This is a genomic window from Prochlorococcus marinus str. MIT 9211 (assembly GCF_000018585.1).
Classification (GTDB): domain Bacteria; phylum Cyanobacteriota; class Cyanobacteriia; order PCC-6307; family Cyanobiaceae; genus Prochlorococcus_D; species Prochlorococcus_D marinus_B.
Genome location: NC_009976.1, coordinates 1,357,941 through 1,414,361, shown reverse-complemented (window position 1 = coordinate 1,414,361; position 56,421 = coordinate 1,357,941). Strand labels below are relative to the sequence as shown.

Genomic DNA, 56,421 nt, shown 5'->3' with positions numbered 1-56,421 from the left:
ACAAGAGTCGGATATCATTGACTATTTTTAATAGTGATACTGCTAACATCTTTAATTGGGACATAGCATTTACCAATCCATCATGACTACCCATAATTGCAAATTTATTATTAGCCTTACTGAAAGGTAAGTTAGTTAAAAGAGAAATCTCTGTAGCAATTTCACTATCAAAATTCTTTGGTGAGTTGAGACCAGTCCCTATGGCTGTACCTCCTAATGGAAGTGGATATAGCTCTCTGAGACTGACTTCTATCCTTTCTCTTGCTGTGGAAAGCTGGGTGCTCCAGGCTGAAACTTCTTGCCCAAGGGTAAGTGGGACCGCGTCTTGTAAATGTGTTCGACCGATTTTTACAATTTCACTCCATGCATTGCTCTTTTTAGTTAATGACTCAATTAGTAGATCTAGTTCAGGGATTAAAGTTGTCTGAATTTCTTGTACAGTAGCGATTTGAATAGCAGCTGGGAAGACATCATTTGTTGATTGAGATTGATTAACATCATCATTAGGGTGTAATGGCAGATGACTACCTAATGGTTTGCCGGTAGCTTTTGAGGCGAGGTTGCTAATAACTTCGTTTAAGTTCATATTTGTTTGTGTGCCACTCCCTGTTTGCCAGACACTTAATGGGAAATGAGCATCATGCTTGCCCATAGCTATCTCACAGGCAGCGTTAACGATTAAATCTCTTTTATTGTCATCCAGTGTGCCAAGTCGATTATTAACAATTGATGCCGCTTGCTTAATTCTTGCCAGGGAGTATATGAGCTTCATAGGAATTTGATCTTGTCCAATTGCAAAGTTCAATAGAGACCTTTGGGTTTGTGCCCCCCATAATGCCTCCCGAGGTACTTCAATTGATCCAAGACTGTCATTCTCTGTTCTAAATGAGTTAGTCATATGCTGTACATGATAGTCGATCAAGATTATTTTAGAGATGTAACCTTATTAATAGGTTCAAATCCCTAGACGTTCCCATATAAGACTAAGTTTTGATTGATGTAGCTCGGTGCTGAAGCATTGGTTCAGTAGCTCTGTAGAGAGCATCCTTTTGACTGTTGGATCAGCTTCTAGGTTGGCTCGGAAATTCCCTGATTCTGTATTCCATGCAGCATGTGCATGCTTTTGAACCACGCTATAGGCTTCTTCCCTATTCATCCCATTTTCTACTAGAGCTAAAAGGACTCTTTGACTAAAAACAACACCTCCATAAATATTCATGTTTCTCCGCATATTCTTAGGGTAAACACCTAGTTCTTTGATTACTGAGGTCATTTCTCTTAGCATAAAATGAAGAGTAATGGAAACATCTGGCAGCATCATTCTTTCAGTTGAACTATGGCTAATATCTCTTTCATGCCATAGAACAACATTTTCTAGGGCTGCGACTACATAACTTCTAAGAACCCTTGCTAGCCCACTTATTCGTTCACTACGAATTGGATTCCTTTTGTGAGGCATCGCAGAGCTTCCTTTTTGCCCCTTAGCAAAACTTTCTTCAACTTCGAGTACATCGGTTCTTTGCAGATTTCTTATTTCTGTAGCGAAACGATCCAATGTCGCTCCAATTAATGCAAGAGTTTGGACGTAATCAGCATGTCTATCTCTGGAAATGACTTGTGTACTAGCTGTATCCGGGATTAACCCCAGATAATCGCAGGTGAGTTTTTCAATTTCTGGGTCAGTATTTGCATAAGTTCCCATTGCTCCACTGATTTGTCCAATGGCTATATCTTTTTCAAGTCGTTCAAGTCTTTCTAAATTGCGATTTGTTTCGGCCAACCATCCTGCCAACTTGAATCCGAAAGTAATAGGTTCTCCATGTATTGCATGCGAACGTCCAATCATTTCTGTTTTCTTATGCAGCTTTGCTTGCTGCAGAATTGAACTTTGAAGCTTTTTTATTTCATTGATTAATAGTTCTATTGAGGCTTTCAGTTGAAGTGCCAAACCAGTGTCTAAAACATCACTGCTAGTAAGACCTACATGTATAAATCGCCCTGCATCCCCAACATATTCATTTACGTTTGTAAGAAAAGCAATAACGTCATGACGAACTTCTGATTCAATTTCAAGAATTCGTTTTGAGTTAAAGGATGCTTTTTCTCTAATTTCCTTTATCGCATCGTCTGGGATTTTCCCAAGCTTCCAATTGGCTTCACAAGCTGCAAGCTCAACCTCTAGCCATTTTTGATATTTGGACTCCTCAGTCCAAATATTGCCCATTTCGGGAAGTGTGTAACGGTCAATCAAAGGATGACAACTATTTAATAAGACTTGAACTTAGAGCTTTTTGATCAAGCTGACTTGAGTCTGTGATGATCAACTTCCCAATGGACATATTTCCCCCATGATTGCTGTCTAACTAAGCACCTTCCTCCTTTGCAATTAATGACTTGGAAAGGAGGGAGATCATTAGGCTGGTTCTTTAATTTTGCGAAGCTACCTGGAGGAAGTAGATCAAGAATTTCTGCATTTTTATTTTTTGACACCAAACTAAGATGTCTGTATTTATGGGATCCCTTGTCATTGGATGATTTAGAGCGATTGTCAGACAAGGCTTACTTAGAGCTGAATCTTTAAGATCTTCTATCCAAAATTGGAGATTAGGCCAGTTCTACAGTTTTTATTCGGTTTCATGTTTGCTTTTATGAAGATATGGCTCAGAAAATCAGACTTGATCTCCACTTGCTCAATAAAGGGCTTGTTCAATCACGTCAACAGGCTCAAAGATTGATCCGGGCTGGGAAAGTCAGAGATATGACAGGCAAGATCCTTGACAAGCCTGGACAAGAGGTCTTTGGGGAGAGCAAGCTCTTAGTAGAAAATCCAAAAAGGTTTGTTTCTCGAGGTGGGGAGAAATTACTGGCTGGATTACAAGCATTTCCTATAAAAATTGATGGACGCATCTGTTTGGATGGTGGCATATCTACAGGAGGTTTTACTGATTGCCTTTTACAGCATGGAGCTTCTCGTGTTTATGGTATTGATGTTGGATATGGGCAAATAGCTTGGAGTCTTAGAAACGACTCGAGGGTGGTTCTTCGAGAAAGGACCAATTTAAGGAATTTGAAGCCAGAAGATTTATATGGGCCTAAAGACCGATTGCCAAATCTTGCTGTTGCGGATTTGTCTTTTATTTCATTGAGGCTTGTCTTACCAGCGATTAAAAATCTACTTTCTGAAAAAGATAATGATGCTTTGCTATTAGTTAAACCTCAGTTTGAAATAGGCCGAAATAGAGTTGGGAAAGGAGGAGTGGTTAAAGATATAAATGCTCATATAGAAGTTCTGAGTAATATTGTTGATTTTTCAGTTGCAGAAGGTTGGATCCCAAAAGGAATTGTGGCTTCACCAATTACTGGTCCAGCAGGAAACCATGAGTATTTACTCTGGTTGAGTAGTTTTGGTAATAAGGGCCTGTTGAATATAAAGGAATTAGTAAGAGAAACTCTAGCTAGCTTAGAGAGCTGATCCATCTAGTTCTCCAGTCCTAATACGAACTACAGACTCAACAGGGGATATGAAAATTTTGCCGTCGCCAATCTCTCCAGTTTTTGCAGCCTCTGCAATTGCAGTTAAAACTGTTGGAACACTTTCATCGGCAACAACGATCTCTATTTTTAGTTTTTGGAGAAATTCAACAGTAAATTCAGAGCCTCTATAGCGCTCGACTTGGCCTTTTTGCCTTCCAAAGCCTCTGACTTCACTCACAGTCATTCCTACTATCCCTGAATTGACCAAAGCTACTTTTACGTCTTCTAGCTTGAAAGGACGAATGATCGCCTCTATTTTTTTCATGAGATCACTTTTGGGACCTTAAAGATAATACTTATTTTTTGTTATAACTTCGTTGGATTTATGAAGTGCTGGTACAAAATTGATGATTAATCCAGCTTCTTGAGGGTCTTGATTAAGCATCGTTACGTCTGATACTGGAAGTTTTACTTGATTTAAAGCAAGGGCCTCCCATTGATTATCTTCGAAATGAGTCTGTAGCCAAAGCATTCCATGAATACTGCTAGGACGAATTTGAACACATTCTTCAGTATGAATCAGACAAATGTCCATGCCATCAAGTTAGTTTCTATCTATTAGGGGGTGCGAGTGTAGTTCTGGTTGTGATTGTTGATACAGATTTCTTTTTTAATATGAAATTGTCTTTGTTTTACAAATGTTTTGGAACCAGTTTCTAGAGAACATAACTCCCCATCCAATGGCTTTCTCTATGGAGAAAGGACAATAGAGAATGCTGAATTGATCTGTTTCCCTAATCCCAAGCCAAGCCGTAATTATGAGGTTTCTATAGAGCTGCCTGAATTTACTTGTAAATGCCCTTTTTCTGGCTATCCAGACTTTGCAGTCTTAAGACTTCATTATCAGCCAGATAAGAAAGTATTAGAACTTAAGTCTATCAAGCTTTTTATAAATAGTTTTCGTGATATAAAAATATCTCATGAAGATGTTGCTAATCGGATATTAGACAAGCTTATTGAAGCTTGTGAGCCTTCTTGGATCCATTTGGAAGCAGATTTCAACCCTAGAGGTAATGTACATACAATAATCAGGTTAAGTCATGGAACTAAAAAGGATGTTTAAACTAAGAACTTTTGATTACTTTTAAAAGGGTTGGGAAATCATTTGCAAAACCAGAGAGGTTTCTATTGCTTAGCCCTCCAATAAATAGTAAGCCATTCTCTTCTTCCCATAGAGCCCAAAGCATTTTTGTGGAAATTATACTTATCAAACTCCCAATCAATGTTATGGCAAAACCTATATAAACCAATGGGACTCCTGGATCATACTTAATAAGTATTCCGCTACTTTGCAATACTTCTATGACTTGAGTTTCTAAACCATTAATTATTTCCTTGTTGCCCCCAGGTGTTATCTCTGTTATAGATTTCCCCTCTTGGCTGTAAAATCTTGCTGGCCCTGTTTCGCTAGAGATGGTAAGTAGAATAGATTTACCCGCATTATCTAAATCAGGCAATGATATACCCCAAACTTGCTCGCCAAGTTCAGGTATAGCTTTTAAAGGCAGCTGTAGTTTTGGACTATTGCCAAATTGCATATTTATCCCTGAAAGTGCCCAATCTGCTTGATAAATAGTTAGCCCTTGAAACCTTAATGGGTGATTAACGCTAATTTCCCTACTTATAGGTTGTTGATTGCTTCCATCACTTAGTTCCACTTTCGAAAGGAATTGCTCTGGCTGCCCATTGGGTAATCTCAAGATCTGAAAATCTTTTAATTTAATTTTTAATTTATTTATGCCGTCTGGGCTTATTAGGTCAATCGATTTTCCAGGTTCTAAAAATTTTTCTACTCTTTGTCCTTCTAATGCTCCGAGTGTTGCTCCGATCATTAAAAAGATGAGTCCAAAATGAACTAAGGGTGGGCCAAATCTTCCTATTACCCCTTTGCGAGCAGCAATTCTATTGCTATCTGCTTTAACATCCCATCCTGAGCTGATTAGTTGATTATGGAGTTTTTTAATTGCTAATCCACTGTCTTGAACAATAACCTCTTCTGAAATAGCTAATTTCTTAATTTGAGTTGATTGATCATAGTCAATCCATTTCATTGCTGCTTTTAAAGTAGGCCATTGCCGCCTCCAGCTGCAGATCATCAGAGCAATTCCAAGCCAAGAAAGTAAAAACAGGAACCAATAACTGGAATAAACATGATCTAATTGCATCCGAAGGATTAGATGTCCATTAATTAATCCCAGCCAAGGGTGTTTCGCATAATTATTTATATAGTTGTCTGATTGATCACCTTGAGGAATAAAGGTGCCAATTGCACTCGCCAATGCAATGAAAAATAAAAGCAGAATGGCAACTTTTAAGCTAGATAACCAATTAAGAACTCGCCACAAAACTTTCATTCTTTTCAAACCCACCTGCTAATGAGACTTAAAGAACCTGTGGATAGAAAAATAATGCCGCTAGCAATAGGAATCCAACGACTAAAAGGTTTCAATGCCAGTAAATTTGGGATGCTGCCTGCAGCTATACCTGCCAAAACCAGAGGTATTACTTGACCTGCGCCAAAGAATGCTAGAAGAATTATTCCTGTGACTGGATTCCCATTCTGAGCAATCCAAGCTAATAGAACAGCCAATACTGGTGTGGTACAAGGTGAGGAGGCCATGCCAAAGACAACTCCTGCTGCTATAGGGGCTAGGGGCTCAGGAAGTTTCTCTGTTAAAAGGTTTGGATTTGGATTAATTGGAAGCTTTATATCGATTATCCCTAGAAGGCTTAAACCCATTACTATTGCAATTATTGAAACCAAGCCATTTAATTTGGAAGAAAGTTGCCCATAGATTTGTCCGAATAACCCGCTTAGGGAACCAAGAATTACTAAAGATAAGACAATACCGCTTGAAAAGATCAAACTTCTTTGCAAGGGATTTTGCTTACCTTTGAACCCTGCTAGGTAGGCAACGGTTATTGGCAAAAGTGATAATGAACATGGACCTAAGCTGGTGAGAAGTCCGCTGCAGAATGCTATAGCAAGCAATAAAGGCCCAGGTTCTTTTAAACCATTGCTTATTAACAGCTCACTATTTTGAGCCAGATCAGAAATAAAAAGACTTAAGGAAATTGTTCTAAAGCTTCTATTAGTAGATTACTAACAATATTTAGTTGAGTCGTTTTTTTATTTCTAGTCCGCCAATTAACCCTGTGGATTCCAACGCGCACCTAATCAACAGTCCTCCAATAAGAAGACTAGAAAGCAATGAATTCCCGCCATAACTAATCATTGGGAGAGGGAGCCCTGTAGTTGGCATGGACCCAGAGGCCACTGCTAAGTGCATAATTGCCTGGCCAACTAATAATGTGCTGCATCCTATGGCAATTAGTTTTGAGTAATTATTCCTGCAACGAAGAGCTATTCTTAATCCTACAAATGCAATTAAGGTCAAAAATAAAACCAACATTAAAGACCCGACAAATCCAAACTCTTCGGCAAAAACAGCAAAAATAAAGTCTGTGCTGAGGAATGGAAGATAGAGGAGTTTTTGAGTAGATAGACCATATCCTTCCCCAAACCAACCTCCTGACCCTATAGCTAAAAGACTTTGTATAAGTTGATAACCAGAACCTTGAGGGTCTTGCCAGGGGTTAATGAATGAGATAACTCTTAGTTTTTGATATTCATTAATAAGGATGCTTGATGCACCTATCAAACCACCTAAGAATGCTGTGGATAAAAGAGAACTGAATTTGATACCTGCAGACAGAGCCATTAACCAAAGAAGTATGCCTATAAGCGCAGCAGTGCTTAAGTTTGGTTGTTTAAGTATTAAAGCGATTAGTCCTCCAAAAAGGCCTAGCCAAAAAATCTTGTGGTCAATTTGAAGTCTTTTCCACTGAGCAAAAACATTAGCGGCTTGAAGAATTACAAACGGTTTTACTAATTCAGAAGGCTGAATTCGAATGGGGCCCACTATTAACCATCTTGAGGAACCATTAATAGTGCTTCCAAATAGCAAGGTTCCAATAACTAATAGTAAACAAATCAATAAACAAGACCTTGACAGTTTGAGCCATTTTCTAAGACTTATTGAAATTGTGAACCATGCAATACTCCAGCTTGAGATCAACCAAATCACTTGTCGCTTTACAAAATAAGTCCCATCCCCCATCTCCTTGCTTGCAACCCACCAGCTTGCTGAGCCCAGGATGAAAAGACCAGCGAAACTCCAAAATGCAATTAAGGCCAGCAATAACCTTGCTTCAGCAGGCCAGATATCCCAAGGAAGCGGAAGGAGTCTTTGCCAGAATGTCTGGTTATGTAGTTTTCTAGGTAAATAGGGTTTAGATCTCTTAGTCAAGACTTTTTGCGAATTCGATTTTTGTAAATCTTGAACGCTCAAAGTTTGAGATAAACAGTTTTACCTATTGAGCCGCTTAAAAAGCAGTTTGCCAAGTCTTGTTATGTATAAAAGATTTATTTTTGGAATACGAACTGGAAAACCCTTTCATTGTCTAATTGAAAGTATTTAGGCCAGATCACTCTACTTTTTATGCTTTAACTGCTTTAGTTTTAATTGACATTGCACTCAAAGAATAAACTTTAAAAATAACTACATTTCGATTAATTATTTTATTTGCAATAGCTTTATGGCAATTTTGAACAAGAATCCATATATTGGGAATCTGATAAGAATTTGCGCCGAAGACTTGAAAATTTAAGTTTTCTGGTACTTATGAACCTGGTTTTAGTCCTGCTGCATGGTAGATTCCGCGGGCCTTTCGAGCTTCAGACTTTTTGCTGGTGTCCTCGCTGTATAAGACCTTAAGCAACTTTCCTCTGGGAAAGGGGTTTGATGTTAATAAACAGTCGCAGGAACCCAGCTCCAAAGCAGGGGCAGTAACTCATATGGCATCTTCAGAGGCTCCCTCTAAAGATCCATCGAATGAGAATGAATATGTGCAGCTGCAAAGCGCCATATTCAAATTAGCTTTCGTCTTATCGACCCTAGCGGTTGGTTTTACGGCTATTGCTATTGATTTTCATTCCTCTATCAGTGTTCTGGTAGGTGCTTTATCTGGACTAATTTATCTGCGGCTGTTGGCACGCAGTATTGGACGTTTAGGCGTTCAGTCCCAGTCAGTTGGTAAGGCGCAGTTACTTGTTCCGGTGGTACTAGTTGTTGTAGTCACAAAGTTGCCTCAACTTGATTTATTGCCGTCTTTGGTTGGTTTTTTGCTTTATAAGCCATCTTTGATAATTCAGTTTCTACTTAAGCCTTGAGCAAAGAGAGAAATCTGATTTATTGAATTAATTGGTATTAGGCCTTGATCAATAAAAATGCAGTGTCGCATTAGCGACTATTAATTTCATTCACAATGGGTTCTTTTCCATTTTTACTACCGTTTGCTGAACTAGAGGTTGGTCAACATCTCTATTGGCAATTGGGAAATATAAGAATTCATGGACAAGTTTTCATGACTTCTTGGCTTCTTATTGGTGCCCTCTTAACTCTTGTTGTTGTCGGTACCAAAAAAATGGAACGAGATCCTAAAGGGGTTCAAAACCTTCTTGAGTTTCTTTGGGATTACATACGTGATTTGGCTAGGACCCAAATAGGAGAAAAGGTTTATCGCGATTGGATGCCTTTCATAGGAACTCTTTTCTTGTTTATTTTTGTGAGCAATTGGGGAGGAGCTTTGGTCCCTTGGAGGTTGATTCGCCTTCCAAGTGGTGAACTAGGTGCACCAACTGCGGATATCAATACAACTGTTGCATTGGCATTGTTGGTTTCACTTTCTTATTTCTATGCCGGATTGAGTAATAAGGGATTGCGTTACTTCGAGTATTACGTTCATCCCACTCCAATCATGCTTCCCTTCAAGATTGTCGAAGATTTCACAAAGCCTCTTTCTCTTTCTTTCCGTTTATTCGGGAACATTTTGGCGGATGAATTAGTCGTTGCAGTACTCGTGTTTTTAGTGCCTCTTGTCCTGCCAGTTCCTGTGATGTTTCTTGGCTTGTTTACAAGTGCTATTCAGGCCTTGATCTTTGCAACTTTGGCTGCTTACTACATAGGTGAAGCAGTTGAAGAACACCATTAACTTTTATTGCCAGAACTTTTTCTTGTTCTGTCAAAGTCACTGCAAGCAGGTCTGAAATCTTTCTGACCTGTCCTAATGAACTTTGAGATTTACCCTCGCAGGTATAAACTCCCGGTTCTGTTCTTTATGCGCTTGATAGCGCTTCTCTTCCTTACCTCAATTATGGATTCCATTACCACCGCCGCTTCTGTTGTTGCCGCTGGTTTAGCTGTAGGCCTTGGAGCTATCGGCCCTGGTATCGGTCAGGGTAGTGCTGCTCAGGGAGCAGTTGAGGGCATAGCCCGCCAACCTGAAGCTGAAGGCAAAATCAGAGGTACTTTGCTCCTTTCCTTCGCTTTCATGGAGTCACTAACCATTTATGGTCTTGTGGTTGCATTGGTTCTTCTGTTTGCTAATCCATTTGCAGGCTAAAGAAGTTCAAATCGGAAAGTCTTGTTGAAAACACCAATCTTTTATCGATTGATTTAGTTATTTAATTAGCTTAATCCGATTCTTTTTCCCCTTTCAAAGATTTATTGCCGTTTATCGGCTCGCTTCAATCGCCCGCAACCCTGCCCCATGACAAGCTTGCTACTTTTTGGTGCTAGTGAGGGAGGTCTTTTTGACTTCGATGCAACACTTCCGCTTATGGCGGTCCAGGTTGTTCTCCTGACATTCATCCTAAATGCTCTTTTCTTTAAGCCTGTTGGTCGGGTAGTTGAAGAAAGAGAAGACTATGTAACTTCTAGTTTGGCAGATGCTAAAAAGAAGCTTGCTGAGGTTGAAAAACTTGAGTCTGATCTAAAGAATCAACTTAAGGAAGCTCGCCTGGCAGCTCAGTCAGTTATTAATGAGGCTGAGACAGATTCTGAGAATCTTTATAGGGAAGCATTGGCTTTAGCAACAGCTGAGGCTAATGCTTCAAGGGAAGAAGCAAGACGAGAGATTGATTCTCAAAGGGAATCTGCATTAAATCAACTTAGATCTGATGCTGAAAAGCTTGGAGATTTGATAGTTGAACGATTATTGGCTTCAAAATGATTTCTTCACTATTTTTTGCGACTAAAGGCTTCGGGCTTAACCTCAATTTATTTGAGACAAATGTCATTAATTTGGCAGTTGTGATTTTCGGCCTTTATAAATTTCTTCCTAACTTTTTAGGGGGAATTCTTGAGAGACGTCGATCAGCTATTTTGGCAGACTTAAAAGATGCTGAAGATCGTTTAACTGAAGCTAATACTGCTCTAGCTAAGGCAAAGAATGAACTGGCTTCAGCTGAGCAAAAAGCTGAAAAGATTCGTAGTGATTGTAAAGTTCGAGCTGAAGCTATTCGTTTAGAAAGTGAAAAAAAGACTGTAGAGGAAATGGCTCGAGTCAAGCAGGGAGCTGCTGCTGACCTCAATGCTGAAGCTTCAAGAGTTAGTACTCAGTTACGTAGAGAGGCTGCAAAACTAGCTATTGAAAAGGCTTTGGTCTCCTTACCTAATAAACTCGATGAAAAGGCTCAATTAAATTTTATTAGTCAATCAATTAAAAATATGGGTAAGGATTGATGCCACTTTTAAACACCATCACAACTCCATATGCTGAAGCTTTCCTTCAGGTTGCGGAAAGTAAAAAAGAAGTTGAAAAAATTATTGCTCAAGCAAAGTCTATTTTGCAACTTTGGGATGAATCTTCGGAATTGCGTGAAGCGATGGGTTCACCCGTTCTCGAAGTTGAGTCTAAAAAAGCAGCCTTAGAGAAAATTTTTTCGGGAAAAGTTACGCCTTCATTTTTAAACTTCATGAAGCTTTTGGCTGAGCGACAAAGGATAGGATTCTTGAATTCCGTACTTGAACGATTGCTAGAGCTTTATCGTGCTCAGAGAAATATTGCGCTTGCAACGGTTACTTCTGCGACTCCGTTGAATGAAGACCAGCAAGCGGCACTGCTCAAGAATGTTCAATCTGTTGCAGGCACTAATAATTTGGAACTCAATCTAAAAGTTGATCCAGATTTAATTGGTGGCTTTGTAGTCAGAGTTGGATCCAAAGTTATTGATGCCAGTCTTTCTGGCCAGGTTCGTCGAATGGGTCTTGAGCTAGCAAAGGTAACCTAATGATCCATTAGGCTCCTCTAGTCATTCTTTCCAACACCCCCCCCTTAATTTCTTCAACACCTCCTTTTTCCCATGGTTTCTATACGCCCCGACGAGATCAGTTCCATTCTTAAGCAGCAGATTGCTAATTATGATAAATCTGTTTCTGTAAGCAATGTAGGCACTGTTCTTCAAATTGGAGATGGTATCGCTAGGATCTACGGCCTTGAAAAGGTCATGGCTGGAGAACTAGTTGAATTTGAGGATGGTACGGAAGGGATCGCTCTAAACCTAGAAGACGACAATGTGGGCGCCGTTTTAATGGGTGAGGCGTTAGGGGTTCAAGAGGGAAGTACTGTTAAATCCACAGGAAAGATTGCATCTGTTCCTGTAGGCCAAGCAATGTTGGGCCGTGTAGTTAACCCACTCGGGCAACCAGTAGATGGTAATGGTGATATAGCAACTAGTGACTCTCGCCTTATCGAGTCCTTAGCTCCAGGAATTATTAAAAGGAAGTCAGTTCATGAGCCAATGCAGACTGGTATTACTTCTATTGATGCAATGATTCCAATTGGCAGAGGTCAGCGTGAATTGATAATTGGCGACCGTCAAACTGGAAAGACTGCGATTGCAATTGATACGATTATCAATCAGAAAGGTCAAGATGTTGTTTGTGTCTATGTTGCTGTTGGTCAAAAGTCTGCATCTGTAGCTCAAGTTGTTGAAGTATTGCGTGAGAAAGGAGCTCTTGAATACACAATTGTTGTTAATGCAAGTGCTTCTGAAGCTGCAGCATTGCAATATCTAGCCCCTTATACAGGAGCTGCTATAGCTGAGCATTTTATGTATCAAGGTAAAGCAACATTAGTGATTTATGACGATTTAACTAAACAGGCACAGGCATATCGTCAGATGTCTTTGCTTTTACGTCGTCCACCTGGCCGTGAGGCATACCCTGGTGATGTGTTCTATTGCCATAGTCGTTTGCTAGAAAGAGCAGCAAAGCTTTCTGAATCAATGGGAAGTGGATCAATGACTGCATTGCCGATTATTGAAACGCAAGCAGGTGATGTATCTGCTTATATTCCTACTAATGTGATATCAATTACAGATGGTCAAATTTTTCTCAGTGCTGATTTGTTCAACTCTGGCTTGAGACCAGCTATTAATGTTGGTATTTCAGTTAGTAGGGTAGGTGGTGCTGCTCAGACGAAAGCAATTAAGAAGATAGCTGGAACCCTGAAACTTGAACTTGCTCAGTTTGATGAATTGGCAGCATTCTCTCAATTCGCTTCTGATCTTGATGAAGCCACTCAGAAGCAGCTTGGGAGAGGAAAACGATTAAGAGAACTTCTTAAACAGGCTCAGTTTGCTCCACTTAATCTTGCAGAGCAGGTAGCCGTTGTTTATGCGGGGGTAAAAGGTCTTATAGATGAGGTGCCTGTTGAACAAGTAACTCAATTTGCTGGCGAACTCCGTGAATATTTAAAAACGAGCAAGCCAGATTATATAAAGCAGGTTCTTACTGAGAAGAAACTAAATGAAGAGATAGAGTCTGTTTTGAAAGAGTCTATTAACGAGGTTAAGTCCTCAATGCTAGCGGCTTAAGAGTTTAGGTTATTAAGGAGATTATTATTTATGGCAAACCTTAAGGAGATCAGAGACAGGATTGTTTCAGTAAAGAACACTAGGAAAATTACTGAAGCAATGCGTCTAGTTGCAGCTGCAAAAGTTCGCAGGGCACAAGAACAGGTTCTGCGGAGTCGTCCTTTTGCAGATCGCTTGGCAAGAGTTCTGCAAAACATTCAATCACGTATGCAGTTTGAAACAGCCGATGCTCCATTGCTTAAAAGTCGCGATGTAAGAACGATTACATTGCTTGCAGTTACTGGGGATCGGGGTTTGTGCGGAGGTTATAATACCAATATCATCAAGAGAACTGAACAACGTTATAACGAACTAAAAAGACAAGGGTTTACACCCGATTTGGTATTGATAGGAAGAAAAGCTATTGGTTACTTTCAAAATAGAAGTAGTCAATACAAGATCCGGGCATTTTTTCAAGACTTGGAACAGGTGCCGACTTCTAAGGATGCAGAATCAGTTACTAGTGAAATTTTGGCAGAATTTCTGTCTAAAAGTACAGATCGGATTGAGGTTATCTATACAAAATTCATTAGCTTAGTTAGCTGCAACCCTGTAGTTCAAACCCTCTTACCTCTTGACCCACAGGGCATAGCAGAAGAGGATGATGAGATGTTTAGATTGACTACAAAAAATAGTCGATTGGTTGTTGAAAAAGATGCTGCCCCTTCTAATGAGCAGCCTAAGTTACCATCTGACGTGGTCTTTGAGCAAAGTCCTGATCAACTTTTAAATGCTTTGCTTCCTCTTTATCTGCAGAACCAGCTTTTACGAGCTCTGCAAGAGTCAGCTGCTTCTGAGTTGGCTAGTAGAATGACTGCAATGAATAATGCAAGTGACAATGCTAAAGAACTTGCTAAAACGTTGAATCTTACATATAACAAAGCTAGACAGGCAGCGATTACTCAGGAGATTCTTGAGGTCGTTGGTGGTTCTAGTTCCTAAGAATTCTTTTTAGGTAAATATTGAAAAAGTGAGATTGAACTCATTGGAACTAGAGTTGGAATGGCCTATAGACGTACCACTAATAAGCTTAAGACTATTGATTTTAGATAAACTCAAGGTTTATGGAGAACCACTGCGTTGGGCTATTACAGGCGTTAAAACTTCTGGTAATACAAATTCCTTCCGCAAAATTAAAGTTGAAGGAGTAATTCTAGGCAAATAATATTTTGACAAGCTCATTACCCATGCCTTCTCTTTTATTAATTCCTTCGGGTATTGGATGCTCCATTGGAGGGTATGCAGGGGATGCTATACCTACAGCTCGATTGCTAGCTGCTGCTTGTGGCAGCCTAATTACACATCCGAATGTCATTAATGGGGCAGCCTTGTATTGGAATGATGAGCGAATTCAATATGTTGAGGGTTTTGGGATTGATCGATTTGCCTGTGGCGAGTTTCTGCTACGTCCTGTACGACGACAAAAAGTTGGTTTGCTGCTAGATGCAGGATTAGAGTCAGAATTAAGACAAAGGCATTTACAGGCCGTAGATGGATGTAGGGCGACCTTGGGACTGAGCATTGGTCCAGTGGTAACTACAGATGTTCCTTTAGGAATATCTTTGCAGAGAGGGGCTAGTGGAGCGAGTTGGGGGACATTGGATAATCCGGACTCTTTATTGAGAGCAGGAGACATCTTGAAGGAGCGGGGAGCGACTGCAATAGCTGTTGTGACAAGATTTCCTGATGATGTAAACACTGCGGAATTAGATAGATATAGAAAAGGTCAGGGGGTTGACTTAATGGCAGGTGCTGAAGCAGTCGTTAGTCATTTGTTGACGAGACATTTGCTGCTTCCTTGTGCACATGCACCAGCGTTATCTGCATTGTCTTTGTCTTCGGACTTAAACCCTCTTGTCGCAGCAGAAGAGATGGCGCATACATTCTTACCTTGTGTATTAGTTGGATTAAGTCGTGCTCCTGATTTGATTCCTTTAAATGCTTTAGATAAAATATCTCATAGACTACTTTTGGATTGCATATCTTCTGATCAACTAGGAGCAGTTATAGCAACTGAAGGAGCATTGGGAGGAGAGGCTGTTTTGGGATGCCTAGAGAGAGGTACACCATTAATCATTGTGTCGAACCCAGGTGTCCTAAATGTTGATTCTGAATCTTTAGGGTTAAAAGACCGACTCAGCAGCAATCAAAATCTTGTCTTAAAGGCTAGTAATTATTTTGAGGCAGCTGCTTTCCTATTGGCTTTGCGAGAGGGGATAGAGATTACTTCTTTAAAGAGACCAATTGAGCGAACTGGTTAAAACTATTTATTTTGGGGTTAAACATTAGATTCGTTCTTAAGTAACCTTGAATATGAAGCTGCAATAGGTACCCTCCAACCACTCCCAAAAGCTTGATTGCTTACTTTGAATACAGGTGGGGCTTGACGCCTTTTAAACTCTGATTGTTTTAGTAGTAGTTGAATTCGCTGCACTACTTCAGAATCAAAACCACTTTTAATAAGTTCTATTGGATTAATTCTATCTTCTATTAAAGCTTTAAGAATAGGGTCGAGAACCTTATATTCAGGCAGAGAATCACTATCGAGCTGTCCAGGTCTTAGCTCGGCACTTGGAGGTTTTGTACGAATTGATACTCCAATTAGCTCTTTTTGTTTGGGAAGACCAAGAGATTCTTTACAGTTGTCAGCAGCTTTGCTGTCTAGCCAATCACATAAATTAAATACACTTGTCTTATACAGATCACCGATAACTGATACTCCTCCATTCATATCCCCATAAAGTGTGCAATAGCCTACTGCTAACTCAGACTTGTTCCCAGTCGATAGCAGAAGATGTTGCTGTTGATTAGCAATAGCCATAAGTAATGTCCCTCGAATTCGAGCTTGCAAATTTTCAGCTGTTACATCTTTAGGTGACTCGCCAAAAACTTCCTTTAATTCAGTGTCATAGGCATTCATAAGAGATGATATAGGGATGGTATTAGTTTGGATTCCTAGCCTTTTTGCAAGATTTAAGGCGTCTGTAAGCGAGTTGTTAGAACTCCATGGAGAAGGCATTAGGACACCATGAACATTCGCTGCTCCTAAGGCTGCTGTGGCGATAACAGCCACCAGAGCGGAGTCAATACCTCCACTAAGCCCTAACAAGACACTTTTGAAATCACATTTCTCTGCATAATCTTTTACTCCAAGAACAAGCGTATTCATAAGCATTTCTTCTTCTCTTTCTTTTGTTAGAGATGGAGGTATTTTGTATGTTCTACCAGGCTCCCATATGTCTATATGTTCTTTATATCTTGGTAATTCGAGAGAAAGCTCTCCTTTTTGATCTATAGCAAAGCTTGCTCCATCAAATACAAGTTCATCATTGCCTCCAACTTGGTTGACATAGATAACAGGACATTTCAGCCTTTGAGACGCCTTGACGGCTAACTCTTTTCGCAATGATTTCTTCTTCAAGCTAAAAGGTGAGGCAGACATATTTATAAGCAGGTCAATACCTTTTTCTCTCAAGTCTGACAATGGATCTGCTCCTTCGACCCTTTGCCCTTGTAGTTTTTCTTCAACCCACAAATCCTCGCATATCGTAAGTCCTATACGCCATGGTTTCGAATTGATTTCAATATCTAATATCCCGCTATTCTCTGCAGGTCGAAAGTATCTTTTCTCGTCAAAAACATCATAAGTAGGTAGTAGTTGCTTTCTTGCTATTATTCTCCATCCTTTTCTTTGGACAAGAGCAATGGCATTAAACAACTTTGGAATTTGACAGTCTGGTGTCGGCTCAGCAACTCCAACTAATACTGATAAATTAGGACAATCCTTTTCGATTGAACCAACCATCTTATTAAGAATTGTCCATTGGTAATAGACAAGGGCAGGGTCTAATAGAAGATCTCGAGGTGGATATCCCCAGAGTGAAAGCTCGGGAGTAATTAAAAGGTCCACTTCTTTTTGTGCGACTTCTTTGCAGACTGTAAGGATTTTGTGACTATTCCCTTTTAAATCACCTACCAAAGAGTTGATTTGTCCTAAGGCAAGTCTCATTCTATTGACCGTTTATTGAAAGACCATATAAGTTTGCCTCTTTAAGTAGTGGCAAGATAGATTTAGGGATTTGAGAGGGCTCAGGCTTAGTTCTTACTCTCGAACTAGAAGTTGCTGGAAGTGTTAAAGGTAATACATCAACTTTTGCGCCAATACTCTTTAAGACTTTTAGACCTCTTTTGGTAACCGGCCATCCTTCACGAGGAGCAATACCTAGGCGGGCTTTTGATAGCAAATCTTTCGATTGCACCCAGTTGGGAACTTGCTCTGTAAGGTCACTACCGATAATTAATACTAACTCAGACCCAGGCCAGCATTGGATAGCTATGTCTATGGATTTGATTGTTTGGCTGTGACTTAACTCTTGTTTGATTTCTAGATGAGGTATAGCGAGATCTTTGACTAGAGTTTTGAGGAGTTCATGTCGTTGGGTAAGAGATGCACAATGGTTTTTCATTGGGTTATCACTTGCCCATGTAACTACTTTAGGAAAAAGATTGCTTAATCCTTTTAAAAGAGCTTGATGACCATAAGTTGGGGGATCAGCACTTGTGCCTAGTAATGCTATTGGACTTACTATCACGTTCACGGGAGCAGACTTTTCATCGCAAATAGTTCATTTTTAGTCATTAGTGGCCAGTTACTTAGCCAATTTTTAACTTCGGGATCTTTTCTTATAACCCATCTTAAAATGGAACTTGGCTGGACCTGTTGTGATTGACTTCCTCGAAGAAACTCTTTGGCCGCCAATCGGCCTGTGAGTTTCGTTGTGTGAACTGCTAGAGCAGCTTGGGCCAAGGCAACTGGAGCAGTAGAAGCAAGACTTAAGCCTCCTGTAAATGGTGCTCCCAGTATGAGGATATGACGTATTGCTCCAAGAAAAATGTGAATACCTATCTGAACACCACCTAGAAAGCTGTTATGTAATGATAAATGTTGTATTAGCTTTCTAGCTGAAGGACCTTTTAATTGCAGTCCATATAATTTGCTCAGCTGAATAATTAACGCTGTGTCTAAGGCAAAACCAGTCGCGAGATCAAATATTAATAAAGGGTTTACGGCAACTCCTGAGGCCTTAATAGTCGCAAATTTACCAATTAAGGTTTGTGCTGCTGTTTTCCTTCTTTCTAGCCTTCCAGTCTTTAAAGAATGGTAGAAATTGTCAGCTTGTCTAAGTGCATTCAAGGCTAGTAGCAGATTACCTTGCTCTTTTAATAGTTTTATCAATGTATTTTGGAGAGAACCGATTATTGGAACACACTCCTTGCTACGAATGCGACCATTAGCTTGAATTTGAGCTTTACGTGGCGCTGCGGAGACTGCTTCAATTATGAGATCTTTGGCTGTAGGAGGTAGTCGATGCCGAATACTTTTAAGAACATTTTTAATTTCATGCGATCTCCATTGGTCACATCGGTTAAGCACTAATAAAAGCGGTTTCCCACTGTGAAGAAGATTTTCTATGGCTTCTAATTCAATAACATTGACATCACTATCTAGGACGAAGAGCACCAAGTCACAATTTAAAGCGATACGAGAAGCTAGACGAGCTCTGCCTTTTGCAGCAATTTCATCAATACCTGGGGTGTCTACTAGCTCTACTTGAGTTAGGTTGCCAATTTCATGAGACCACACAACACTTTTCGTTTTTCGGGTACAGCCGTGAGCAACATCTGTAGGGAATAGTTTTTTACCGAGTAATGCATTTAGAAGACTTGATTTGCCAACGCCTACTCTGCCAAATACTGTGATCCGTAAATACTTCTGTGATAGGCGTTCAAGTTGTTTGTCTAAGGCTTTTAGTTCACCTGCCATTTGCGCTTTTTCAAGCTTGGTTAGTTCTAATTGATTGCGCCATTGGCTAAGTAGTGATCTACATAATTGAGGAGTTGATTGCATGTAACTCATATCTTGGATTTCCTCCACCAACCTGCCAAAACAGCTAAGACTGCTTCTGCTCCAATTAAACCAACAAAACCTCCGAACTCATCTACGACAACTCTGACGCCATTCTTATCTTCAGTAAAATTATTCAGCAATCTATCTACTCGAATCATTTCTGGGACAAACTCTACTTTTTCTGCGAGATCTTTTGGAGTAAGTTGATTTTGTCCTTGTAGTAATGCAGTAAGAAGCTGTTCTCGATTAACTACTCCTATTACTTTATCTACTTCTTTGCCTAGAACTACCCACCATTGAGAGTGATTAGTGATTAAGTTTGGCCTCACCTCTTCTAAGCTTATGGAGCCATCAAGGGTTGGTGCTGCCACTCTTGGAGTCATAAGGTCTCTTGCTGTTAAATCATTTAATTGAAAGACTTTAGAAATCATTGCGGCTTCATCGGCTTCTATATACCCTTTTTGCGAACCAAGTCTGGCCATTTGCGTAATTTCCTCTTCATCCGTGCTTATTTCATTTTCTGTAGTAATTACAGGCAGCAATCGCTCTAGTGGAATGATTACAGGTCTCATTATGAGGCTCAGTAAAGTAAGAATAGGCGCACTTGCAAGTGAAACTTTCAAGGAAAACCTCGTCCCAATTGATTTTGGGACTATTTCTCCTAATAGCAATACCAAGATGGTTAAACCTATTGAGAACAAAGGTAGTACCATCCCACTTTTAAAAACAAACGTTGCATAACTGCCGAGCATTAAACTCCCAAAGATGTTGAAGCCATTATTTGTAATTGTTAGTACTGTTAGCGTCCTTCCTAGGCGATGTCTGAGTTTTTCTAACCTTCTCGCTCCATTCACTGGTCTTTTCTTAGCGGCAAGTTCATGTACTCGTAATGGATTAACTGCTAGGAATGCAGCTTCTACTCCAGAGCACAACGCAGAGCCAATTATTACAACTACAACAAGAATTGCTAGGAATAGGAGGTCAGGACTCATACCTTGGGGATCTTCAGTGATGATGAAGAGTCTTATGAACTTTATTTTTCCACTAAGTTCGATGTCCTGCCATCCTAGATAACTAATAATGAAGACTTTCTTGTGAGTAACCAGATTATTTTCCAAGAGCGGAGAACTCGCTTTCTTGACCAATTAGGGGGTCATGCAGCAATTATTCCAGCTGCTTCTAGTGTTATTCATCATGCTGATTGTGAATATCCATTTAGGCAGGACAGTGATTTTTGGTATTTAACTGGTTTTGATGAGCCTGATGCAGTGGCTTTGTTCTTGCCTCATCGACCGCATGGAGAAAGGTATGTGTTGTTTGTTTTACCTAAAGACTCATCAATTGAAATTTGGAATGGTTTTCGTTGGGGAGTAGAAGGGGCTGTAAATCATTTTCATGCCGATATAGCCCACCCTTTACAGCAATTACCTAATCTTCTTGAGGAATATATTGTTGGTGCAGAAGGGCTAGCTTTTCGCATTGGTAAATACGAAAAAATAGAACCAATAGTTCTTAAAGTTTGGTCTGAACAAATAAATAAATCTTCTCGAAGTGGATATGCTCCATTGTCATTAAAACCTCCTTGTTCGTTACTGCACAAACTAAGACTTCGTAAAGACTCTTGGGAAGTAGATCGATTACGTGAGGCTGCTTATATTTCTGCAGGAGCGCATGAATTAGCGAGAAATGTTACACAGCCTGGAATGAATGAAAGAGCAATCCAAGCTGAAATTGAAAAATTCTTTTTAGAAAAAGGAGCTAGAGGACCTGCTTATGGATCAATAGTGGCTAGTGGAGATAATGCCTGCATACTTCATTACACTGCTAATTGTGCTCCTCTTAGTGATGGAAAGTTGTTACTTATAGATGCTGGATGTTCTTTGGTTGATTATTACAATGGTGATATTACTAGAACTTTTCCAATTGGTGGAAAGTTTACAAGTGAACAAAGAGCTCTATATGAGATTGTTTTAATTGCTCAGAAAGCTGCTATTGAATCGGTAGTCTCTGGGAATAATACTGAGGAAGTACATCTTACTGCTGTAAGGGTTTTGATTGAAGGCTTGATTACCCTTGGACTACTTAAAGGAAAGGTTGATTCTCTAATTGAGCAAGGTGCTTACAGGCACCTTTATATGCATAGGACAGGCCATTGGCTTGGTTTGGATGTGCATGATGTAGGTTCATATCGACTTGGTGATTATCAGGTCGCGTTAGAACCTGGGATGGTCTTAACAGTGGAGCCAGGCCTCTATATAAGTGATCGACTGCCTATCCCTGAAGGGCAACCTTCTATTCATGAAAGATGGAAGGGAATAGGTATACGAATTGAAGATGATGTATTGGTAACTGAATTTGAACCAGAAGTTTTGAGCTCTAATGCTTTGAAGTCTATAGAAGCAATGGAAAGATAATAAAGCTTTTAATTGGTTTAATTTATTCGTCTATGAATAAGTAGTTAAGGATGTCTTTAGTTGATTGAAGAAGAATATCTGCTCCAGCTTCTTTTAATTGCCTTTCATAAATCATTTTGAAAGAAGAATTCTCTGGCTTATGCAAATGAGGAGGTACAACAGCAAAACTTAAAAACTTTTGAGTTGGAATTTCTTCTCGTGCTCTTTGAATAGTTAAGACGTCTGCGACAGTATCTCCGATATATCCAATTGGAACTGTGTTTGGGCCAAGATCTTTTGATAAAAGTTTTCTAGAAAGCTTAATTAAGCCAGTTGGATCAGGCTTATCAGGTACATCACCCATTGCAAGTAAGGGTGGATTCTTTAGTGCTAGGCGACACTCTAAAATAAATTTTGCTGAAGGAGGCTCTGCTCCGCTTACAAAGCCCCAGCCTATTTTTTGGTCGGTTAATTTTTGAAAGAGAGTTTGATCTACTAATAGAGGCTCATTTTTGATCAGGCCTCCCCATTGAAGAGGGTCGCCATTAGGGTCCCCTCCAAAATAAAAATCACTGAAACTTTTTATAAGATTTTCTTTTTGTGGCAATGCTATGGAGAGTTTGTTGGATTCAATATGTCGTTTTATAAGTTCAAGACTTGCATCCCAATCATTATTCCAACAACCTTCTGCCTTTAAAGAATCAATATCTCGATTAGAAGGTTGCCAGTCACAGTATTGATTTACCGTTTTCTGCAATGCAAGATGGTAGCTTTCTGATACATCACGGATCACTCCATCAATATCAAATAAAACGAGTCCTCTTAATTCCAAGTAACTCTTTAGGATCTAAGACTGTTAGGTTAGTTGATTGTTAGACGAATAAAACTTAAGTAATGACGGTTTCCGATGGAATGACTGCTGATCAAGAAGATCAGACCACTTCTGCAGCAAGTGATGAAGCTAAAGCATCTCGTTCAGGGATGCTTGGAGCTGCAGAGGCTTTGGCATCTGCAACTTTTGATGCTGATGGAGTTCCTTCTGGGAGGACCCCTAAAGCAGATGAAGGAAGGTTTTTGCTAAAGATTCTCTGGTTGCCAGATAATGTTGCATTAGCAGTAGATCAAATTGTTGGAGGTGGCCCCAGCCCTCTTACGGCTTACTTCTTTTGGCCTAGGGAAGATGCATGGGAAACTCTTAAGACAGATTTAGAAGATAAAGGCTGGATTACTGACCATGAAAGAGTAGAAATCTTAAATAAAGCAACTGAAGTGATTAATTATTGGCAGGAAGAAGGAAAAGGTAAAAGCCTTGAAGAGGCAAAGTTGAAATTCCCTGAGGTGACTTTTTGTGGGACTGCTTAAGTCTTAATTGAATTTAAGTTTATATTTTTTTAGGCAGACTTTGTTGCTTGAACCCTTGCTCTGGCTCTGTTAAGCATTTCTTTTGCTTTGATTTTTTGAGTCGAATTTTCTTGACCTTCTAATTGACCAAATTCAGTTTTGGCCTGTTCGAATTCGCTTTCGGCATCAGAGGCATTGATCTCACTAGCGAGCTCGGCAGCATTAACTAGAACAGTAACTTCATCAGACTCAACTTCTGCGAAACCACCCATTAGAGCAATTGAGTCCCAATTCCCATTTGTTCGTACCCTTAGAACTCCGGTATCAATAGCAGTGACCATTGAGATATGCCCTGGCAAAATTCCCAAAAGTCCTGTTGTGCTTGGAAGAATAACTTCTTCAGCTATGCCATCAAAAACGTTTTTATCTGGAGCAAGCACTCGAAGTGTTAGAGACATTTGTTGAGGCGGTTTGGTTGGGTTTGCAAGTTTCGATGAATTTGTTTGGGGTTATATTTTGCATTTAAGCTTTGCTTGCCTGGATTATCCTTTATTTTCTGAGTTGATTTTTTGAGCTTTTGCTTTTACTTCCTCGATATTTCCTACTAGATAAAAAGCTTGCTCAGGAAGATTATCAAGTTCTCCAGATAGAATCATGTTAAAACCTGCAATTGTTTCTTCTAGCTTCACGTATTTACCTGACATGCCTGTAAAGATCTCTGCAACAAAGAATGGCTGAGATAAAAACTTTTCTATTTTTCTAGCTCTATCAAAAGTTTTTCTATCTTCTTCAGAGAGCTCATCTAATCCAAGAATTGCAATGATGTCCTGAAGTTCTTTATATCTTTGTAGGGTTGATTGTACGGCTCTTGCAGTACGGTAATGCTCGTCGCCAACAACTGCTGGCTGGAGCATGGTACTTGTTGAATCGAGTGGATCAACAGCAGGATATATACCTTTTGCCGCTAAAGCTCTTGCAAGAACCGTTGTTGCATCAAGGTGTGCAAAAGTTGTTGCTGGAGCTGGGTCTGTTAAGTCATCTGCAGGAACATAAACTGCCTGAATAGAAGTTATTGATCCTTCAAGTGTTGAAGTTATTCGCTCTTGAAGTTCACCAACGTCTGTTCCCAATGTTGGTTGATAACCCACAGCAGACGGCATTCTGCCTAAGAGAGCAGATACTTCTGAACCAGCCTGCACAAAGCGGAAAATATTATCAATGAATAACAGAACATCTTGCTTATTAACATCTCTAAAGTGTTCAGCCATCGTTAAAGCTGAAAGGCCAACTCTCATTCTTGCGCCTGGTGGCTCATTCATTTGGCCGAAACAAAGGGCTACCTTTGACTCAGTTAGATTGTCGGCATTTATAACTCCAGATTCTTTAAATTCTTCATATAAATCATTTCCCTCGCGTGTACGCTCTCCAACACCCCCAAAAACTGAAACACCCCCATGCTCTTTGGCGATATTGTTAATTAATTCTTGAATTAAAACAGTTTTACCAACACCAGCTCCACCAAAAAGACCTACTTTGCCGCCTTGCCTATATGGAGCGAGTAGATCAATAACTTTGATCCCTGTTTCAAATACTTTTGGCTTTGTTTCGAGATCAGTTAATTTTGGAGCTGATCTATGGATTGGTGAAGTCGTTGAACTTTTAATAGGTCCTTGCTCATCAACAGGTTCGCCTAAAACATTAAAAATTCTTCCTAGAGTCGCTTCTCCAACAGGAACAGATATTGGGGCTCCAGTATCAACAGCCTCCATGCCTCTTACGAGACCATCTGTCCCGCTCATAGCAACAGCACGAACACGGTGATCTCCTAACAATTGTTGGACCTCTGCTGTTAGTCCAATGTCTTGACCTGCTGGATTTTTGCCTTCTATTCGAAGTGCATTCAAGATTTTGGGCAGCTTCCCAGCGGGAAATTCAACATCTAAAACTGGTCCAATAACTTGACGGACAATTCCCTTTGTACCGGTTGAGGCAGTTGCTGCAGGGGCCATAACAATTAAAGAAAATCTGAGAAAAGATTTGTCTTAGGCAAATCTTCCTAAGCGGCGCAAGACTACCACCTCGCAGGGAGACTATGTAGTGCGGTTCGGTCAACCGCACAGAACAGTAGTAGTCTTCGGGACACTTCGGTGAATATGTTGTTGACCATACGGTTTCGAGAAATACTCGTTCCGATATCAAGCGCTATGCGCTCTGTTCTTAGATCCTGAATTATTTCATGGCCGCTGTATCTCTCAGCGTCTCCACTGTTAAGCCACTTGGAGATCGTGTTTTTGTAAAAGTCTCTGAATCAGAAGAGAAGACTGCTGGCGGGATTTTGCTTCCTGATACCGCAAAAGAAAAACCACAAGTTGGGGAAGTAGCCCAAGTTGGTCCAGGCAAGCGTAATGAAGATGGTTCTCGTCAAGCTCCAGAAGTTGGAGTTGGGGACAAAGTTCTTTACAGCAAGTATGCAGGTACCGATATCAAACTCGGTAGTGACGAGTATGTGCTGCTGTCTGAGAAGGACATCCTTGCCGTAGTCAACTAAAATTTTGGCTTTTTTTAGCTAAACCACTCAATTTTCACCTCATTCTTTTTTAAGACAAACGCAGCCCATGGCTAAGCGAATTATTTACAACGAGCAAGCCCGCCGAGCACTCGAGCGTGGTATTGACATCTTGGCCGAATCAGTGGCCGTTACTCTTGGTCCTAAGGGACGCAATGTAGTCCTAGAAAAGAAATTTGGGGCTCCTCAGATCATTAATGATGGTGTAACCATTGCTAAAGAGATCGAATTAGAGGATCACATAGAAAATACTGGTGTAGCCCTTATACGCCAGGCAGCTTCAAAAACTAATGATGCTGCTGGTGATGGCACTACAACAGCGACTGTTCTTGCTCATGCAATGGTAAAAGCCGGATTGCGCAATGTTGCTGCTGGTGCCAATGCGATCACTTTGAAGAAAGGTATTGATAAAGCCACTGATTTTCTTGTTAAAAAGATTCAAGAACAGGCTAAGCCGATTAGTGACAGTAATGCCATTGCTCAATGCGGGACAATTGCTGCAGGGAATGATGAGGAAGTTGGTCAGATGATTGCCAGTGCTATGGATAAGGTTGGCAAGGAAGGAGTGATTTCTCTTGAAGAAGGAAAGTCTATGACGACAGAACTTGAAGTCACTGAAGGAATGCGTTTTGACAAGGGATATATATCTCCTTATTTCGCTACTGACACTGAGAGAATGGAGGCGGTTTTGGACGAGCCTTATATCCTTCTCACAGATAAAAAGATTGGTTTAGTTCAGGATCTTGTTCCAGTTCTTGAGCAAATTGCCAAAACTGGCAAACCATTATTAATTGTCGCTGAGGATATTGAGAAGGAGGCTCTTGCAACATTGGTTGTTAATCGTTTACGTGGTGTCCTCAATGTTGCAGCTGTAAAGGCTCCTGGTTTTGGTGATCGTAGAAAGGCAATGCTTGAAGATATGGCTGTATTGACTAATGGACAGCTGATTACTGAAGATGCTGGCCTGAAGCTAGAGAATGCCACATTGGAAATGCTTGGCACTTCTAGAAGAGTAACCATCAACAAAGATACGACAACCATTGTTGCTGAAGGTAATGAGGTTGCAGTCAAAGCAAGATGCGAGCAAATAAAGAAGCAAATGGATGAGACCGATTCAACTTATGACAAGGAAAAATTACAGGAACGTCTTGCAAAACTTGCTGGTGGAGTTGCTGTAGTCAAAGTCGGTGCAGCTACTGAGACTGAAATGAAAGATAAGAAACTTCGTTTAGAAGATGCAATTAATGCAACTAAAGCAGCAGTTGAAGAGGGCATAGTCCCTGGAGGTGGAACAACACTCGCTCATCTTTCTCCTGAACTTCAATCTTGGGCTAGTAATAATCTTTCTGGAGAAGAGCTTATAGGAGCAAATATTGTTGAAGCTGCCTTAACAGCACCATTAATGCGCATTGCTGAAAATGCTGGTGCAAATGGAGCGGTAATCGCAGAGCATGTAAAAAATAAGCCTGTTAATGATGGTTACAACGCTGCTTCTGGAGAATATGTGGACATGCTTAATGCAGGAATTGTTGATCCAGCAAAAGTTACTCGTTCAGGTTTACAGAATGCTGCCTCAATTGCAGGTATGGTTCTTACCACTGAATGTATAGTTGCTGATTTGCCTGAGAAGAAAGATGCTGCTTCCGCTGGTGCCGGAATGGGAGGAGACTTCGATTATTAATTAATAGTCAATAAGTTTCTAAACTTGCATAAAAAAAAGAGGGCATAGGCCCTCTTTTTTTTATGCAAGTTTAGTTTAATTTGAAGATTAACAATTTAGATTTTTTGGCAACAAGCATAGATGGGCTTGCTAGGTAATGGAGCTTTTTTGTCATCATGCTCAACTCCTATTTGGTAACATTCCAGTCCATATTTATTTTTTGTATCTGGAGTTAGTCTTTCCTTAAAATGCTTCTCCTCTAGGGCTTTTTCGCCTATCCTTTCTCCATATATAACGTCACACTTCTTTAAAGTGCTATGTCCATGATTTGAGCTTAATGAAAGTAAAAATATTAAAGGAGCGGCCTTTTTAATTACTTTCATATATCTTTAGATTTTACTTGAAAAGACTACTGTTAGAACATTAATCCTACTTTAACCATCCTGCGCTAAGGATAATTGCAAGTCCTAGGAAAATGGCTAGGCACGTCCAGGTGGCTTTATTTAAAGTTGACTCTGCACTACTTGCACTAGAGAACATTGAGCTACCACTCGCAGCAAGACCTCCCATACCATCTCCTTTGGGACTATGTAGAAGTACTAGAAATATAAGAAGTAGGCCACTACTTACCCATATCCAAGTTATTGCAGAAATAAGCATAAATAAATTTCCTTAAGCAGTTTGAGTAACCCTAGAAGGAATTGTAGGAGTTTCTATATTCTCAATTAATGACGACCCAGTCATTACTTTTGGTTTCGGTAACGAAAGTAATTGAAGCACTGTAGGAGCTATGTCTGCCAAACCTCCCCCTTGACGTAATTGAATTGAATTCCCTTCTCCAGATAGCTTTCGCTTCTCGCCTTCAATAATAATTACAGGGACTGGATTTGTCGTATGAGCTGTCCAAGGTTGGCCGTCAGCCCCTTTCATGACTTCAGCATTTCCATGATCGGCTGTTATTAGCAAAGTTCCACTCATTTTTCCTGTTGAATCAAGAATTCGCCCAATGCAAGTGTCAACTTTATTGATCGCTTCTTTAGCTGCTTCCATTACACCTGTATGACCAACCATGTCTGGATTAGCATAATTAATTACTATTAGTGAATAGAGCCCACTTTCTATAGCTTTTAAACAACTTTCAGTGAGTATGTCAGCTGACATGGCTGGAGTCATGTCATATGTCGCGACACGTGGCGATGGAACTAGATGACGATGTTCACCTGGTAATGGTTTTTCAATCCCACCATTTAGGAAGTAAGTGACATGAGGATATTTTTCGGTTTCAGCAGTTCTATATTGTAGAAGTCCATGTTTGGAAATTACTTCTCCAAGAAGATCTTCAAGAGATTCAGGAGGAAAGGCTACTGAGACTGGCAGGTTGGCTTCATATTGAGTAAAGGTTAATACATTTGGTTTGGGAGTATATTCCCTAGCGAATTGATCGAAGTCAGGCAAGCTAATTGCCTTAATCAATTGCCTTGCTCGATCAGGTCGAAAATTGAACATTATTACTCCATCCCCATTTTCGATGTACGAGCGTTTGAATCGAACTGGCTCAAGGAATTCATCTGTAACCCCTTCTTGATAGCTGTTGGCGATTAGTTCCTCAGGAGAGGAATCGCAAATTGGAAAATTTGGGTTGGTTAATAATTCATATGCCTTTGAGGTTCTTTCCCAGCGATTATCTCTATCCATTGCCCAGTAGCGACCACATAAACTTGTTAGTTCTCCAATGTCTGATGAATTCAGCTTCTCAGTGATAATTTCTAAGTATTTCTTGGCACTTTGCGCTGGTGTGTCTCTTCCATCAGTAAAAGCATGAACAGCTACTTTTTGTATTCCTTGATTTGAAGACCAATCCAATAGACCGCAAAGGTGATTGATGTGACTATGAACTCCTCCATCAGAACACAGCCCAATAATATGCAAGGTTTTCTTGTTGGCTTTTAGCAACTCAGCAAGATCTTTTAGAGCATCGATTTCAAAAAGTTTGTTAGAGCGAACTGTATTAGTAATTCTTACCAGCTCTTGTTGGATGATTCGACCTGCACCAATTGTTAGATGTCCCACTTCCGAATTGCCCATTTGTCTATCTGGCAACCCCACATCAGCACCACTAGCTTCAATCAGCGTATGAGGGTATGCCTGCCAAAGCGCATCCATAATTGGGGTATCGGCATTCTTAATAGCATTGTCCTCAAACTTCTCACTATGTCCCCATCCATCAAGTATTGCGAGTACAACAGGCGCAACTCCACCTGGCTTTTTTATATTGGATGATGAAGGGATCTGCGGCATTTGGCGGATTGAATGCCTATTTATATGAACTTAATAATTAAATTACTAGTTTGTTGGTAAGAGGCTTCATTTGTATTAACTTCCGTCAGCTTTTGCGAATTCAATTAAAATCAATTTTTAGGTATTTGACCATAAAACTTTGCTACCAAGTTAATCTCAATGAAAGATCAATCTAGTCAAGAGAAGGTGGAAATACTTTCGAAAGAAGAACTAGGTCGCACCCTGGCCAGATTGGCTTCGCAAATTATTGAAAATGTTTCAGACACACAAGAAATTTTGCTTTTAGGAATTCCTACTAGGGGAGAGCAATTAGCAAAAGTTCTTGGGAAAAAATTGGAAGAAAAAACTGGTCACGCAGTTGATCAAGGAGTAATAGACCCTACTTTTCATCGAGATGATTTGGTTCGTGTAGGAACAAGGATGGTTCATTCCACTGAAATCCCTTCAAGTTTGGAAGGTCGCCAAGTGGTGTTGGTTGACGATGTCATTTTTACTGGAAGAACAGTTAGGGCTGCTCTTGAGGCTCTGCAGGCCTGGGGAAGAAGTAAAAAGGTTATGTTATTGGTGATGGTTGACAGAGGACATAGAGAGCTTCCTATTCAGCCTGATTTTTGTGGGAGGGAAGTACCAACTCGTAGGTCAGAAACTATTGATGTAAAGCTTATGGAGGTTGATGGTGTAGAAGGAGTCTTCCTTACTAAGACCACTTAATAAGACACTTAAGAGTTATCTCAAAGTACCGAGATTCTTATGAATGATTTCTTTTTCATTTCGAATATCATTTCCTTCAACTATTAGGTCGCAATGATCATCAATTGAAAAGCGTAGTGTTAAGCAATCTTCACCCTCTTCTCCAGGAGGGTTTAATGGAATTAATAAAGGAGTTCCTTCCCATGGGGTTAATTTGGGCAGAGAAGGTTCATCTCTAATCATGGGTATTCCATTGATATATACAACTTCATGAGTTCCATCGATTTCATAGTCTGCAATTTTCAAATCCATTTCTTTTTGATTGCCTTTACTTGCTGCAAGAATAATCTCTAGGGGTTTATCGGTTGGCCATGGTTGACCTGGTAAGAAAAGAGGATGCCAAATATGCTGATTGGTTTTTTGATCCCAGCATCTTAATGAGACACCTTTATGAAGCACATCTTTGATTCTCACACCAGGCGTAAGACTTAAAGCACCAATTGCAACCGCTTCAATAGGAGGAGGAGTAATTAATTTGGCAGGCTCGATGGCTTGTTGAAGCCATTTTTTAATTATTGGGATTCTTGAGCCACCTCCTACAAGAACTACCCCTGAAAGATCTTCAAGCTCACAACCATTCGCACTCCCTTGAGCAAGTGTTTTATCTAAAAGCTTTGACAAACTTTTTATCAGACCATTCTTCTGGAGTAGTTCCTCTAGTTCTAGTCTATTGAGACTTAATTTTTTTGCTTCGCCTTGTGGATTCAGTAAAGCAAGCTCAGTAAGTTTTTTTGTTTCCGACAAATTGATGTTGCTTAGTTTGCACTTTAATTTCTCTGCGGCATCAAGAATTAATTCAGAGTTGTCGGAATCTGGGAATAAATAATGAGATATCCATTTATCTAAATCTCTTCCTCCTAATCTAAGACCAGCTTTCCCAAGAACTTTTGCACAACGAAGAACTTGTTTGCTTTTGCCTTCTAGGTCTTCCCCATTAAAACGAATTAATTGTGCGATTGGATCTGCCTGACCTTCGCCACCCTCTAGAAGAACCATTGAGATATCTGTTGTGCTTCCTCCAATATCTATAACTAATAATTTTGACCCTCCTTTTTGCCCAGCTCCTATTGCTGCTGCTGTGGGCTCATCTACTAGCGCAATCTCTTTGACATCTAATTCAAAACAAATTTTATGGAGCCATTTTCTATATGCTTTATAAGTTTCTACTGGTGCAGTGACTACAAGTCTTTTAATCTCAATGTGAGCAGGTAGTTGTTTCCAGATCTCTTTGATAAGAAGCTCTCCAGCCTCTTCTGGCAATAAATTGTAATTCCATGAAATTGAATCATTAAGAGGCGCTCCAATCCAGCGTTTGAAATCACTAATAAAACCTGGGTTATTTCTATCTAATAGAGTTAATCTTTCAACTTGATATCCAAATAAGGCTTCTTCTTGGGGATTCTCAGGCTTCCATATAAGACTTGGAACTTCTCCAGGAATGCGACTTATAGGTTTAAGGTCTAGCAGCTGGACTGATTTATCTCTCTCTCCTTGGAATGCAACCACGGTTGTTGTACTCCCAAGATCTATCGCAAGTGTTCCCATTAGTTAAGAGACCTCATCGACTTTTCAGACAAATGAATTAATTTCAATGCCATTGAATACTCATTTTCTAATAAGAAGACACTTTCTCCTTTAAACTGAATTTAGTATTAAAAGGATTTGTGATTAGATCCGCACTTGATTCCAAAGATCTTGCTAAGCGTGGTGAGAGTTTGATTCGCCAGTCAAGCAATAGGTATTTAACGACTGTTCGCATAGCATTTAGAGCAAAGCAACGCCGTTTCGATGATTTCGATGGACTTTTAGAAGAGTCTTCTGTAAAGCCAGTCCAAAGGGCAATTATCGAATTAAGTGATGAGCAAGATCAACCAGATCTTCTTCCAGGATGATTGAGCATGAAGGCCCTGGCTGGAGATTGGCTTGGGATCCTTCAAAAAAAAATTATCCTTTTTTAATTGGTGGGGAAAATTGGGCTTTTGAGGTTTCTGAAAGGGAATGGAAAATTCTTGTTCAAATTATTAATGAGCTAATAGACCAGCATCAAAGCTTAAAAAATCAATTGATGCCAGAGGAATCTATTTCTCTTGAATTAGAACGAACTCCATGTTGGGCTTGCATTGAAGGAAATAAAAATAGCTGGAGTCTTAAATTAATTCTGGAAGGTGATGATTCAGATGGCTATCAAAGCCGTTCTGTGGAAATGTATTGGCCTATACCAATTGCTCAAATGATTACTGCTGGTTTGAGAAAAATGTGGGATTCCGGTTAAGACTTTGCGTGGATGGGCCTTAATTTTTACTGATCTAGAGAGCTTTAATGAAATAGTTATTTCACAAGTTTTCCACAGACTCTTCTGCAAGCTTTGCTGACAAGCCTAAATACTGTGGAAAAGAGAATTATATAACTCCTTTGTTGACTTTTGAGAGAAACCAGCTATAAAACAATGCTTTGGCCTGGGGGCAGGAGGCTCGTTGCCGCAATGAGTCTTGCCTTGAGAGAGGTTGAGACCTTGGCATGAAGCTTGCCTTGACGTTTCCAGGTAAATGTGGGGAACTAGTTGCATTAGAACCCAAAATCAAATGCAATTAAGTGGAATGAGTGATTTGTCCAGATTACCTATTGAAAACACGTCTACTCAAGCTGAAGAGAGCATAGTTAGCTTTCAAGCTGAAATACCTTTGAATTTGGAGATGGCTATGAAAAGATATATCGAAATGCATCCAAATTGGGATCAGTATCGATTAGTACAAGCAGCATTAGCAGGCTTTCTTGTTCAGAATGGTGTTAACTCAAGGCCAATAACTCGCCTTTTTATTGAAAATATGTTTTCTAATACTTCTGTCAATAGTTAGTTCCAAATAACAGGCTGAGTTACTTAACAGAACCGAGTAGATTATAAAGTCTTTTAGCGATATTTTCCTTTACCGGAATTATAGAAAGTCTATTTCCTTTTCTAAGAAGAAGTAATTCTTCAGCTGTAAAATTATCTGACATTTCTTTTAAGCTTAACTTTTCACCAAACTCACCTAGATACTTTAGTTTTGCACAGTCCCATCTTGGATTTTCTAATGATGACTTTTGATCAAAGTATTTTGATTGATTATCAAATTGTGTGGGGTCAGTTAATTTGGTTTCTATTACTTGCATGAGTCCAACTATCCCAGGGGGTTTGCAATTTGAGTGATAAAAGAAGGCAATATCTCCTACATTCATTGATCTCATGAAGTTCCTTGCTTGATAGTTTCTAATTCCATCCCAAAGTGTTTCTTTTTCCTCTTTCAGGTCATCAATGCTATAGGCGTCTGGTTCACTTTTCATGATCCAGTAGTTTGGTTCAGTCATAGTCTGTAATCTTAGCGATACTCGATGGTTGGAATGGAGTTGGAATGAAACCTCATTCTTCCATCTCTTTTCTTTACTCTATCTAATTAGGATTTGAAAGGAATAAGAATTACTGGAAGCTACAGATCACATCAAAATAAAAAATCAACCATTCTCAATTGAGTAGTGCTAAATAAGAAAGCCAGTATTACCAGTCGATTTAAAGAATTGAGGCTGCAACTCATTCCAACTTTTTTGTGAATCGATTCCAACTTTGAATAACTATCTAGTCATAGAAAGGTGGTTCGCTTTTCTTACACGAGTATTCAATGCTTTTCCCTGCACCTGAAGACTTGATTGAAAGCTTGCTGAAAAGAAGTCTTGCAAATTAATCATTAACCTCGATGTCTACTTTCTAGAGGGGAATATGGGGGATGTATGCGTCCTGTATTTATCGTTAAATCAGTTCAGACATTTTTGTAATTTTTTCTGTAAGAAACATCCCATTTATTCCAAGGCTTAGATAATGATTAGATAACGAGGTTTGTAATTTAATCAAATCAGGACGTTTGCCATGGGCTTTTGCTCAAAGAAATCAAAAGATACAGGTGGTTCTTCTCTTGTGCGAAATCCTTTTTAGCGAAACAAGGTTGCTATTCAGGCGGATTCCTTCCAATTAGGTTTGTAAACCAAGGCTATTTTCATTTTTTTCTGTTGGGTTGCATTCTATCTGAGGAAAAAATGGTGAGAGATCATCTGGAAATCCTTTATATATCCATTGTCTAAATTCTGGTTGTGACGAGACTGGTTGATTAGGAATCAAGATCTTTTCTCTTTCAAGACGCAGTTTGATCTGATTTCTTTTGCCTGAGTCATTTATTCTTTGAAAGACGATTCTGATATTGCTCCCTTCTTTTCCCTTTATTAATTCGATGGCTTCCTTGAGACCCATCCCTTTTGTTGGCCTGCCATCGATAGAGAGAATCACATCACCTGGTTTGATGCCAGATTTGTCTGCGGGTGATCCTTTTATAGAAGAATGAACAGTTAGGTTTGCAGTCTCTTGGTCTAAAAAGATTCGTATACCAATTCCAACAAATTCTTTTTTCTTCAGCTCTGGATTTATTCGCATGGCTTTGACACAACCAAGATAATCCCTTGCCTCAAGGCAGCGTTGATGAATTCTTTGTGGCACTTCAGCTAATGATGTTGTAGGGAAACCCAGCCCAAAACCGAAAGCTATAGCTATAGCCCTAATCTTTTTCATTTGATCAACTTGGAATTTGAGTGCTCTTAGCTTATTTTTTTAGCACAGAAGTTCTTTTTAGTCGGAGATCCGTCCATATCAGAGCCATCTTCTGTTGGAGTATTGATAGTAGTTTTACACATGTAGTTTGGGAATTCTTAATATGAGAGTCTGGATCTTCAAAAGAGGAATTAACCCTGAGTTAAATAGCAATTATGCTTATTTTGAGGATTTTCGTTTAGAAAGAACAAACCATTTTTCAAATAAAATATGTTTTCCAAGTCAGGAAAGTTGGCCAAGCTGGCCTGATCGAATAAGAAATTGGCTAACCAGAGCTGGGATTTTTAGTCTGATTATTGTTGCCCTTTCAGTTATTTTCATGGGTTTTTTTACAGCACTTTATTTGTTACCAATTTGGGGTTCATTTCTCTTTGTTTATTGGTTAGTGCAGAATAAAAAATAATAATTCATTTTCTTGTCATAGCTTTAAGCTCATTTTTCATTAGCTAGCAAAGATCAAAAGAAGGTGTTTATACTCTTTGGGTTTTGTTCTTAGTTGGCTAGAAATGAAATAGGAGTCCGAGCTCGTTGGTATTAAAATAAGAGCTGGACTCAAAGGGGGACATCGAAATACGTCCCCCTTCTTCATGTCTAAAAATATCTTTACGTAGTTCGCTTTTTGTTTTTCTCAAAGGCTATTCATTCGAAATTGAACATATAAAGGGGCCCGACAAGGCCCCTTTATACCTATTTAGTGATCCCCATCACTCGTGGCTAATTAAAAGACTTAAGCCTTAACAGCGCACTTTTCAGTTTTCTCAGCAGCAAGCTTAGTTTTTTTTTCTCCTGGTGCTAGCGCTTTGAGTTCTTCTTGAAGTTCATGCTCACGTTCATCAATGATTTTGATACGTGACTGATAACTTTCCTCTAGTCTTTTGCGGGAAGCTTCAAGATTGTCGAGCTCCTCTTGTCGTTGTTTACGCTTTATCTCCTCTAGTTGACTATCAGAGACAACATAAACAGTCCTCATAGGAGAAAAGAATGAGTCGAAGAGAACTGTGTCAAATAAGGATGTGTACATGATGTTCCGTGCGGGAATAGTATTATTTTGTCTCTAATTTTAGAAATCACTAATGATATAAACCGAAGAAATATGTACGGTAAATATCACTTAAGACGGTTAATAACACTTTGATTAGTAAGGACCGTACAGTCTAAATACTTTCGTGAAAGCCCTATATGTAATTTACAAGAATGTGTTAGAAATGAATTAACCGAATAGGAGGATTATGAAACTTAGAACTCCTTTTACAGTCTTTACAAATCCACTGAGAGATCTTGATTATATTCATGATTTCTCTTATGAATTACCACAACAAAAGCAAGATTTATTTTGGGAAGAGGAATGTAAACTTCATCCTGCTAAATCTACTTGTAAGCTCTACGAAGTGTAGACAGAATTCTTTGTCGTTATTTAGGGAATTTGCATACAGAAGCTCAGCATGTTCATTCTGGGCAAACACTTAGAACTGATGCACCTGTTGATCATGCAGGAAAAGGAGAAAACTTTGCTCCTACTGATTTATTGGCGACAGCAGTAGGGACTTGTTTCCTTACAGTGATGGGAATTAAAGCAAAAGAAAAAGGTTGGGAATTAGGTGAGATAACAGTTGAAATTAAAAAGAAGATGACAACTAATGGTCCACGCAAGATTGAATCTTTATTACTACAAATTGAGATGCCAAGTGATTTAGAGCCTGATCAATTAAAGGTTCTCAAAAATGCCACGAAGGACTGTCCTGTTTTGAGAAGTCTAGATGACTCAATACGAATTAACGTTCAGTGGAATCAATCGAAAAGTAAAAAAGAGATTTCTCTAAACTTTGTTCCAATGAATGTGTTTAGGGAAACACCTCAAGTCACTTTCTTTGATGCAGGAGTCAAGGGCTCTAATGGATCTGATGTAGTCATTCATCATGGGTGTGCAATTTCCCCTCCAAATGAGGATGAAATTGAGCAGTATTATGTGCATCATCACCAGGTTGACCACAATTTGGTCTTAGCGGGGAAGCGTACCTTTACCTTGCTTAACCCCGAATGGGAAGAGCCTCATCATGTAATTTACCTCAATCAAAAAATGGGTGCTCTCCAGATACCTATTGGTACTTATCACAGATCTGTTTCAGGGCCGGAAGGCAGTATTGTATTGAATCAGGCAGTTAGAGATAGCGATTTCGATCCAACTAAGGAATTTAAGCCTGTTAGCTTGAGAGATAGAACTGACTTGCAGAAAGCAAAAGCAGCCGACCCTGTTTTTTGGATTTGGGACGATGGAAAAATCAGAAGATTGAAAGTTGGTGATATTCCAAGTGGCAAGAAAAAATCACGGATTAATTGCAATTAGTTTTTTCAATTCTGCTGATTCAATTTTGTATACATGCAATCCTTTTTAACCATTCAAGGTTCGCACTTCATTAGCCAGTAGTTAGGTTCCTGTGATGCCATGGGATCTCAGCGATATAGTGATGTGTGGATGGTGTGTGGATGGTTTAACATTCTCACCCTCATTTCTTTATTCTATTTCAATCAGGTTTCTATTACTAATAAAATACTTATTAGATGAGCTTTTATAAATGAATAATTCAAAGCCCTCACGACCTGAGAATGCAAAGTATGGAACAATATATCTAATAAGTGATCTAAAAGGAAGGTCTTATAAAATTGGAATAACTTTAAATTGGGATCGCCGTTCAAGGCAACTCGAGATTGGAACTAAAACAAGATTAATTAGTCAAAAAATTGTTAAGGATCCTGGGAGATTAGAGAAGATCTTGCATAGAAAATATGACTCATATAGATTGCCCCAATCTGAATGGTTTATCTTATCAGAAGAACAAGTTCAGGAAGTTAAAGTATTAATAGGTAACTCATCTAAATCATATAAACAGGTATTCAAAAGTAGAGAGAAGAAAATGATTGATTTAGAGATGGCTGCTCAGGATGATCCAGAAATGCTGGAATTTTTCAAAAAATATGAACATAAAAAAACTGAGAAAGAAAGACAGAAGAAAATAGAACATCAACGTAGGCTTGAAGAACTTAATGAAAGAATGAATAAGCCAATGGGGTTGCCTGAAAAAATACTTCTCTTATTTATCTTAGCCATCTTAGCTATCCCATTTGCGGCAATCATTGTCTCTACTCTTTTTTTTACATGGCCTTTTATACTTGTTGTTCTCTTTGCTGCCTATATAAGTAAAATGCCTCCTTTTACGAATAGATAGTTATTTAAGAATATGGGGTGTTGATTTAATTGAACTTTTGAGTTAACTGCTTGCTAGTATTTAGAAGCATCTTGGAATTTAACGTTCGCAAACCAATTTATTAATTGATATTTAATGAAAAGAAAGTTCTTTGCTTCCATCTCTTTTCTTTACTCTATCTAATTAGAATTTGAAGGTAATAGGAATTAGAAGTTGGATTCATCTTTACCTTTTTAGCTTCTTAAGGATTTTCCTCTGCCTGCAAGCTGACTGCTGTCCCTTCTCTTCTTGGGTCAGCCGCACCATGCCAATTTCCCTTATGCCATTGGATTAAAGCTAATCCACTACTAAAAGAACTGTATTTAACTTGGTGACCAAGACTCTTTAGACGCCCAGAGATATTGGCATTATCCTCTGACCAGTTGCCATTTTTTTCAAGCACAGTGTATTTAGGTTGTACTGAAAGTAACTTTTGGCTAACTACTTCTTTTGGCGAAAGTTTTAAATCTAGTTTTGATTACTAATCAGAATAAACCTCGTTTGAAAAAATTGAGCTTTCTTTAAAAGGAGTAAACGACTTTAAGGCTGCAAGGAGTATTTCACGATCACTCTTTAATTGTTCAGAGGCATAACGAAATGCTCTGCAATCTGATTTCGTAGCAGCAAGAACAATTTCTCGTTCATTTTTTAAATATTCGCCGATAACAGAATCCAAAGTCTCCTCAACTCCGGAAGTCACAGTAGCAAGAACAACTTCCCGATCAGCTTTTAACTCTCTCGAGGCGAATCTAAATGCCTCACCATTTTCTTTAACAGCTCTGAGAACTATTTCCCGATCAGCTTTTAATTCATCTGAGGCATATTCAAGCGCATAACCACTTTGCTTAACAGCAGCAAGAACTATTTCCCGATCAGCTTTTAATTCGTCAGAGGCATAGCCGAGTGCCCAACCAAATGACTTAACAGCAGCAAGAACTATTTCCCGATCAGCTTTTAATTCGTCAGATGCATAGTCGAGTGCACAACCAAAAGACTTAACAGCAGCAAGAACGACTTCCCGATCAGCTTTTAATTCGTCAGAGGCATCTCGGAGTGCATAATCAGTTTGTTTAACAGCAGCAAGAATGATTTCTCGGTCACTTTTGAATTTTTCGTCGATATAATCAAAAGCCCCATCTCCGGAACTAACAGCTGTAAGGGCGATTTCACGGTCGCTAAAAAACTTTTCATCGGCAAACTCAAGCGCATTACCATCTGATTTCACAGCAGCAAGAACTATTTCACGGTCGGCTTGAAATTTCTTATTGGCATAACTTAAGGCAAACCAATCATGCTTAACTGCTGCCATTACGATTTCTCGATCGCTTTGAAATTTTTCGGCATATAAAAGGACACCTTCGACTGATTTGACAGCCTCTAAGACTATTTCACGATTGCTCCAATACTTCTTATCTACTTCGTCATGCCCACCATAAATAGAATCAAGAGAAATGTATTTAATAGCTGCAACTACAATTTCGGTGTCGGTTTGAAACTTTTCATCAGCCCAATTCTTAAGCGCATAACCACTTTGATTAACAGCAGCAAGAACTATTTCACGGTCGCAGTTAAATTTTCTATCGGCAAAGCCAAGTGCTGTTCCTAGACTATTGTCATTGCAATAGCAATTTTTTGAGCTAACAGCAGCAAGAACGATTTCTCGGTCACTTTGAAATGTTTCTTGATTAGTCTTAAGCGCAAGTGCATAACCATCTGATTTCACAGCAGCAAGGACGATTCCTCTATCAGCTTTTAATTCTTCAGCTGCATACATAAGCGCTTTCCCATCTGACTTAACAGCAGCAAGAACAATTTCTCGATTAGCCTTAAGGCTTTCATCAGCAAATTTGAGAGCTAAACCAAATGACTTAACAGCAGCTAGAACTATTTCCCGATCACTTCTGAACTTCTCATCGACACGCATTAGCATGTCATTTCTTAAGTTCAAAGCAGCAAGAACGATTTCTCGGTCACTTTTGAATTTGTTTTGGACATAATTAACTAGAAGATCCCTTGTATCTTTCATTATCAGCTATCTACTCAATATCTGTTTAATATAAAAAAGAAAAGGTCCACTTCAAGTTTCTATTACTAATATCCAACAGATCTCAACTGAAAGAAAACATCTTTGTTACCAATAAGAACCCTCTGTTGAGAAACCTAGTGACGGCAACAGATCTGAGTTTTTGCAATTTTTTCTATCCACACAATATTCAAAATCTATCCACACAATGCTCAGACATGGAGTGATAGGAAGGTGGTGCGTGTTTCGTTAGGGAGTATTCAAGGTTTCTTCTCTCTACGACACCAAGGACCAGTCTCAAGAGCCTCTAAAAGAGATCCTTTCCTAAGCATTCTTTATACATATAGCTACCTTGCAGAGGCGTATACGGGGGTGTATAGACCCTGTGCAAGTCGTTAATGCGGCTCAGGCATTTATGCCAGAATTTCTAGGAACAACTCTTGAAAGACGCTCTAAAATGAACAAAACTGGCTTCAAACTCTAATCAATATGAGAGCAGTTAAAACCTGGCTGAAATATGCAGCTGCTATTGCTGGAGGATCTTTTTTAATCATTGGTTCCAATAGCTATTGGCAGAACTCGCAGTTATTGATGCCATCTGAATACAAGACCTTGAAAGCAACCGTGAATAGGTTGGCCTCTAAGAATGACCTAGGAGATCAGACCATCACTTTTTCAATCACTTCTGGCAGTAAAACACGTTGGAATGCCGAGGAATTGAATTTATGCAAAAAGGATGAGTGTAATTTCTATACTGAACTCAATCCTTTTAAACCTTATCTTGGTAACTCAGCAGAAGACGTTAATGAAGCTATTCGTCAGGCATATTTATTTAATGGCATTGAGGCTTATGCCTGGTCACATGGGGTAATCACTGTAAGTAGGTCGACATTTAAATCTTATGAAGGTAAGGAAGACTTCTTCTCATGCTTGATCGGCCATGAGTTAAGTCATTTCTTAAATAACGATGTCTTTAAAGACTCCTTACGTGAAGGTCAAGAAGGTAAGAATTTAAAGGAAAAGAAACGTGAACTTTTAATGAATAAAATTTCTAGAGAGTCAGAAAGCAATGCTGATATCAATGCAACAAAAATGATTGTGAATTTAGGATTGCCTAAAGATACATGTTTAACAGCATATGACTTTTACGCCAAGCATGAAGGTCGTGGAGAAGAAACAAAAGAAGATAGCTCGCACCCAGGATATGAAGATCGATATGCAGCAATAGAGACCTTCCTGAAAACCTATAAACCTAATCCTGATCAGAAGATAGAAGAAACTAAAGGCAAGTGGAAATACAATCGAGATTTAAATACTTTGGTATTTACTCCTGAATAACTAATTTATAAAGTCAGCTCAAAATTTTTATCAATTCAGGATCCGCTTTTAATTCGTCAGAGGCATATTGAAGTGCCTTACCATGTGACTTAACAGCTTCCAGAACGACTTCCCGGTCAGCTTTGAAATTGTCAGAGGCATATTCAAGAGCATTGCCACATGCTTTAACAGCTGCAAGAACGACTTCCCGATCCGCTTTTAAATCGTCAGAGGCATATCGAAGCGCACCGCCCCATGCACCAATACCAACTGTTCTAACAGCTGTAAGAACGACTTCCCGGTCGGCTTTCAATTCGTCTGAGGCATATTGAAGAGCATTGCCACATGCTTTAACAGCTGCAAGAACGACTTCCCGATCCGCTTTTAAATCGTCAGAGGCATATTCAAGAGCATAGCTATATGTTTTAACAGCTTCCAGAACCACTTCCCGGTCAGCTTTGAAATCGTCAGAGGCATATTGAAGAGCATCGCCATCGGTTTTAACAGCTTCCAGAACGACTTCCCGATCGGCTTTGAAATTGTCAGAGGCATATTGAAATGCCCAACCATGTGACTTAACAGCTTCCAGAACGAATTCCCGGTCGGCTTTCAATTCGTCTGAGGCATATTGAAATGCCCAACCATATGACTTAACAGCTGCAAGAACGACTTCCCGATCCGCTTTTAAATCGTCAGAGGCATATCGAAGCGCACCGCCCCATGCACCAATACCAACTGTTCTAACAGCTGTAAGAACGACTTCCCGGTCAGCTCTTAAATCGTCAGAGGCATATTCAAGAGCATCATCAAATCTTTCAACAGCTGCAAGAACGACTTCCCGATCCGCTTTTAAATCGTCAGAGGCATATTGGAGTGGATAACCAGATTGTTTAACAGCAGCAAGAACAACTTCTCGATCCGCTTTTAATTCGTCAGAGGCATATTGAAGTGCCTTACCATGTGACTTAACAGCTTCCAGAACGAATTCCCGGTCGGCTTTCAATTCGTCTGAGGCATATTGAAATGCCCAAACATGTGACTTAACAGCGGCAAGAACAACTTCTCGATCGGCTTTGAAATTGTCAGAGGCATATTGGAGTGCATAACCATTTCCTTTGACAGCTGTAAGAACGAATTCCCGGTCGGCTTTCAATTCGTCTGAGGCATATTGAAGAGCATTGCCACATGCTTTAACAGCTGCAAGAACGACTTCCCGATCACTTCTGAACTTCTCATCGACACGCATTAGCATGTCATTTCTTAAGTTCAAAGCAGCAAGAACATCTTCACGGCTTGAGTTTTCATTGATTTCCATTGTTCTAAGCCGCCAAATTCCTAAACCTTGTGAACTGTGGTTCAAATAGGAGTTTCACGGTACCGAGGGGACCATTGCGATGCTTGCAAGTGATGAGTTCTGTAATGCCTCGATCACAAGTTTCAGGGTGGTAGTACTCCTCTCGATAAATCATTACGACCATATCTGCATCGCTTTCTAGTGATTGTGTTTCTCTTAAATCACAAAGCATGGGACGTTTATTTTCTCTATGTTCAATGTCACGACTAAGTTGAGACATTAGAAGGAGTGGAACATTTAATTGTGTGGCCATATTTTTAAGATCACTCACTATTCTTCCTAGCTCTGCATCTCGACATTCCATGTATCTCTGACCATCCATAAGTTGTACATAATCAATAACGACTAACCCAAGTTCACCATTTCCTTGTTCTTTTTTGATTCTTTCGCACGTGGCACGTATTTCTTCAACAGTGATTGCAGCTTTGTCATTAATAAAAATGGGTAACTTGCCAATAGTTTCAATACCTTTTCCAAGGATTGACCATTCGTCTTGTTGAAGCCTTCCTGTTCTAAGCCTTCCTGTTTCAATTCCAACTTCCATTGAAAGCAGACGATACGTATAACACTCTTTGCTCATTTCAAGGCCAAATAGGCAGACAGGTAAGTCGTGAATCTGGGCAACATTTTTTGCGATGTTCAGGCATAGCGATGTTTTGCCCATGGCAGGTCTGCCAGCAATAACATTCAAAGATCCTCGTTGTAGACCTTGAGTCATTGCATCAAAGTCATAGAAATTGACGGGGATACCAGCCACAGAAGTCCCATTAGAACGACTTTCTATTTCGTCAAAAACTGAGGTTAGTATTTCTGCTGTTGATGAGGTTTGTTCTGAGCTCTTGAGTTGTTCAGTTTCTTCCTTCTCTCTTTTCTCCTGCTTTTGATCCATTGAATATTTTTGGCTGGACCGTCATCTAAACCATAAAATTTTGACCTGGCTAGAGGAAGAAATACTTAAGCCTAGATTCCACGTTAACTCTTTGGATTATCTTTATCTTCTTCTAGTAGAACCTTGGAAAGCCTTGCTGGCACTGAACTTTTGCTTTGTAGCCTGTATTACTCTTTGGGCTCATCAAAGCGTCTGACGATACGCTCGCGAAGCCTGATTGTGACGGCTTGATTTGGCTGTTTTCAGGCTTTTGAGACATGTCTTGGACTCAGTCAACTAGGACTAATTACAGGGTTGCACGAAGCAGAAAAATCGGCCATCTTTTAAATCCGTCCAGCTTTCAAAAGAGAGAGACGCTCCCCATAAAGGTGAAGATCTATTCCAGTCCAAGGGGTAAGTAAACAGTCCGACAATTTAGAAATGACAATTTCAAAAACAAAAAGTGAGCTTCTAGAGCATTTAGTAAACGCGGGAATACAGAAAAGAAAAGCAGGCAACCTAAAGGGGGCCATTAATGATTTAACTCAAGCAATTAATCAAGACTCAACTCACCATATTGCATTATTCAATCTAGCTTTCTGCAAACAAATGAATAAGGAATTTAAGGAAGCTATTAATCTCTACTCTGAAGCAATTAAACTTGATTATCGTGATCCCTTTTCTTTTAATAATAGAGGCTCTTGTTATGAAGAAATAAAAGATTATTCAAAAGCTATCAATGACTACTCAAAAGCAATAAAGAGAAATAGCAAGGAAATACAATTTTATTTAAATCGTGCCGAAGCTCATGATAAGAATCAAAATTACAAAGACGCTATTAGAGATTATACCAAATATCTTAAAAAGAAAAACAATGAGGATGTTTTATCCAGAAGGGCATATTTGCGCTATTTAATTGGCAATTATAAATTAGCAATTAAAGATTATGAAAAACTATCAACCGTTTTTGATCAGGCTACTTCAGAGATACTTTTGAAAGCAAAAAGACTTCAGAAAGAAATCGATGCTAACAAAGCATTCAAAGAAATAGAACGTACAAGAAAGCAGCAAGAAGAAAAGGATAAATATAGAGATAATTTAAGTTATTTAGCAGAGTTTAATACTGATTTAGATGTTAACTATGTTGAAGAGAATAGATCTATGAGAGAATTAATCCTTGCTGCTGGTCTAGATGAAACTAATAGAGAAGGCCCATCTAGTGAGATAGTGAATGAAATATTCCCAGCAGGCATATATATTATTGACGATTTATTCAGGAGATCACCTGATCAAACTAATCGAGAGGAGGAACATAGTTATGAGGGCATTGGCTTCGAAGTAAATGGCATCTCTACAGGAGATAGAGGATCAAAATTCTCTAACATAGAAACATTATTTGGAGAAGGAGATTATAAAGATAATTATGGAAATTCTTATGAAGTAGAAGGAAGTTCTATTGGCTGTATTTCTCATCGAGAAGTTAATATTTCTGATAACGAATTAGTCGCGATTTTCCCTAAGCCTTTTAATATTAACTATGATAGGACTACCGGAATCATAAGGTTTGGAAGTGTCTTCATTGACACTGATTATAGATATATGGGCCAAAGAAAGAGTTATTTTTATGATTCCAAAAACTTATATGAACCAGATCATCCAGATAATACTGATAATAAGACTATAGAAGTATTATTTAAGGAATATTATGAAGTTAAAGAATTAGATCCTAAGCCCCTTGAAAAAATAAACTGGAAGGTAGCTAAGTTGATAGAGAGACAATTAGATCTAAATGCTATAGGTGTTACCAATAAGTTACTAAAATATTTTGCCGACAAACTTAAGGGATTGAAAGAAGAAAATGAATCTAAGTTAGGAAATATAATTAGGAGTTATTTAGATATAGCGAAAAAAGATATAAAGGAATGGTCTTTAAGCATATATAAGGAAGCTTCTATCACAATGAACTCTCAGGCTAATCTAGATGCTTATGGTAGATCTACTAAAACAGTAAAACTCTTCTTTGATGAGAAAATACTCCTCAAAGAAATTCAGTTGAGCAGAGTAGGAAGAATCATTGATGAGTGTATACATCTACTGCGAGAGATTGATAGCTAATGAATAAAAAAGATTTTCAACATAGCAAACCTATTCAGCTTACTATTGAAGATTTTTCTGAAGCAATAGAACTAAACCCCAATGATCCTCTGGCTTTGAGCGGGCGAGGAAGAGCTAAGTTTAAATTAGGCGATAGACAAGGAGCTATTGAAGATTACTCTCAAGCAATAGAACTAGATCCCAATAATTCTTTAGGTATATGGTCTCATAATGGATATAATTATGATAAAGAAGAGAACATTTTATTTCATAATGGATATACCTATGATGAAGGTTCTTATTGTCTATTAGTATTAGAACACTCAACTTTTGATGAGCAGAGTGGTAGCTATGTATTAAGTGATAGCAATGTAATTAAATTATTAAATGATCATGGTGCTGGTGTTAATGAATGGAGAGAGGATTGTAAAAGATTTAATGATCCTCATGAAATACTGCTGTGGTTAGGATATTAATTACCTTAGTGATTAAGCTTTCTATTCCAAGGATGAAAAATAGTCTTATTTTCATCCTGACTTCTATCGATTGCTTCCAGAAGTCTGTCTCTTAACTCCTTACGTCTTTGAAGTTCTTCTTTAGATAAGTTGGTTTTAGTCATAGGTAATAGAGATTGTAAATTAACTATCTATCTATCCATACAGTTTCAACAAGGATGATACGGAATGTCCTTTCATGGGACATTACTGATCATCAGGGTTGAACCTTCATAGTTAGAGATTGAGAATTAAGAATTTGTCGTTTGGGAGATACAGGCAGTACTTTCGTGATGGTTGTTCACTGCGCTCACCGAACCATCAGTAAAGGAAACTTTGGAGTGATATTTGTCTTCTCTCTCCCTGTATACGTGAGGGATCGTGAGATCCATTCCGCTGCAAGAGTTGTAAAGATCGAGTTTATCCCTCCTCCCTTTATACGTGCGTACTCGTCAAAGCTATTGCTATAACTGGCTTAGTCAGCATACAGCTGAACCACTGCTGCATTGCTTGTCTTCTTTCCATACTCAATATCAGTAATCTCTTTAGTTCTCTTACGTATGTCTATTCTTTCGTAGGTGTCCATGATTGTCTTAACGCTATTGCCACATATACGAGCTAACAAGAAGATATCTGTTCCTTTCATTAAGTGATTTTCAATGAAAGTAGATCGCAATGAGTAGAGGGTATAGGGGCGATCAGAGAACTTATGACCTTTGAGTTTTCCTTCATCCATCAATTTATCAACAGCCCATCTCCAATGCTGTTGGATCTTTCTTTGGTTGGGTTGCTTCATCTCATTGTGGATCTGAGCAAACACATAGTCATCACCTCTGACCTTGTGTTTGAGTTCATTCTCTAGAAAGTACTTCCATCTCCTGAAGACATAACCAAGGTTGCAAGGAATCTCTCTAACTCTCGATGTCTTGGCTCTAACAGTAGTGATAAATGAAATCAGTCGTTCTTCTCGTCCCCAGGCATCGTGATTTAGAACCCAGTCAGATGGATTGATATCTAAGTTAGGAGGTTCGATATAGATCTCACCTTCTTTACCTTCTTCTCTGATCTCATCAAGGATCTGTTCGTACTCTTCTATCGCTTTTGATTTACTAATTCGTCCAACATCAATAATCTCGACACTCTTCCATTTCATCTTGCAGATCTCCTCGGGGGACATGCCTGTGCTCTTGGCAATTAATAACCAATGCCAAAACATGTTGCGGAAATAGATGGACTTCTCTGATCTCCTCCCAAACTGATCTTTCTCATATGCCAATGGCCTCCACTCCTCTCTGATGTAGTCAATAATGGTTCTCCAATCTTCTGGATTAATGGCAGGGTTAGCGTCTCGATCTGTATCTCTAACTTTCACTCTTGGTAGGAACTGACCATCCAGCCATAGGTGTGCAGGGATGTATTTATGTTTAACCAGATAGCTCTTTATAAATTCACCTAAGACTGCAAGCTCTCGATGGATAACGATTCTTTTATCTGTTTGTTTGAGCCGATAGACAGGGTAATCATCAAATGTTGTTGGATTGATTTGAGTGGTAAAGGTAACTTTCTTCTTTTTTAAATAGAGCTTGATGTGCCGACAGCAATTGAATTTATGGCTATAGCTCGCTGGTTGAAATGCTCCAGCATCGACACGTTTTTCTTGCTCTGATAGCCACTGATCCATCGCTACTTCTAGATCTATTTTTGGACGTTCTCTTTTCTCTTCTCGTTGAATCAGAGTTAGAGGATCAGATGCATATCGGTAACTCGGTTTCTTCTCTGGTTCTTTTGCTAACTCAATGGCTGCTTCTGGTGCCATTGCAATGGCTTGTTCTAAAGAACTCGCTCCAAATAATTGCTTCTCTTTATACCTTCTTTGTCCTTCTACTTTTTCTTTGTAATACCACTTGCCAGCACTCGTTCCTGAGCCGTAAAGAAGAACTCTGCCACGACCATTTAATACCCTCTCTTGAAGTTGAATCTGTGGCAAAAATGTGTGGATGGTGTGTGGATATGATTCTACTCTTTTTCTTAAAGCCTTGGTATAACTGTCATATTAGCTCTGGTACGTGTTTCATTAGCCAGTAGGAAATGTCAGTCATATCAAGGGATTTCGGGGAATATCAGTGTGTGAATAAGGTGTGAATTTTTTGCTCTTTTCATAAGTTTAGATCAATTTGTTTATGCTTTTGCAAATATTGATATGGATTTTCGACGTTCCAAGGCCAATCAAGTCTCAAGAGCAAGTCAATATTTGATTTGGTTAAGCGGTATTGCTCTTTGGTTCTATATCTTGGCTCTTCTCCTTTGTTTTTCATGATTTTCTTGAGCTGATCTTCTCTTTTTATGGTTCCAATTTTTTTAGCCACAAATTCGAAACCATTTCTTTCATGCTCCTTGGATCTAGTTTTATCAAACTCATCAATACTCTTGCTAAAACCAATTTTGATCCAGCCGCCAGTACTGTAATCAACATATGAGTAGATGATTGAAGTGCAGGATTGAGCATGAATATCTTCAATTTGTTTGGCCATAAGACCTATTTGGCTTTGCTGTTGAATCACCAGCGCTGACAAGCTCCTATGGCTCATCATGAGCGTCCGCAACATCGTATTTGTCTCATTACTCTCTAGACCTCTTCTAAAAAGCTCAGGATCAAATTCATCAACACTTAATGGAAGATCTTTTCTATAAGCCCAATCTTCAGGATGATCAAAATCCTTGGCTGTAAAGACTTTATGTTCAGGTCTTTTAGTTTCCGGCTGTCCGGCATGTAGATCTGCCATGCAGATAATTAGTTACAGATTCCTATGCTAAAGGGTTTTTACCAGAAAAGTCACAAATGACACTACATATGGTGTTGTTCGAAGATTGCCTTGAAGTTTTAGAGGGAATCAAGGATGCCTCAAAAGTTTGAACAGAGTTTGAACAGGATTTTTCTAATCCTTGAGATCCCTTCCTGCAACTACAAGTGCTCTTTTCATTAGCCAGTAGCTAGGTTCCTGTTGTGCCATGGGATCTCAGCAAAAATTATCGGTTCGAATAAAGTTGGAATGAAACTTTGTTCGCTTTGCTTTTTTCTATTCTTGCCAAGTTTGGACTTTCTTGCTTTCTTGAGTCATCTTTAGTGTGAATTATTAAACTAATTAGATAGGTTTGATGATTTTGCATAATCGGCTGCAACTACATCTAATTAAAAAGCTTCCTCGTAAAAAGGGTGATAAAGGATTTTCTTTGCTTGAGTTAGTCGTTGTGATTGCTGTCCTTGCAATTTTGGCTGCGATTGGGCTACCTAACATTATTAATTTGTTGAATGAGGCAATCTTTTCAGCAACAAAAATGTCTCTCAGTCAATCTCATTCCGAATGTGTCAATGATCCTGACTCTCCTCCTACCGGACCACCTATTCCAGGAGTTGTTTTTGCAGCAACAGATTGCTCAGGTGAGATGACGGCAACTATTAATGGTCAAACAGAAGAGTTTCCTTGTGTGATTAGTTTGAATATGTCTACTGGAGTTAAAAGTAATTGGCCAAACTCATATAAATCTTGTTTAGATCAAGCGATCCCTCCCCCACTTCCTGGTGATTGTGAGACAGACCCTAATTGTAGAGCGCATTGCGAAGCCATAGGTGGGTGTGATGGCTTCCCTCCTGTTGATTGCGAGTCTTTATCAAATAGATTGCCTGCACAGATACTTATGAGGCAATACCCACAATGTCGTCCTGAATATGATGGATATTAAGGGTTCGAATAAAGTTCGAATGGATTTTGATCAAAAGCTGAAATCCATTGGTATAAAAGCAGACTCGCTTTTCATTAGCCAGTAGCGTGGTTCAGTCATAGTCTGTAATCTTAGCGATACTCGATGGTTGGAATGGAGTTGGAATGAAACCTCATTCTTCCATCTCTTTTATTTACTCTATTTCAACCAAGTTTTGATGACTAACTGAGACCTTTAATACTTTTTCTTGCCTAATTATAAATTTCTAGTGTCTTGGGAACCTGGTTTTGCTTGGATGAAGTAAGTAACTCAATGATGTTGCTATGGACATTGAAAAGAACAAAGCATTCACTTTGATTGAGATGGCAGTTGTAATGGCTGTTATCTCTATGCTCAGTGCCTTGCTAGGACCTCAGTTCCTGTCACTTGTGCGCCGTGGTAATTCAGTTGGCGCAGGACAGGCTATGCGTCAGATCAGAGATGAATGTCAAAGCGATTATATTTTTGGATCGCCTGGTACTTTTACACCTAGAAGAATCCCTCGATATTCATTGATCGGTAATTGTGAATCTGCGAGTGCAATCCCTAGAGATGAAGAAAATAACCCTCAATATAGTTATGACTCAGAAACTGGACTAATAACTTGTAGCTATAAGAATGCAGAGTCAACGGGGTTCCCAAGTTGCAAGAAAGTAGCTGTTGCAAAAGAAAAACCTTCTTTAGGGGAGGTTGCTGTTATTACTGATGTCGCATTAAATGAAGTGGAAGAGCCTGAAACCAATGGCTTAGATGTCGACCTTCTGAAGCTTTCTGATGGAAATGGAGATAACACTATCATTAGCTGTGATGGGAAGTATGTGACCTCTAGAGGAAGAGGGGGTTACACAGAGAGAAATAATCAATATCGACAGAATATAATTACTGGTGAAAAGGTATTAATCACTTCAACAAAAGAAGGGATTCCATCAACAGGCGACAGTCAGCATATAAGAGGGATGTCTTGTGATGGTAGGTATGCTCTGTTTACTATTGACGAGTATGGCTCAGTTGATCTTGACGGGTTGCCAGGAGCAATAACAGGAGAAGAGTGTGATCCAAGAGGACAATGTGAAGGTCCTCAACCGATTTATCGAAAAGACCTTCTTACAGGAGACGTAGTTCGGGTAGATACACTTAGTAATGGAACAAAAATCCAGACGAAATGGGGAATTAGGGATGCTTCAATGTCTTCGGATGGTAGATATGTTATTTTTGAAAGTCCTGATGTTCGATTTGCAGGATTACCTGAAGCTGAATGGCAATCTAAAGACTGGTCGAGAACATTGATGTATAGAAAAGACTTATTAACAGGAGAACTTTCTACTGTTACAACAGCACCAGATGGTTCTACTGGAACTGGGTGGGGATCCAATGGTGGATATGGGATGGGGATGAGTGATGATGGGTCAAAAGTAACTTTTATCTATAAAGGAGATGATCTCGTAGAAGGTGTAAGTGGTACAAACCTTTATGTCAAAGACTTTAATACTTCCAAAGTTTCTTTGGTTACAGCAGATAGTCAGGGGAATAGATTGTCTGACTTTGGTCAATATGGTTCTGGGTCACAAATTTCGGCAGATGGATCAAAAGTTATCTTTACAAGTAGAGGTTCAAATGGCGTCGCCCAACTTTATATGAAAGATCTGAGCTCTGGGAAGTTAAAGGTAATTAGTCAGAATTCAAATGGTAATTCTGGCAATGGCTACTCACACACAGGTAAGTTCTCTGGTGATGGTAAATATGTTGTTTTCCAGTCATCAGCAACGAATCTTACGGATACTCCAACTACGGGTAAAAGTGACATTTTTGTCTATGATACTTCTTCTAATCAAGTAAAGAGGTTATTTGATGAGTCTTATGAATTTGATGATCACCTTCGAGATCCAAATATAACTAAAGAAGGGAAATATATTACTTTTAGGTCTAGCAGTAAAGGTATTACAACTGGTGAAACCCAAGGTCAAGAAGTTTATATGAAAAAAAACCCCTACTTTGTTGAATAGGCTTAGAAGTAATCAGGCAATTGATTATAAGTTTGAACAGGATTTGGAGATTCCTTCAAATCTCTTGGTATGACAGGATGTACGTTGTTCATGATCCAGTAGTTAGGTTCTTGTGATGCCATGGGTTCTCAGTGATATTGCAATGTGTGGATGGTGTGTGGATAGCCTCTTGATTTAACCCATTTTTGGGTGCTTCTATTATCTCTTATATGGAAACACCTAAATGGATACCTTCAGAAGAAGAACGTGAAGTAATGGAAGCGGTATGGATGCAAATTAAAGGAGCATGCGAGAAACTAAAAGAAGAAACCAATGCTCAAGACGAGCACATCAGAAAGATGCTTCAAGAAATGGCAGATCGTTATTGTTCATGAAACGTTTTTTCTTGCCTTTGCTAGTGAATACAAAGAGTGGCTTGTAGATGATGAGTTACAAGAAAGGTTTTGGTTCTCTGTGCCATTGAAGAAGAGATCAGATAGTCATTAATCTTAGCTAGAGATATATATCGATAATTAGGTAGGGGTATTTTGGAAGCATCCTTTCTAGTCCCTATCAATCTTTCCTCAGGCTTTTTGTTGTTTTTATTTTGTAGTTGGTTTGCATTGCGGGGAAGTAGACTTTTCATTGAGCTTCTCAATTTTAGATATATCCAAATCAGCTATCTCAAGCTCATAAAGGTCAGCGATTTGTTTTATGGCTAGTCCTTCCGCTCCTGCCCAAGATTCTGCTAAAACTGCCCAAGTTTTTTGACTAAATTCAACGCCAAGGTTTGCATTGTCGTTTCTTTTTTTGTCCATCTCTATGACTTTCTTTAATCCCTGTGGACTGAGATGACTTTTGATTCTTAAGAAAACAACCTCCAACATTGAGTAGTAGAACTTTTCCATTGCATTGTTGTAAGCCCATTCAGCATCTTTTTGAGCTTTTTTGGCATGCTCCGTTGTGATTTCTTGGTTCATTTGTTTTTTAGACAGTTAAAAGAAATTTTGTATTTAGTTGAGAATAATTGTTTAATACTATTTTTTACTTGGTAGAAATACCAAAGAAGCAACACAGAGGACACTGATAAGAGGTCCAGGTGACAAATTAAAAATAATTGCAAACACAAAACCTAGGACTGATATTACAAGTCCAAATATTGATGATCTAGCCATGGCTACCCATAAGGATGGGGCTTTTTGTAATCCCAACAAAGTTGGAGTAGAAAGCAAAGCAATGACAAGGATTACTCCTACTGCTGACATTGAGCTAACTATGACCAGCGCAGTTGTAAAACCAAGGGCTAAATTTAAATAATTTACTTTTATGCCACTTGCAACAGCACCCTCAGGGTCTAATCCAGTATGAACAATCTGGTTGTAACTAAAAATTATTAGACAAATAAACGTAGAAAAAGCAATGCAAGTTCTTAGAAGGTCTCCAATATTTGCTGTTAGCAAATCTCCAAACAACACAGCTTCTAAATCAATTCTGATACCAAGTAGAGGGATAAGGAGAACACCAAGACCAATTGAACCAGCAAGAATTGTATTCATCACTGCTGCATAGTTTTCCTTTTTATTATTGGCCAAATTGTCTGCAGCTAAAGCCCCCACTAAACCACTGATAACTCCACCAATAGAAGGATCTACACCAAGAGCCATCGCCAAAGCTAATCCTGGTAATACACAATGAGAAATTAAATTAACTTGTAAAAGTCTTTTGTGGGTAATTAATACGGTACCCATTGCTGGGCACAGTAATCCTGTAAAGATTGTTATACAGAGAGGAGTGATCCACCAAATTGTATTGATTAAAGACATGAATCAAATGATTCGTTATGGTCAGTAGAGATCAATGACATCAAGATCTTGCTGATGAATAGGAGCAAGCCTGAAACTACCAAACGTCAAAAGCAATTGCTTCATGAGCTCAACAAATGTGCGGATGAATTGAGTGGTCAAGAATTATATAGATCTTTGCATGAAGGTGATTTCTCTATGGGGCTGACAACGGTTTATAGGAATTTGCAAGCACTTGTAAAACAGGGCTTAGTTCGTTCTAGACATCTGCCAACAGGTGAAGTCCTTTATGCTCCCGTTGAACGAGACATTCATCATTTAACTTGTGTTAGTTGTGGAGAGACGAGACGCCTTGAAGGTTGTCCAGTTAAAACAATGAATCTGCCCAAGAAAACATCTAAAGAGTTTGAGCTCTTGTTTCATACGCTTGAATATTTTGGACTTTGCCAGATTTGCTCTAAATCGATGAATGCTTGATGAAATTTTAAGGAGATCAGCCACAGCAGTAGTTTCCTCTCATGCAATCAATTGAATCAAGTTTTTGCTGTACTTCCAGGGGTGAGCCATTAGCTAAGACGGTTTTATCAAGAGCAACAACCTTGTCATAAGCATTTAAAGATGAACCCCAATCATGGCTGCTAACAAAAAGTGATAATCCCGCATCAGCCAGCTGACGAATGATTAATAAAAAGTCCTCTCTTGCAGGAGGATCTAATGCAGAACAGGGCTCATCAAGAAGCAATATTTTGGCTGGTGACATCAATGTTTTGGCCAGCAATGCTCTTTGTTGCTGACCGCCAGATAATGAATCAAGCCTTCTTTTGGCTAAATGAGATATTCCAACTCGTTGAAGTGCCGCCTCTAGCTCACAACAAGATAATTTTGAATGGTTTACACGGCCTAAAGATACCAATCCTTCAATAGTAATGGGGAAATTCCAGTTCAATTTTCCCCTTTGGGGCATTAGGGCAACTTGGGCTCGATTGTTAACTAACTCATTACCATCAATAGTTATTTTTCCTTTATCAGGCTTGTTATGTCCTTGAAGTAAATTTAATAACGTGGACTTTCCTGCACCATTGGGACCAACAAGAGCCGTTAAAGTCCCTGGTCGCAAAGAAACTGAGACCTCTTCTAAAACAGGATTGCTTTCCCTTGAATAAGAATATGTCAGATTTTTAGCAATTAAACAGGTCATCAATTAGAGGATTCCCTCATAAAATACTAATATACTTGTCATAAGGAATGAAAACCATTATCGTTTTCATTATTATGATAAATCCCTGGCCCATGTTGTCTTTTTTTAGGAAGTCTGGTGAAGGAAAATCATCGATTAAGCCAAAACTCTTAAAGAATTCTCTTTTAGCAGGAGCTGTATTTTTCACAGGAATCAATCAGGTTGTTCAAGCTGAACCAAAGTCAATAGTTGCTGTTGAACCATTGGTTTGTGATTTAGTTTCAGCAATTGCGTTACCTTCATCCCCCGTTACTTGTTTGATTGATAGAAAACAAGATGTACATGATGTGAAAATTTCTCCGAGGCAAGCCCAAGCTTTAAATAATGCAAGTCAAGTCTTTACTCTTGGGCAAGAGATGACTCCCGCAATGAAAAAATGGCTGAGTAATCCAATAACGGTTGTTGTCGGTGTAAGTGCAATAGAAATTGACGATCATGATGACCACGACGATCATGACGATCATGACGATCACTCATCTGCTAAACATGATGACCACGACGATCATGACGATCATGACGATCACTCATCTGCTAAACATGATGACCACGACGATCATGACGATCACTCATCTGCTAAACATGATGACCACGACGATCATGACGATCACTCATCGGCTAAACATGATGATCATGGAGATGAAGCCTTTGAATGGGCTGGTGTCTTTGAACTTTCACGAGGAACATACAAATGGTCTTTTGCAAAAGTCGATGGAGACTATGCGGACCCTGCAATGAAAATGGTCATTCTTAAATCTGGGGATATTGAAGCATCAGAAGAACTTGCTGAAGAATTATTAGAGTCCAAAAATTCAGAAGTTAAACGCAATAATGACAAACTTGTTGCACAGGGAAAAGCCTATCTTCTTACATTTAATGAGAGAAAAGACAGCACAACATTCAATGTAGAAATTAAAAAAGCTGGTAAATATGCATTCTTTACTGAGCATATGCCTTTTGAGTTTGAAGCCAATGAACATTTCTTTAAAGATGTTTCAGGCGATGATATTGAACCGATAGCTCAAGTTCCAGATGAAGGCGGTGATCATCATCACCATGATCATGGTGGACTAGATCCCCATGTTTGGCACGATCCTCATAACATCATCAAAATGGGGAATGTCATTTCTAAAAATCTCAACACGAAAATTTCATTCTTTGATAGAGAAACTAAAAAAGTTTTAAAAGAAAGAACTCAATCTGTTAATTCTCTTTTAGAAGACTTAGATCAATGGACTCAAAAACAAGTAGCGACAATCCCTTCTAATCAAAGGACGATAGTTTCTAAGCATAAAGCTATGGAATACTACGGGGATGCTTTTGGTTTGAAAACTATTAGCTTATTAGATTTTCTTGGTCATTCATCTAGCCTTAGGCCTCAGACCATTTCTAAAGTAATCACAGAGCTAAAA

At 39.1% G+C, this 56,421-nt stretch carries 62 protein-coding genes and 1 pseudogene (1 of these 63 cut by a window edge); 31 read left to right on the top strand and 32 right to left on the bottom strand.

The window, feature by feature from the left end:
• The 3 genes in view from P9211_RS07685 to P9211_RS07675 are tightly spaced (at most 57 nt apart) and all read right to left on the bottom strand, a layout consistent with a single transcriptional unit that may run on beyond the window.
• Positions 1-898 carry the 5' portion of a class II fumarate hydratase gene (locus P9211_RS07685; protein WP_012196138.1) on the bottom strand. Its footprint begins 503 nt before the window's first position, so 898 of the gene's 1,401 nt are visible here — the first part of the coding sequence; the start codon lies at positions 896-898; its stop codon lies off the left edge, out of view.
• A 57-nt stretch (positions 899-955) separates the two neighbouring features.
• Complete coding sequence (gene purB / locus P9211_RS07680; RefSeq protein WP_012196137.1) at positions 956-2,251, bottom strand: adenylosuccinate lyase; 1,296 nt, start codon at positions 2,249-2,251, stop codon at positions 956-958.
• 44 nt (positions 2,252-2,295) lie between these two features.
• Positions 2,296-2,493 carry a hypothetical protein gene (locus P9211_RS07675; RefSeq protein ID WP_143703393.1) on the bottom strand — a complete coding sequence of 66 codons (198 nt, stop codon included), beginning with the start codon at positions 2,491-2,493 and terminating at the stop codon, positions 2,296-2,298.
• A 163-nt stretch (positions 2,494-2,656) separates the two neighbouring features.
• On the opposite strand from P9211_RS07675, the gene P9211_RS07670 reads away from it, so the two are divergent.
• The gene (locus tag P9211_RS07670) at positions 2,657-3,472 is read left to right on the top strand and encodes a TlyA family RNA methyltransferase (RefSeq protein ID WP_012196135.1); all 816 of its coding nucleotides are present in this window, start codon (positions 2,657-2,659) and stop codon (positions 3,470-3,472) included.
• Here the strand turns inward: P9211_RS07670 and P9211_RS07665 are convergent.
• Together P9211_RS07665 and P9211_RS07660 are read right to left on the bottom strand one after the other, a co-directional pair.
• On the bottom strand, positions 3,461-3,799 hold the full coding sequence (locus tag P9211_RS07665) for a P-II family nitrogen regulator (RefSeq protein WP_012196134.1): 339 nt from the start codon (positions 3,797-3,799) through the stop codon (positions 3,461-3,463). The genes P9211_RS07670 and P9211_RS07665 overlap by 12 nt on opposite strands.
• Positions 3,800-3,817: 18 nt before the next feature.
• A complete protein-coding gene (locus P9211_RS07660) occupies positions 3,818-4,069 on the bottom strand; it encodes a hypothetical protein (RefSeq protein ID WP_012196133.1) in 252 nt (83 codons plus the stop codon).
• A 108-nt stretch (positions 4,070-4,177) separates the two neighbouring features.
• On the opposite strand from P9211_RS07660, the gene queF reads away from it, so the two are divergent.
• Positions 4,178-4,597, top strand: coding sequence for a preQ(1) synthase (gene queF / locus P9211_RS07655; protein ID WP_012196132.1), 420 nt, complete (start codon positions 4,178-4,180; stop codon positions 4,595-4,597).
• A gap of 1 nt (position 4,598) precedes the next feature.
• Here queF and P9211_RS07650 read toward each other — a convergent pair whose 3' ends face one another.
• From P9211_RS07650 to P9211_RS07640, 3 genes are all read right to left on the bottom strand, one after another.
• On the bottom strand, positions 4,599-5,888 hold the full coding sequence (locus P9211_RS07650; protein ID WP_012196131.1) for a cytochrome c biogenesis protein ResB: 1,290 nt from the start codon (positions 5,886-5,888) through the stop codon (positions 4,599-4,601).
• Between the two features lie 5 nt (positions 5,889-5,893).
• Entirely contained in the window at positions 5,894-6,583 is a 690-nt protein-coding gene (locus P9211_RS07645) for a cytochrome c biogenesis CcdA family protein (RefSeq protein ID WP_430270482.1), read from the bottom strand.
• Between the two features lie 64 nt (positions 6,584-6,647).
• Positions 6,648-7,844, bottom strand: coding sequence for an FtsW/RodA/SpoVE family cell cycle protein (locus tag P9211_RS07640; RefSeq protein WP_049750907.1), 1,197 nt, complete (start codon positions 7,842-7,844; stop codon positions 6,648-6,650).
• Between the two features lie 548 nt (positions 7,845-8,392).
• Here P9211_RS07640 and P9211_RS07635 point away from each other — a divergent pair.
• The 10 genes from P9211_RS07635 (at position 8,393) to P9211_RS07590 (ending at position 15,555) form a co-directional block, all read left to right on the top strand.
• Positions 8,393-8,767 carry a hypothetical protein gene (locus P9211_RS07635; protein ID WP_012196128.1) on the top strand — a complete coding sequence of 125 codons (375 nt, stop codon included), beginning with the start codon at positions 8,393-8,395 and terminating at the stop codon, positions 8,765-8,767.
• 95 nt (positions 8,768-8,862) lie between these two features.
• Positions 8,863-9,588, top strand: coding sequence for a F0F1 ATP synthase subunit A (atpB, locus tag P9211_RS07630; protein WP_012196127.1), 726 nt, complete (start codon positions 8,863-8,865; stop codon positions 9,586-9,588).
• Positions 9,589-9,750: 162 nt separating this feature from the next.
• The gene (gene atpE, locus P9211_RS07625) at positions 9,751-9,999 is read left to right on the top strand and encodes an ATP synthase F0 subunit C (protein ID WP_011125758.1); all 249 of its coding nucleotides are present in this window, start codon (positions 9,751-9,753) and stop codon (positions 9,997-9,999) included.
• 147 nt (positions 10,000-10,146) lie between these two features.
• A complete protein-coding gene (locus P9211_RS07620; RefSeq protein WP_012196125.1) occupies positions 10,147-10,608 on the top strand; it encodes a F0F1 ATP synthase subunit B' in 462 nt (153 codons plus the stop codon).
• On the top strand, positions 10,605-11,120 hold the full coding sequence (locus tag P9211_RS07615) for a F0F1 ATP synthase subunit B (protein WP_012196124.1): 516 nt from the start codon (positions 10,605-10,607) through the stop codon (positions 11,118-11,120). The genes P9211_RS07620 and P9211_RS07615 overlap by 4 nt, the downstream gene beginning before the upstream one ends.
• Positions 11,120-11,668 (top strand): ATP synthase F1 subunit delta, encoded by a 549-nt coding sequence (gene atpH / locus P9211_RS07610; protein WP_012196123.1) that lies wholly within the window; start codon positions 11,120-11,122, stop codon positions 11,666-11,668. The genes P9211_RS07615 and atpH overlap by 1 nt, the downstream gene beginning before the upstream one ends.
• 72 nt (positions 11,669-11,740) lie before the next feature.
• Positions 11,741-13,255 carry a F0F1 ATP synthase subunit alpha gene (gene atpA, locus P9211_RS07605; RefSeq protein ID WP_012196122.1) on the top strand — a complete coding sequence of 505 codons (1,515 nt, stop codon included), beginning with the start codon at positions 11,741-11,743 and terminating at the stop codon, positions 13,253-13,255.
• Positions 13,256-13,285: 30 nt separating this feature from the next.
• The gene (locus P9211_RS07600) at positions 13,286-14,236 is read left to right on the top strand and encodes a F0F1 ATP synthase subunit gamma (protein ID WP_012196121.1); all 951 of its coding nucleotides are present in this window, start codon (positions 13,286-13,288) and stop codon (positions 14,234-14,236) included.
• Positions 14,237-14,264: 28 nt separating this feature from the next.
• Complete coding sequence (locus tag P9211_RS07595) at positions 14,265-14,459, top strand: hypothetical protein (protein ID WP_012196120.1); 195 nt, start codon at positions 14,265-14,267, stop codon at positions 14,457-14,459.
• A 22-nt stretch (positions 14,460-14,481) separates the two neighbouring features.
• Entirely contained in the window at positions 14,482-15,555 is a 1,074-nt protein-coding gene (locus P9211_RS07590; RefSeq protein WP_012196118.1) for a DUF3326 domain-containing protein, read from the top strand.
• A 17-nt stretch (positions 15,556-15,572) separates the two neighbouring features.
• On the opposite strand, the gene P9211_RS07585 is transcribed toward P9211_RS07590, so the two are convergent.
• From P9211_RS07585 to P9211_RS07570, 4 genes are read right to left on the bottom strand one after another with little or no spacing between them, the layout of a single operon-like run.
• Positions 15,573-17,303, bottom strand: a complete 1,731-nt coding sequence (locus P9211_RS07585; protein WP_012196117.1) for an NAD+ synthase — start codon at positions 17,301-17,303, stop codon at positions 15,573-15,575.
• Position 17,304: 1 nt separating this feature from the next.
• A complete protein-coding gene (locus tag P9211_RS07580; RefSeq protein ID WP_012196116.1) occupies positions 17,305-17,892 on the bottom strand; it encodes a nicotinate-nucleotide adenylyltransferase in 588 nt (195 codons plus the stop codon).
• Positions 17,889-19,211 carry a GTP-binding protein gene (locus P9211_RS07575; RefSeq protein ID WP_012196115.1) on the bottom strand — a complete coding sequence of 441 codons (1,323 nt, stop codon included), beginning with the start codon at positions 19,209-19,211 and terminating at the stop codon, positions 17,889-17,891. Before P9211_RS07575 ends, P9211_RS07580 begins: the two co-directional genes overlap by 4 nt.
• Complete coding sequence (locus P9211_RS07570; RefSeq protein WP_041391612.1) at positions 19,208-20,194, bottom strand: CNNM domain-containing protein; 987 nt, start codon at positions 20,192-20,194, stop codon at positions 19,208-19,210. The genes P9211_RS07575 and P9211_RS07570 overlap by 4 nt, the downstream gene beginning before the upstream one ends.
• 102 nt (positions 20,195-20,296) lie before the next feature.
• On the opposite strand from P9211_RS07570, the gene P9211_RS07565 reads away from it, so the two are divergent.
• Entirely contained in the window at positions 20,297-21,616 is a 1,320-nt protein-coding gene (locus P9211_RS07565; RefSeq protein WP_012196113.1) for an aminopeptidase P N-terminal domain-containing protein, read from the top strand.
• Between the two features lie 22 nt (positions 21,617-21,638).
• Here the strand turns inward: P9211_RS07565 and P9211_RS07560 are convergent, their stop codons facing one another.
• On the bottom strand, positions 21,639-22,427 hold the full coding sequence (locus P9211_RS07560; protein ID WP_012196112.1) for a TIGR01548 family HAD-type hydrolase: 789 nt from the start codon (positions 22,425-22,427) through the stop codon (positions 21,639-21,641).
• A 62-nt stretch (positions 22,428-22,489) separates the two neighbouring features.
• Between P9211_RS07560 and P9211_RS07555 the strand changes: the two genes are divergently transcribed.
• Complete coding sequence (locus P9211_RS07555; RefSeq protein WP_012196111.1) at positions 22,490-22,957, top strand: 30S ribosomal protein PSRP-3; 468 nt, start codon at positions 22,490-22,492, stop codon at positions 22,955-22,957.
• A 29-nt stretch (positions 22,958-22,986) separates the two neighbouring features.
• On the opposite strand, the gene atpC is transcribed toward P9211_RS07555, so the two are convergent.
• Positions 22,987-23,394 carry an ATP synthase F1 subunit epsilon gene (gene atpC / locus P9211_RS07550; protein ID WP_012196110.1) on the bottom strand — a complete coding sequence of 136 codons (408 nt, stop codon included), beginning with the start codon at positions 23,392-23,394 and terminating at the stop codon, positions 22,987-22,989.
• An 84-nt stretch (positions 23,395-23,478) separates the two neighbouring features.
• Positions 23,479-24,945, bottom strand: coding sequence for a F0F1 ATP synthase subunit beta (gene atpD / locus P9211_RS07545; RefSeq protein ID WP_012196109.1), 1,467 nt, complete (start codon positions 24,943-24,945; stop codon positions 23,479-23,481).
• Positions 24,946-25,172: 227 nt separating this feature from the next.
• Here atpD and groES point away from each other — a divergent pair, with 227 nt between their 5' ends.
• Complete coding sequence (gene groES / locus P9211_RS07540) at positions 25,173-25,484, top strand: co-chaperone GroES (RefSeq protein ID WP_012196108.1); 312 nt, start codon at positions 25,173-25,175, stop codon at positions 25,482-25,484.
• A 67-nt stretch (positions 25,485-25,551) separates the two neighbouring features.
• The gene (groL, locus tag P9211_RS07535) at positions 25,552-27,183 is read left to right on the top strand and encodes a chaperonin GroEL (protein WP_012196107.1); all 1,632 of its coding nucleotides are present in this window, start codon (positions 25,552-25,554) and stop codon (positions 27,181-27,183) included.
• A gap of 95 nt (positions 27,184-27,278) precedes the next feature.
• Here groL and P9211_RS07530 read toward each other — a convergent pair whose 3' ends face one another.
• Genes P9211_RS07530 through gpmI form a run of 3 tightly spaced genes read right to left on the bottom strand, consistent with a single transcriptional unit; the run spans position 27,279 to position 29,460 of the window.
• A complete protein-coding gene (locus P9211_RS07530) occupies positions 27,279-27,545 on the bottom strand; it encodes a hypothetical protein (protein ID WP_012196106.1) in 267 nt (88 codons plus the stop codon).
• Between the two features lie 46 nt (positions 27,546-27,591).
• Entirely contained in the window at positions 27,592-27,822 is a 231-nt protein-coding gene (gene secG / locus P9211_RS07525; RefSeq protein WP_012196105.1) for a preprotein translocase subunit SecG, read from the bottom strand.
• A gap of 12 nt (positions 27,823-27,834) precedes the next feature.
• Positions 27,835-29,460, bottom strand: a complete 1,626-nt coding sequence (gpmI, locus tag P9211_RS07520) for a 2,3-bisphosphoglycerate-independent phosphoglycerate mutase (RefSeq protein WP_012196104.1) — start codon at positions 29,458-29,460, stop codon at positions 27,835-27,837.
• Between the two features lie 159 nt (positions 29,461-29,619).
• Between gpmI and pyrR the strand changes: the two genes are divergently transcribed.
• Positions 29,620-30,171: a bifunctional pyr operon transcriptional regulator/uracil phosphoribosyltransferase PyrR gene (pyrR, locus tag P9211_RS07515; protein ID WP_012196103.1), complete on the top strand. Its 552-nt coding sequence runs from the start codon at positions 29,620-29,622 to the stop codon at positions 30,169-30,171.
• Positions 30,172-30,186: 15 nt separating this feature from the next.
• Here the strand turns inward: pyrR and P9211_RS07510 are convergent, their stop codons facing one another.
• Positions 30,187-31,755: an Hsp70 family protein gene (locus P9211_RS07510; RefSeq protein ID WP_012196102.1), complete on the bottom strand. Its 1,569-nt coding sequence runs from the start codon at positions 31,753-31,755 to the stop codon at positions 30,187-30,189.
• A gap of 119 nt (positions 31,756-31,874) precedes the next feature.
• Here P9211_RS07510 and P9211_RS07505 point away from each other — a divergent pair, with 119 nt between their 5' ends.
• The 3 genes from P9211_RS07505 to P9211_RS07490 all read left to right on the top strand — a co-directional run bounded on the left by P9211_RS07505 (position 31,875) and on the right by P9211_RS07490 (position 33,065).
• On the top strand, positions 31,875-32,102 hold the full coding sequence (locus P9211_RS07505) for a DNA-directed RNA polymerase subunit omega (RefSeq protein WP_012196101.1): 228 nt from the start codon (positions 31,875-31,877) through the stop codon (positions 32,100-32,102).
• Complete coding sequence (locus tag P9211_RS07500) at positions 32,099-32,482, top strand: DUF1818 family protein (protein WP_012196100.1); 384 nt, start codon at positions 32,099-32,101, stop codon at positions 32,480-32,482. Before P9211_RS07505 ends, P9211_RS07500 begins: the two co-directional genes overlap by 4 nt.
• Before the next feature lie 325 nt (positions 32,483-32,807).
• Positions 32,808-33,065: a DUF2811 domain-containing protein gene (locus tag P9211_RS07490; RefSeq protein WP_049750906.1), complete on the top strand. Its 258-nt coding sequence runs from the start codon at positions 32,808-32,810 to the stop codon at positions 33,063-33,065.
• Between the two features lie 19 nt (positions 33,066-33,084).
• Here the strand turns inward: P9211_RS07490 and P9211_RS07485 are convergent, their stop codons facing one another.
• Together P9211_RS07485 and P9211_RS07480 are read right to left on the bottom strand one after the other, a co-directional pair.
• Positions 33,085-33,555 (bottom strand): EVE domain-containing protein, encoded by a 471-nt coding sequence (locus tag P9211_RS07485; protein ID WP_012196098.1) that lies wholly within the window; start codon positions 33,553-33,555, stop codon positions 33,085-33,087.
• 655 nt (positions 33,556-34,210) lie between these two features.
• Positions 34,211-34,801 carry a PDZ domain-containing protein gene (locus P9211_RS07480; protein WP_012196097.1) on the bottom strand — a complete coding sequence of 197 codons (591 nt, stop codon included), beginning with the start codon at positions 34,799-34,801 and terminating at the stop codon, positions 34,211-34,213.
• A 142-nt stretch (positions 34,802-34,943) separates the two neighbouring features.
• Between P9211_RS07480 and P9211_RS09630 the strand changes: the two genes are divergently transcribed.
• Positions 34,944-35,243, top strand: coding sequence for a hypothetical protein (locus P9211_RS09630; RefSeq protein ID WP_041391220.1), 300 nt, complete (start codon positions 34,944-34,946; stop codon positions 35,241-35,243).
• 324 nt (positions 35,244-35,567) lie between these two features.
• Here the strand turns inward: P9211_RS09630 and P9211_RS07470 are convergent, their stop codons facing one another.
• Entirely contained in the window at positions 35,568-35,861 is a 294-nt protein-coding gene (locus tag P9211_RS07470) for a hypothetical protein (protein WP_012196095.1), read from the bottom strand.
• Between the two features lie 402 nt (positions 35,862-36,263).
• Here P9211_RS07470 and P9211_RS10030 point away from each other — a divergent pair, with 402 nt between their 5' ends.
• Positions 36,264-37,184, top strand: a complete 921-nt coding sequence (locus P9211_RS10030; protein WP_012196093.1) for an OsmC family protein — start codon at positions 36,264-36,266, stop codon at positions 37,182-37,184.
• A 229-nt stretch (positions 37,185-37,413) separates the two neighbouring features.
• Positions 37,414-38,064 (top strand): GIY-YIG nuclease family protein, encoded by a 651-nt coding sequence (locus P9211_RS07460; protein ID WP_012196092.1) that lies wholly within the window; start codon positions 37,414-37,416, stop codon positions 38,062-38,064.
• 220 nt (positions 38,065-38,284) lie between these two features.
• Here P9211_RS07460 and P9211_RS07455 read toward each other — a convergent pair whose 3' ends face one another.
• A complete protein-coding gene (locus tag P9211_RS07455) occupies positions 38,285-38,485 on the bottom strand; it encodes a hypothetical protein (protein WP_012196091.1) in 201 nt (66 codons plus the stop codon).
• Between the two features lie 78 nt (positions 38,486-38,563).
• On the bottom strand, positions 38,564-40,108 hold the full coding sequence (locus tag P9211_RS07450) for a DUF4116 domain-containing protein (RefSeq protein ID WP_012196090.1): 1,545 nt from the start codon (positions 40,106-40,108) through the stop codon (positions 38,564-38,566).
• Between the two features lie 486 nt (positions 40,109-40,594).
• On the opposite strand from P9211_RS07450, the gene P9211_RS07445 reads away from it, so the two are divergent.
• Positions 40,595-41,443, top strand: coding sequence for a hypothetical protein (locus P9211_RS07445; RefSeq protein WP_012196089.1), 849 nt, complete (start codon positions 40,595-40,597; stop codon positions 41,441-41,443).
• Positions 41,444-41,456: 13 nt separating this feature from the next.
• Here P9211_RS07445 and P9211_RS07440 read toward each other — a convergent pair whose 3' ends face one another.
• Positions 41,457-42,782 carry a DUF4116 domain-containing protein gene (locus P9211_RS07440; protein ID WP_159088385.1) on the bottom strand — a complete coding sequence of 442 codons (1,326 nt, stop codon included), beginning with the start codon at positions 42,780-42,782 and terminating at the stop codon, positions 41,457-41,459.
• Positions 42,742-43,677, bottom strand: a pseudogene (locus P9211_RS07435) (replicative DNA helicase); the annotation flags it as partial. The gene P9211_RS07440 and the pseudogene P9211_RS07435, both read right to left, overlap by 41 nt.
• Positions 43,678-44,253: 576 nt before the next feature.
• Here P9211_RS07435 and P9211_RS09140 point away from each other — a divergent pair.
• Complete coding sequence (locus P9211_RS09140; protein WP_159088384.1) at positions 44,254-45,759, top strand: tetratricopeptide repeat protein; 1,506 nt, start codon at positions 44,254-44,256, stop codon at positions 45,757-45,759.
• A complete protein-coding gene (locus tag P9211_RS07425; protein WP_012196084.1) occupies positions 45,759-46,214 on the top strand; it encodes a tetratricopeptide repeat protein in 456 nt (151 codons plus the stop codon). The genes P9211_RS09140 and P9211_RS07425 overlap by 1 nt, the downstream gene beginning before the upstream one ends.
• A gap of 5 nt (positions 46,215-46,219) precedes the next feature.
• Here the strand turns inward: P9211_RS07425 and P9211_RS09625 are convergent, their stop codons facing one another.
• The 3 genes from P9211_RS09625 to P9211_RS07415 form a co-directional block, all read right to left on the bottom strand.
• On the bottom strand, positions 46,220-46,357 hold the full coding sequence (locus P9211_RS09625; RefSeq protein WP_159088383.1) for a hypothetical protein: 138 nt from the start codon (positions 46,355-46,357) through the stop codon (positions 46,220-46,222).
• 350 nt (positions 46,358-46,707) lie between these two features.
• Complete coding sequence (locus P9211_RS07420; protein ID WP_012196083.1) at positions 46,708-48,219, bottom strand: hypothetical protein; 1,512 nt, start codon at positions 48,217-48,219, stop codon at positions 46,708-46,710.
• A 169-nt stretch (positions 48,220-48,388) separates the two neighbouring features.
• On the bottom strand, positions 48,389-49,015 hold the full coding sequence (locus tag P9211_RS07415; protein WP_012196082.1) for a hypothetical protein: 627 nt from the start codon (positions 49,013-49,015) through the stop codon (positions 48,389-48,391).
• A 373-nt stretch (positions 49,016-49,388) separates the two neighbouring features.
• On the opposite strand from P9211_RS07415, the gene P9211_RS09135 reads away from it, so the two are divergent.
• The 3 genes from P9211_RS09135 to P9211_RS09820 all read left to right on the top strand — a co-directional run bounded on the left by P9211_RS09135 (position 49,389) and on the right by P9211_RS09820 (position 52,368).
• Complete coding sequence (locus tag P9211_RS09135) at positions 49,389-49,973, top strand: prepilin-type N-terminal cleavage/methylation domain-containing protein (protein WP_012196081.1); 585 nt, start codon at positions 49,389-49,391, stop codon at positions 49,971-49,973.
• A 302-nt stretch (positions 49,974-50,275) separates the two neighbouring features.
• Positions 50,276-51,994: a prepilin-type N-terminal cleavage/methylation domain-containing protein gene (locus P9211_RS07405; RefSeq protein WP_012196080.1), complete on the top strand. Its 1,719-nt coding sequence runs from the start codon at positions 50,276-50,278 to the stop codon at positions 51,992-51,994.
• Between the two features lie 209 nt (positions 51,995-52,203).
• Positions 52,204-52,368, top strand: coding sequence for a hypothetical protein (locus P9211_RS09820; RefSeq protein ID WP_012196079.1), 165 nt, complete (start codon positions 52,204-52,206; stop codon positions 52,366-52,368).
• Positions 52,369-52,575: 207 nt separating this feature from the next.
• Here P9211_RS09820 and P9211_RS07395 read toward each other — a convergent pair whose 3' ends face one another.
• Together P9211_RS07395 and P9211_RS07390 are read right to left on the bottom strand one after the other, a co-directional pair.
• Positions 52,576-52,953 carry a hypothetical protein gene (locus tag P9211_RS07395; RefSeq protein ID WP_012196078.1) on the bottom strand — a complete coding sequence of 126 codons (378 nt, stop codon included), beginning with the start codon at positions 52,951-52,953 and terminating at the stop codon, positions 52,576-52,578.
• Between the two features lie 57 nt (positions 52,954-53,010).
• Complete coding sequence (locus P9211_RS07390; RefSeq protein WP_012196077.1) at positions 53,011-53,796, bottom strand: metal ABC transporter permease; 786 nt, start codon at positions 53,794-53,796, stop codon at positions 53,011-53,013.
• A gap of 54 nt (positions 53,797-53,850) precedes the next feature.
• Between P9211_RS07390 and P9211_RS07385 the strand changes: the two genes are divergently transcribed.
• Positions 53,851-54,252 carry a Fur family transcriptional regulator gene (locus tag P9211_RS07385; protein ID WP_012196076.1) on the top strand — a complete coding sequence of 134 codons (402 nt, stop codon included), beginning with the start codon at positions 53,851-53,853 and terminating at the stop codon, positions 54,250-54,252.
• A gap of 16 nt (positions 54,253-54,268) precedes the next feature.
• Here P9211_RS07385 and P9211_RS07380 read toward each other — a convergent pair whose 3' ends face one another.
• Positions 54,269-54,973, bottom strand: a complete 705-nt coding sequence (locus P9211_RS07380; RefSeq protein WP_012196075.1) for an ABC transporter ATP-binding protein — start codon at positions 54,971-54,973, stop codon at positions 54,269-54,271.
• A 92-nt stretch (positions 54,974-55,065) separates the two neighbouring features.
• Between P9211_RS07380 and P9211_RS07375 the strand changes: the two genes are divergently transcribed.
• On the top strand, positions 55,066-56,421 hold a 1,356-nt coding region (locus tag P9211_RS07375), incomplete at its 3' end, for a metal ABC transporter solute-binding protein, Zn/Mn family (protein ID WP_041391212.1).

What these genes read in the sequence shown, in the direction of transcription:
- P9211_RS07670 (WP_012196135.1), top strand. Translation starts at nt 2,657, where the DNA reads ATGGCTCAGAAAATCAGACTTGATCTCCACTTGCTCAATAAAGGGCTT.
- P9211_RS07665 (WP_012196134.1), bottom strand. Translation starts at nt 3,799, where the DNA reads ATGAAAAAAATAGAGGCGATCATTCGTCCTTTCAAGCTAGAAGACGTA.
- P9211_RS07660 (WP_012196133.1), bottom strand. Translation starts at nt 4,069, where the DNA reads ATGGACATTTGTCTGATTCATACTGAAGAATGTGTTCAAATTCGTCCT.
- P9211_RS07650 (WP_012196131.1), bottom strand. Translation starts at nt 5,888, where the DNA reads ATGAAAGTTTTGTGGCGAGTTCTTAATTGGTTATCTAGCTTAAAAGTT.
- P9211_RS07635 (WP_012196128.1), top strand. Translation starts at nt 8,393, where the DNA reads ATGGCATCTTCAGAGGCTCCCTCTAAAGATCCATCGAATGAGAATGAA.
- atpB (WP_012196127.1), top strand. Translation starts at nt 8,863, where the DNA reads ATGGGTTCTTTTCCATTTTTACTACCGTTTGCTGAACTAGAGGTTGGT.
- atpE (WP_011125758.1), top strand. Translation starts at nt 9,751, where the DNA reads ATGGATTCCATTACCACCGCCGCTTCTGTTGTTGCCGCTGGTTTAGCT.
- P9211_RS07620 (WP_012196125.1), top strand. Translation starts at nt 10,147, where the DNA reads ATGACAAGCTTGCTACTTTTTGGTGCTAGTGAGGGAGGTCTTTTTGAC.
- P9211_RS07615 (WP_012196124.1), top strand. Translation starts at nt 10,605, where the DNA reads ATGATTTCTTCACTATTTTTTGCGACTAAAGGCTTCGGGCTTAACCTC.
- atpH (WP_012196123.1), top strand. Translation starts at nt 11,120, where the DNA reads ATGCCACTTTTAAACACCATCACAACTCCATATGCTGAAGCTTTCCTT.
- atpA (WP_012196122.1), top strand. Translation starts at nt 11,741, where the DNA reads ATGGTTTCTATACGCCCCGACGAGATCAGTTCCATTCTTAAGCAGCAG.
- P9211_RS07600 (WP_012196121.1), top strand. Translation starts at nt 13,286, where the DNA reads ATGGCAAACCTTAAGGAGATCAGAGACAGGATTGTTTCAGTAAAGAAC.
- P9211_RS07590 (WP_012196118.1), top strand. Translation starts at nt 14,482, where the DNA reads ATGCCTTCTCTTTTATTAATTCCTTCGGGTATTGGATGCTCCATTGGA.
- P9211_RS07585 (WP_012196117.1), bottom strand. Translation starts at nt 17,303, where the DNA reads ATGAGACTTGCCTTAGGACAAATCAACTCTTTGGTAGGTGATTTAAAA.
- P9211_RS07575 (WP_012196115.1), bottom strand. Translation starts at nt 19,211, where the DNA reads ATGAGTTACATGCAATCAACTCCTCAATTATGTAGATCACTACTTAGC.
- P9211_RS07570 (WP_041391612.1), bottom strand. Translation starts at nt 20,194, where the DNA reads ATGAGTCCTGACCTCCTATTCCTAGCAATTCTTGTTGTAGTTGTAATA.
- P9211_RS07555 (WP_012196111.1), top strand. Translation starts at nt 22,490, where the DNA reads ATGACGGTTTCCGATGGAATGACTGCTGATCAAGAAGATCAGACCACT.
- atpC (WP_012196110.1), bottom strand. Translation starts at nt 23,394, where the DNA reads ATGTCTCTAACACTTCGAGTGCTTGCTCCAGATAAAAACGTTTTTGAT.
- atpD (WP_012196109.1), bottom strand. Translation starts at nt 24,945, where the DNA reads ATGGCCCCTGCAGCAACTGCCTCAACCGGTACAAAGGGAATTGTCCGT.
- groES (WP_012196108.1), top strand. Translation starts at nt 25,173, where the DNA reads ATGGCCGCTGTATCTCTCAGCGTCTCCACTGTTAAGCCACTTGGAGAT.
- groL (WP_012196107.1), top strand. Translation starts at nt 25,552, where the DNA reads ATGGCTAAGCGAATTATTTACAACGAGCAAGCCCGCCGAGCACTCGAG.
- P9211_RS07530 (WP_012196106.1), bottom strand. Translation starts at nt 27,545, where the DNA reads ATGAAAGTAATTAAAAAGGCCGCTCCTTTAATATTTTTACTTTCATTA.
- secG (WP_012196105.1), bottom strand. Translation starts at nt 27,822, where the DNA reads ATGCTTATTTCTGCAATAACTTGGATATGGGTAAGTAGTGGCCTACTT.
- gpmI (WP_012196104.1), bottom strand. Translation starts at nt 29,460, where the DNA reads ATGCCGCAGATCCCTTCATCATCCAATATAAAAAAGCCAGGTGGAGTT.
- pyrR (WP_012196103.1), top strand. Translation starts at nt 29,620, where the DNA reads ATGAAAGATCAATCTAGTCAAGAGAAGGTGGAAATACTTTCGAAAGAA.
- P9211_RS07510 (WP_012196102.1), bottom strand. Translation starts at nt 31,755, where the DNA reads ATGGGAACACTTGCGATAGATCTTGGGAGTACAACAACCGTGGTTGCA.
- P9211_RS07500 (WP_012196100.1), top strand. Translation starts at nt 32,099, where the DNA reads ATGATTGAGCATGAAGGCCCTGGCTGGAGATTGGCTTGGGATCCTTCA.
- P9211_RS07490 (WP_049750906.1), top strand. Translation starts at nt 32,808, where the DNA reads ATGAGTGATTTGTCCAGATTACCTATTGAAAACACGTCTACTCAAGCT.
- P9211_RS07485 (WP_012196098.1), bottom strand. Translation starts at nt 33,555, where the DNA reads ATGACTGAACCAAACTACTGGATCATGAAAAGTGAACCAGACGCCTAT.
- P9211_RS07480 (WP_012196097.1), bottom strand. Translation starts at nt 34,801, where the DNA reads ATGAAAAAGATTAGGGCTATAGCTATAGCTTTCGGTTTTGGGCTGGGT.
- P9211_RS09630 (WP_041391220.1), top strand. Translation starts at nt 34,944, where the DNA reads ATGAGAGTCTGGATCTTCAAAAGAGGAATTAACCCTGAGTTAAATAGC.
- P9211_RS07470 (WP_012196095.1), bottom strand. Translation starts at nt 35,861, where the DNA reads ATGTACACATCCTTATTTGACACAGTTCTCTTCGACTCATTCTTTTCT.
- P9211_RS07460 (WP_012196092.1), top strand. Translation starts at nt 37,414, where the DNA reads ATGAATAATTCAAAGCCCTCACGACCTGAGAATGCAAAGTATGGAACA.
- P9211_RS07450 (WP_012196090.1), bottom strand. Translation starts at nt 40,108, where the DNA reads ATGAAAGATACAAGGGATCTTCTAGTTAATTATGTCCAAAACAAATTC.
- P9211_RS07445 (WP_012196089.1), top strand. Translation starts at nt 40,595, where the DNA reads ATGAGAGCAGTTAAAACCTGGCTGAAATATGCAGCTGCTATTGCTGGA.
- P9211_RS09140 (WP_159088384.1), top strand. Translation starts at nt 44,254, where the DNA reads ATGAATAAGGAATTTAAGGAAGCTATTAATCTCTACTCTGAAGCAATT.
- P9211_RS07425 (WP_012196084.1), top strand. Translation starts at nt 45,759, where the DNA reads ATGAATAAAAAAGATTTTCAACATAGCAAACCTATTCAGCTTACTATT.
- P9211_RS09625 (WP_159088383.1), bottom strand. Translation starts at nt 46,357, where the DNA reads ATGACTAAAACCAACTTATCTAAAGAAGAACTTCAAAGACGTAAGGAG.
- P9211_RS07415 (WP_012196082.1), bottom strand. Translation starts at nt 49,015, where the DNA reads ATGGCAGATCTACATGCCGGACAGCCGGAAACTAAAAGACCTGAACAT.
- P9211_RS09135 (WP_012196081.1), top strand. Translation starts at nt 49,389, where the DNA reads ATGATTTTGCATAATCGGCTGCAACTACATCTAATTAAAAAGCTTCCT.
- P9211_RS07405 (WP_012196080.1), top strand. Translation starts at nt 50,276, where the DNA reads ATGGACATTGAAAAGAACAAAGCATTCACTTTGATTGAGATGGCAGTT.
- P9211_RS09820 (WP_012196079.1), top strand. Translation starts at nt 52,204, where the DNA reads ATGGAAACACCTAAATGGATACCTTCAGAAGAAGAACGTGAAGTAATG.
- P9211_RS07395 (WP_012196078.1), bottom strand. Translation starts at nt 52,953, where the DNA reads ATGAACCAAGAAATCACAACGGAGCATGCCAAAAAAGCTCAAAAAGAT.
- P9211_RS07390 (WP_012196077.1), bottom strand. Translation starts at nt 53,796, where the DNA reads ATGTCTTTAATCAATACAATTTGGTGGATCACTCCTCTCTGTATAACA.
- P9211_RS07385 (WP_012196076.1), top strand. Translation starts at nt 53,851, where the DNA reads ATGAATAGGAGCAAGCCTGAAACTACCAAACGTCAAAAGCAATTGCTT.
- P9211_RS07380 (WP_012196075.1), bottom strand. Translation starts at nt 54,973, where the DNA reads ATGACCTGTTTAATTGCTAAAAATCTGACATATTCTTATTCAAGGGAA.